The following is a 57,671-nucleotide window of genomic DNA, read 5'->3' as shown; positions in this document are numbered from 1 at the left end:
CGTAAGAAGATCCATAAGCAGCATCTCTTTGCTGATTTCTTAATAAAATACTATGAGCATGTCCATCAATGTTTTCTTCCCAGTGAGTAAAGAAACTAAAACTTTCTCCCGTAGAATTTATAGCATTTTTATCAACCCAATCCAGCTCTGCCTTTACTCTTCCCACAGGAACTGTTTTGGGAATTAAAATATCATTAATATATAAATCTCCACTTTCGTAAAAAACCCGGTCCCCTGGGACACCAATTACTCTTTTGATATAATATACTGAGGGGTTTTCTGGATAACGAAAAACCATCACCTCGCCCCTTTTAGGGTTAGCAAATCTGGTAATCCACTTTTTAGTAAATGGCCAACGAATGCCATAAATAATTTTATTTACAAAAATATGATCATGCACCAATAAAGTGGGCAACATACTTCCTGAAGGAATAACAAAAGCCTCTAGTAAAGACCAACGCAAAGTTAGGGCAACCAAAACAGCAATCAATATTGAGCCAAAACCCTCTGTCCAAAAAGTATTTTTAATTTTATTTCTCTGTTTACCCATTGTCTTCTCCATTAATTTTCTGTAGTTTTTAAGATAGCCAAAAAGGCTTCTTGAGGAACACTGACTTTTCCTACTTGCTTCATTCTTTTTTTACCTGCTTTTTGTTTTTCAAGCAACTTTCTTTTTCTACTAATATCCCCACCATAGCATTTAGCGGTTACATCTTTTCTTAAGGCACCTAAACTTTCTCTGGCTAAAATTTTTGCCCCCACAGCGGCTTGAATGGCAATTTGATACTGTTGCCTAGGTATTAGCTCTTTTAATTTTTTTGCCAAAAACCGACCCTTAGTGTCGGCCTGACTTTTGTGTACAATAGCAGATAAGGCGTCTACAGACTCACCATTTAGTAAAATATCTAACTTCACTAAATCCGCCTGTGCATATTCTAAAAATTCATACTCTAAAGAGGCGTAACCTTTAGATAAAGATTTTAACTGATCATAAAAATCTAAAATCATTTCATTTAAGGGAAGCTTGTAATCAATAACCACTCTGTTTCCCGCAATGTATTCCATATTAATTTGCGTTCCCCTTTTTCTTTCACATAATTTTAAAATAGTACCCACAAAATCTGCTGGCGTATGAATACTTACTTTTACAAAAGGCTCTTCCATATATTCAATTTTAGAAACCTCTGGCATATCTGCTGGGTTTTCTAGTTCAAAAGATTCTCCTTTAGTAGGATGCAATTTGTAAACTACCGAAGGTGCTGTGGAAATTAAATGCAAATCAAATTCTCTTTCTAATCTTTCGCGAACAATTTCCATATGTAATAAACCTAAAAAACCACAACGAAAACCAAAGCCTAATGCTCCCGAACTTTCTACTTCATAGGTAAAACTAGAATCATTTAAAGATAGTTTTTCTAAGGCCAGCTTTAGGTCTTCGTAATCGGGCGCCTCCACAGGAAAAAGGCCAGAAAAAACCATGGGCTTTACTTGCTTAAAGCCATCTAAAGCGGTTGTTGCTTGCTCTAAGCCTGCCGAAGATTTATGAGTAACCGTGTCGCCCACCTGCACACCTTTTATGGTTTTAATTCCACAAATTAAAAAACCCACCTCTCCCTGCTGTAACTGTAATGTGTTTTCTGGAAAAGGAGAAAAAAATCCTAATTTTAAAACTTCATAGTCTTGATTAGTATTCATAAATAAAATACGATCTCCCTTTTTTAAGTGGCCATCGACTATGCGGCAAAGAATAACTACCCCTTGATAAATATCAAACCAAGAATCAAAAACTAAAGCTCGTAAAGCTTTTGAAGGATTCATTTTTGGCGCTGGAATTTTAGTAACAACTCTTTCTAAAACTTCATCTATTCCCACTAAATTTTTTGCGCTAACTAATAAAGCATCACTAGTGTCTAAGCCAATAGCCTCTTCCACTTGCAACTTTACCCCCTCCACATCAGCTGCAGGAAGGTCTACTTTGTTAAGTACTACAATAATTTCTAAATTGTGTTCAATGGCCATATACACATTAGCTAATGTTTGTGCTTCCACTCCTTGGGCTGCATCCACTACTAAAATCACTCCCTCACAAGCTTTTAAAGAACGAGAAACTTCGTAAGCAAAGTCCACATGTCCTGGAGTATCAATTAAATTTAGCTGGTAAGTTTTTCCGTCTTTAGCTTTATGGTTTAAGCGAACCGTTTGGGCTTTGATAGTAATGCCCCGCTCTCTTTCGATATCCATTTGATCCAAAAATTGCTCTTTGCGATTTCTGTCTGATACGGCACCAGTTACCTGCATTAAAGCATCAGCTAGCGTAGACTTTCCATGGTCGATATGAGCAATAATAGAAAAATTGCGAATTAAAGCTTTATTCATGTTTGTATTAAACCAGTAGTATACATCTTAACTTTTTACTTAGCTTTGAAAAAAAGTTAGTTTCCAAAATCAGCTTTTTGAGGAAGTAAATTTAACTCTAACTGTCCAGAAAGGTGTTCTTTATACTGAATTAAAACTTGGTCGACACCTTGTCGAATATATTCGGCCACAGGAACTTTTGTTTTACAGTTTAACTCTTTTAATTGCTTTAACTGCTGCTCGGTTAAATACACTGTTGTTGCAATTTTTTTAGACATCTACTCTCCTTTTAAAATATTATTTTACTGTTGCTGCAAATGCTTTACTCTATCTTTTAATTCTTCTACTTTATTTAAAAGTTCCCAAGAAAATTCTGGCTCTGACCTTCCAAAATGACCATAAGCTGCTGTTTTTAAGTAACGGGGTTTTAGCAAATCAAAAAAAGTAATAATGCTCGAAGGTTTTAAATCCCAAACCTCCTGCACCGCTTTAGCTAAAAGATTTTCACTCACAGTAGCTGTTCCATAAGTTTGTAACATTAAACTAACTGGCGCTGCCACACCAATAGCGTAGGACAATTGTATTAAACATTTTTTAGCCAAACCTGCTGCTACAATATTTTTAGCAATATGGCGAGCAGCATAAGAGGCCGACCTGTCCACCTTACTTAAATCTTTACCAGAAAAAGCCCCTCCTCCATGAGAGCCGTGCCCTCCATAAGTATCTACAATAATTTTTCTGCCCGTTAAACCGCAGTCTCCTTTGGGGCCTCCCACCACAAATCTACCTGTGGGGTTAATAAAAAAATGTGTGTTATTATCTATTAACTCTTTTGGCACCACAGAGGGAATAAGCTGATCTCTTACCAAATCAACAATCTGTTTTTGATCAACCTCTTCGTTGTGTTGAGTGGATAAAACAATACTTTCAATGCGTTTTATTTGTCCATCTGCATACTCCACAGAAACTTGGCTTTTACTATCAGGGCGTAAAAAATTAACAACTTTAGATTTTCGCATCTTAGCTAATTTTTTAACTAATTGATGAGACAAAGAAATACTTAAGGGCATGTACTCCTTGGTTTCCACATTGGCATACCCAAACATTAAACCTTGATCTCCTGCACCTTGCTCACCATCACTTTGTGTTTTTGCATCTACTCCCAAAGCAATATCGGGGCTTTGTGAATTTAAAGACACAATAACTTTACAAGAGTTAATATCAAAACCTTCTTCTTCGCTGGTGTAGCCAATATCTTTAACAATATTTTTACTCACTTCTTCTATATTTACTTTTGCTTTAGAGGTAACCTCCCCTCCAATTACTAGTAAATCTTTGGTGATCATGGTTTCACAAGCCACTCGACTTAAAGGGTCTTGTTTTAAGTAGGCATCTAAAACACCATCACTAATTTGATCGGCTACCTTATCGGGGTGACCTTCCGAAACCGATTCGCTGGTAAATACATAATTTGACATACCTTGCCATATATCAGTTTTTCTTGGTTTTGTGGAGAGGTTTTTTTATTAAAATCTACTTTTGTGGATTGCGTAAAATGCCCGTTTCACACAAGCTGTTTTTTCTATAATGGGCTTATTAAAGCCGCTTTGGGCCCTGTAAAACATTGAAGCACAAGTTATATAACCGGCTTATAAAAATTGGGTTTTTTCTGTGATTAAATTTTGCTTTAAAAAGGCTTTGGTGGATATTTTTGGGCGCGAGGGCAATTGTACTTCTACTATTTTTAAATAGGTTAAAGAATTTTCTTCCTTTCCACAGACGATGGCAAAACCCTCTTTATCTAAACTTACCACAGACCCTGGAAAAAGATTTTCTTCTAAAACAGAAGGCAGTTTTCCCTTTTCGGTCTTGTGAATTTTACAAGTTAAAACAGCTTCTTTGTTTTTAAAACTACAGCTAACACCTCGATTTAAAGCCAAGCCCCTTACAAAGTTGTGCAAGTCTTTTGCAGGCAAGCTCCAATCTATTTTCTGTTCCGCTTTTTCAATTTTATCAGCATAAGTTACTAAGTCTGCATTTTGCTTAGTTAGTTGTATTTTTTTTGGAGAGTGTAAATAGGTTTTTAAATCTTCTAATAATAATTGAGGGGCTAAGCACTTTAATTTTTCATGCAAATCAATGGAGTTTATATTTTTTTCTATTTCTATTTTTTTTTCTCCAATAATATCTCCAGCATCTAAAGCCTTGGCCATTACTTGCAAACTAACTCCTGTGACTGTATCACCCGCCATAATAGCTCTTTGTATAGGGGCAGCACCCCTCCATCTAGGAAGCAAGCTTGCGTGTAAATTTACTACTTTTTGAGGGTATAGATTTAAAAAATCTTGTGATAAAATTTGCCCGTAAGCCACAACCACCGCGGCCTCTGCGTTTAAGTGTTTTATTTCATCTAAAGCCATGTTCATTTTTTGTGGAGTTATAACTGGTAAATTATTTTGTATAGCATACTGCTTAACAGCACTTTGCTGCAATTGCATAGACCTGCCAGCTTTTCTGTCAGGCTGGCTCACTACCATTACCACTTCGTATATATGAGATTTTTGTAATGCTTGTAATTGATAAACTGCAAAATCTGTTGTGCCTAAAAAAATTATTTTTATTTTCATAATTATAACTCGCCAGTTCCGCCCAAGTTATAACCTTGTTTTTTAATTTCTGCTTTTAATCTTTTGGATTTTACAAAGCTTAGTCTATCTAAAAATAATTTACCATCTAAGTGATCAATTTCATGTTGAATACAAATGGCCAATAACCCATCGGTTTCTAATGTGCAAGTTTCTCTTTTTTCATTTTGATATTTTACTTTAACCCACTTTTTTCTTTCTACCGTTTCATAATAACCAGGAACACTTAAACAGCCTTCGTCAAAAGTGGTCACTGCTTTGCTTTCTATAATTTCTGGGTTAAATAAAATTAACGGCATATTAATTTTTTTTTCTAAGTTGGTTAACTGATAAGAACCCGTTTCTTCAGTGTCGCCTTCGTTGGGAGTGTCGCCTTCGTTGGGAGTGTCGCCTTCGCTGGAAGTGTCGCCTTCGTTGGGGGTGTCGCTTTTTACATCATCATAACGCGAAGAACGAACATCAATAACCAGCAAGCGTTTTAATTCGCCCACTTGAGGAGCTGCCAAACCAATACCTCTAAATTTATACATGGTTTCTAACATGCTTGCAGACAAAACTATGTCGTTGTCTAAAATAGTCTCTACTTTTTTAGATAGTTGTTTTAGCCTAGCGTCTGGGAACTTTAATATTTCTAAAATAGCCATAAGTGGTGATAACACACTGCTTGTTTATAGTCAAAAATACAAAAATTGACTATAAATTCATAGTGCTATATTGTTTTTAAAAACCTAACAGGAGCCTTACATGTCTGACTTTCAATTAACTACTTTTAAAGAGTTTAAAATAGAAACCTTCGTAGAAAAACTAGAAGCACTTTTAGAAAAGAATCGAAAAGTAACAGCAGAGGCTTTAAAGCAATCCACTTTTAACTATGATAATTTTGTTAGGATATTATCTAATGCCGACGAAGAATTAGAGTTATTTTATTCGCCATTAAACTTATATAACGGTGTTTTAAACTCTACAGAAGTTCGTAATGTTGTAAAAAAAGCACGCCCTTTAGTAGTCACCTACTCTTTAGAGCGATCGCAAAATAAGGGTATTTTTGATGCCTACAATAGTATTAAAAACTCTGCAGAGTTTTTAAATTTAACTTTTGTGCAACAACGCGTAGTCACCGAAGCGCTAAAACACTTTAAACTTTCCGGGGTTCACTTAAAAGACGAAGACAAAAAAACATTTAATACAATTGCTCAAAAATTGTCTAAGTTAGAAACGCAATTTTCTAATAATACTTTAGATTCTCGACAATCTTGGTCTAAAACTGTTACTAATTTAAAAGAACTAGAAGGCACTCCCAAAAATACGCTCGATTTAATGAAGCAAAAGGCTGAAGAAAAAAAGATAGACGGTTGGCTTATCACTTTAGATGCTCCTATTATGATGCCACTTATGCAATATTGCAAAAACTCTTCTTTAAAAGAAGAAGTTTTTAAAAAAGCCTCCTGCCTTGCTTCCGAACTAGAAGGTTTTGAAAAATGGAACAACCTTCCCATAATGAAAGAAATTTTAGAGCTAAGACAAGCTAAAGCCAAAATTTTAGGTTTTGAAAGTTTTGTAGAACTTTCTTTAGCCAGTAAAATGGCCTCTGGTTTTGCCGAAGTTAATACTTTTTTATCTAAACTATCTGCACAAACAAAGTCGCTGGCTAAAAAAGAATACGACGATTTAAAACAGTTTGCAAAAACAAAAGACAACTTAGTTATGCAAGATTGGGATAGAGCGTATTACGCAGAACTATTTAAAAAAGAAAAGTTTAAAGTAGATAATGAAGAAATTAAACAATACTTTAATGATGCTCATGTTATAAAAACTTTATTTCACATTACAGAAAATTTATACAATATAAAAATTAAAGAAAAAGCCGAAAACAAAAATGTTTGGCATCCCGATGTAACCGAGTATGAAATTTTTTCTTCTGCTGGTGAATATATTGCAAAATTTTATTTAGACCTTTATGCCCGCTCTGGAAAAAGCTCTGGTGCGTGGATGTCTTCTTTTAGTAGTTACTCTAAAAACCAAAAGGCTATTGCCTACATGGTTTGTAACGCTTCTCCTCGAGTAAATAATCAACCCGCTTTATTAAGTCACAACGATGTTATTACTTTATTTCATGAATTTGGTCATGGCATTCATCATTTATTAAGTGCTATTTCTGAATTTGATTTATCTGGAGGCGGCGGAGTAGAATGGGATGCCATTGAGGCCCCTAGCCAATTTATGGAAAATTTTTGTTGGGACCCAGAAGTATTAAAAATGCTTTCTAAGCATTACAAAACTAAAGAAAGTTTATCCGACCATTTAATTGATGCATTAATTGCCTCTAAAAATTATAACATTGGATTATTTTTTGCAAAACAAATAGAGCTGGGTTTATTTGACCTTCGTTTACATAAATATAACGAAGGTGTTTATGATACTTTAAATAAAGTTAGAGAAGAAGTTTCTGTTAGCAAGGCCCCTGACTTCAATCGATTCCCTAATAGCTTTGGTCATATTTTTGCGGGAGGTTATGCTTCTGGTTACTACAGTTATATATGGGCAGATGTATTATCTGCAGATATTTTTATGGCCTTTAAAGAAGAAAGTATAAAAAATAAAACCAATTTGCTGTCTGTTAATACTGGTAAGCGATTTTTGAAGACTTACTTAAGCCAAGGCGGAGCAAAACCCGCCATGGAATTGTTTAAAGATTTTAGAGGGCGAGAGCCAGATATTGATGCGCTTTTAAGTATGAATGGAATTAAGCAATAAACTTAATCAATACTAGAATACACTCTACGACTGTCTTCAAAATCATCTAATTGTTCCAGCAAAAGATAGACTTCTTTTTGTTGTTCTTCTGTTAAATCGGGAGCTTGCTTAGGCCTATAAGCAGGCTCTGCTTTTAAAATTTCCCATTCTCTTTGTACTAAAGCTTTTTGCATGGTCTCTAAGTTCTTTAAGTCGGTATAAAATAAATAAGAGGTAACGACATTAAGGTCTTGCTCACTAAACTCACCAGTTTCTACATCAGAAGCATCTACCTCTATGGCTTCTTCTTCCATATCGTTTACCGTTTTTTTAGTGCTGGCCTCTACCATTCCCACTTTATTAAAATTCCAAGAAACACTGCCATTTTCTGCCCATGCGCCAGAATTTTTTCTTAATAAAGTTTTTAAGTCAGAAACTGTGCGATTTTTATTATCGGTTTGGCATTCAATAATAATACCCACTTGATGAGGGCCAAAAGCTTCATAAATTTTTTCTTCAATAGTGGCATCGCCAGTGTCACCACTAGCTCTTTTTAAAGCGCGCTCAATGGTATCGTTAGGGCAAGACAAAGACTTAGCTTCAGAAATAGCAGCTTTTAATCTAGCATTCCCCTCGGGGTCTACTCCTCCCAATTTTGCAGCTACTAAAATTTCACGAGCAAGTTTGGTAAAAATTCTACCTTTTTTTTCTGCCTTTACTGCTTTGCCTGCATTTTTCCAAGCCTTTCCCATGTTTTACCTTAAATCTTTTATGAGTATTTAAAAAGTGTGATCAAAGCCAACATCACCGCTTACGCCAACTTGGTAAGCCGAAACTTTTCTCTCAAAAAAATTCGCTAATTCTTGTGTGTTTTGTAATTCCATAAAACCAAAAGGGTTTTTAGAATTGTACACCTTTGCCATACCTAATCTTACAAAATGTTGATCGGCCACAAACTCTAAATAAGAGCGCATGTCTTTTCCGCTTAAGCCTACAATCCCTTTACTTAAAAATTCTGTTGCAAAATTCATTTCACACTCAATAGCTTCGGCCAACATGGTACGAATAATATCTTCAAAGTCTGGTTGCCATAATTCTGGCTCCTCTTTTCTAACTGTATCTATCACCTTAAAAGCAAAATTCATGTGACAGCTTTCATCTCTAAATACCCAATTGGTTCCCGTAGCTAAGCCGTTAAGCAAGCCTTTGGATCGTAAAAAATAAACATAAGCAAAAGATCCAAAAAAGAACAATCCCTCAATGCAAGTTGCAAAACAAATCATGTTTAATAAAAATTTTCTACGATCTTCTAAAGTGTTTAACTCATCCACTTTTTGCACAAAGCTAATCCATTTAAAAGCAAAATCTCCCTTAGCCTTTATAGTTTGAATGTTGTGAATAGCCGCAAAAGCTTCGTTTCTTTCTTTTTCATTGGGAAGATAGGTGTCTAGTAAAGTTAAATAAAATTGAACATGCAGAGCTTCTTCATAAAGCTGACGAGATAAATACAACCTAGCCTCTGGCGAGTTAAGGTGCTTGTAATAATTTAATACTAAGTTATTGCTAACAATAGAATCTCCTGTTGCAAAAAAAGCCACCAATCGTTGAATTAAAAATCGTTCTGCTTCTGTAATTTTGTTAGAATTTAAATCTACTAAGTCGGTGCTAAAGTCCACTTCCTCTACTGTCCAAGTATTTTTAATTGCATCTTTATACATTTCAAAAAAATCTGGATACTTCATTGGCCTTAAGGTTAGCTCGTAACCGGGATCTAATAACATTTTTTCTCCTTCTTTATTTTTGTTTTTCTAAATAATTACTACCAACAATCTTTTTAAATTTACTACTGACAAGCTTCGCAAATTTCTGGATTTTCTAAAGAACAAAGTAGCGCCTCTTCGTCTGTATATGTTTTTTTATTTGTAGAATCACTGCTGCTTGCAGTAGTTTTTTTAATTTTTGTTGCTGGTCGAGACCTTAAATAATAAGTAGTTTTTAAACCCTGCTTCCACGCATACATATACATGCTGGATAAAATTCCAACGCTTGGGCTTTCAATAAATAAATTTAACGACTGACTTTGATCAATAAAAGCACCACGGCCAGCTGCTAAATCAATTAATATTTTTTGAGGTAGTTCCCATACCGTTCTAAATCGCCGTTTTAAATCACTGGGTATTTCTGTAATCTCTTGTACAGAGCCTTCATTAAGTTTAATTTGGTTTTTTATTTTTTCTGTCCACAAAGCTTTCTTTTTTAACTCTTGAACTAAATATTTATTTACCTGTAAAAATTCTCCTGATAAAGTTTCTCTTTTAAAAAAATTAGCTAGTTGTGGCTCTGTAGCTTCATAAACTCCTGCCAAAGTAGCAATAGTTGCTGTTGGTGCAATGGCAATCATTAAAGAGTTGCGCAAACCATGAGTTTTAATTTTCTGTTTTAAATTATTCCACATTTTACTGTCTTCTGGAGTCACTCCCCAAGAGTCAAATTGTAAAATGCCCTCAAAAGCTTTAGTTTCTTTAAAGCCTGGATGAGCTCCTAGTTTTTCTGCTAACAAACAAGATGTTTCTAGAGCGGTAAAATAAATCATTTCTGAAATTTTATTAGACAATTTTAAAGCTTGTTCGCTGTCAAAATCATAACCTAATTTAAAAAATGCATCTTGCAAGCCCATTATGCCTAAGCCCACAGGCCTCCACTTTTTGTTAGAATTTTCTGCCACCTTAATGGGGTAAAAATTAATGTCAATAACTCGGTCTAAATATTTCATAGCCACAGATACTGTGGCTTTTAATTTATCAAAATCAAATTTTCCATTAACTACATGCTGCGCAAGGTTTACAGAACCTAAATTACACACCGCTACTTCTGAATTCGAAGTCACTTCAATAATTTCGGTGCACAAATTAGATAAGTGAACCGTTGGAGCTTTTGCCATTGCTTGTCGACTACTTTCTGAAGAAGATAAAATTTGATTACACTTTTTATTAGAAGCATCTTTAAAAGTCATCCAACCATTACCTGTTTGGGCTAAGGTTTTAATCATTCGTGAATATAAAGTTCGTGCTGGTATTTGCTTAACAAATTTTTTATTTTTTTCTCCTTCTAAATAAATTTCTTCAAAAATTTTACCATAACTATCTACTAGCTCGGGTATATCATTGGGGTTAAATAAAGACCAAGCTTCGTCTTGCTCTACTCTTTTCATAAATAAATCGGGTATCCAGTTAGATAAATTTAAATTGTGTGTTCTTTGGTATTCATCTCCTGTATTATCACGAAGTTGCAAAAATTCTTCAATATCCGCGTGCCAAGTTTCTAAATAAACACAAGCCGCTCCCTTGCGGCGCCCTCCTTGATTAACTGCAACCACAGAGGAGTCTAAAGTTTTAAGCCACGGAACAACACCATTAGAAAAACCATTAGTGCCCTTAATTAAAGAACCTCTAGACCTCACTTTAGAAAACGACAAGCCAATGCCTCCCGCAAATTTAGATAATAAAGCCACATCCTTATATTTGTTATAAATCTCTTTTAAACTATCCTCGGGAGAGTCTAATAAATAACACGAAGATAGTTGCGTTCTTTTAGAGCCCGAATTAAATAAAGTGGGTGAACTTGGAAGGTAGTCTAACTTAGAAATTAATTCATAAAACTCTGAAGCTTCTTCAAAAGTTTTTGCAAGACCACAGGCCACTCTTAAAAAGAAAAATTGTGGTGTCTCTGTAACTTTTCGCGTAGTAGGGTCTTTATACAAATAACGGTCGTATAAAGTTTTTAAACCAAAGTATTCAAAGTAATGCGTTCTTCTTTTGTTAACAATAACATTTAAGGCTTCTTTGTGGGTTTTAACAAATTTAAAACTCTCTTCAGAAATTAACCCCGCCTCATAACTGGTTTTTATGGACTGATAAAAGTTGTGAATAGACTGACTAGTTACTTCTTCATCAACATATCTAGCTAATAAGCGAGAAGCCAGTTGCGAATACTCAGGGTCTTCAGAGATTAAAAAAGAAGCGGTTTGAATACAAGTTCTGTCTAAATCCGCTGTGCTTGCACCATCATACAAACCGCTAATAGCTTTTGTAGCCACCTTCATAGGTTCCACTTCTTTTAAACCTATAGCACAAGCCATTACCACATTAACAATTTTATTAATGTCCACAGGCTCCAAACTACCATCTCTTTTTTGCACTCTCATAATTTTAGGGCCATCTTGTGAATTAGGCTGATTAGGAAAGTTCTCTTCCATCGTTGCTTTTTTATTGTCTACAGAGCTTTGAATCACAGGGTCAGGGTCTACGCTGGACTTCCGTGCTGTGCTAGAAATATCAGCGCTTGGAGGAACTAAATTGCTAAAGTCAGAGTTAGGATGGTGTGATTTATTTAGTGTGCTCATAGAAAATCTCCTGGTTGTTATGAAAAAAAATGCAAACAAAAAGCCTACCTATAGAATAGAAAGAAATACCAATTTTTCAAGTCTTGTTAGTTTTTTGACACGGCTTTGTAAGTAAGTTTTTTTCTTGACTTAAACAGGTTAGAAATGAGCCTTGAATCCACAAAAAAGTATTGGTTTTTTGACAGGGATATAGTGTGGTTTGTTTTCTAAGCAGGTCTGAGTTTTATAAAAACAGAGAGCCTAAAAGCTTTGCTTCGCTCATCCCTGCGGATAGTGTGGTTTGTTTTCTAAGCAGGTCTGAGCTTTATAAAAACAGAGAGTCTAAAAGCTTCGCTTCGCTCATCCCTGCGGGCTGAACGCTTTTAGGCTCTCTGTTTTTATAAAGCTCAGACCTGCTTAGAAAAGTTTTTTTTGGAAGGGAAAATAAAAAAGATTTCCTTTTGGAAATCTTTTTTTTCTATGAGTAAGAATTTTTTTAACTATTTATTGGTTTAATAAAATTAGTAGAAATAAACAAAGCTTAAGCTAGGGTTAAGCTCGGCAATCTTCAGATTCGATAGTTCTGCCCGAGTGGCCTTATTTTTAGTAACTTGTTTTCCCGTGTAGTAGGATAAATCCCATGTGGCTGCTAAGTTTTTTGTTATAAAACAACGAATACCTGCAGATAAAATGTAGCTAGGTATTTCTGTTTTTGCCACAATCTTAGAATCACCTATCCCATGTGGAGATAAGCGAAACCACTGATAACCTACTCCCAAATAAGGAGTCATCCATGTTTTATGGTGATGTTTAACTAAAGGTGCTTGTTTGTTAAATACATATTTTACAGAAACTCGCGCCCCGTATCGCTTAACATCTTTACCCGCGATTTGATCTTCTGCTAACTTTGCATATTTAAGTCCCAAAGAAAAATCCCAATGTTTTTTAAAAATATAACCCTTTGTGGCTTGTAAGGTAAAATTAGCTTGTTTTGTTTCCTTGTCACCTTTAGAAACCGTTTTTTTATTCCAATCCAAACTAGTTCCTAATTCAAAATACTTAACCACTTTGGATTTAGCCGCAGCAGAAACAGACATAGATAGTGTAAATAGTAATGCTATTAATAATTTCATATTTTTCCCTTATATTTATTTATTTCTTAACCTTTAAAAAAAGTAATTCCAATTCATAGTAATGCGAGAGCCTTTACTTTTCGTATTTTCAGAAGATTCCCGTGCTAAAGAATAAGTATATTCTAAAGCCATCATCATGTTGCGACTTATGGGAAAACGATTTCCCGCAGAAAAACCCACGGCTTGTACGGTTTTTCCCGCTGTTTTACTCCAGTCATACCCCATTCCCACATAAGGAACCTGTTTTTTTAACCATTTGCTACGCTTAGCTAAGCGTTTTATGTAGTAAGCTTTATGTAGTAAGTATTTTGTTGCAATGTTTAGCCCCAAACTTTTTTCTTCGTCTTTTTCATATTTCACAAGAAAGGCTAGGTCGTATTTTTGTTTAAAAATTATACCCTTTCCTAAATGGATAGCATAATTTGTGGTCTTTTCTTCTCCCACTGTTTTTTTAGAAAAGTCTAAAGCCGTACCCACTATTAAATAATGTTTTGCTTTTTTAAAGTAGCTGTGATGATGACTGCGGTGATGGCGGCGGTGTTTTTTAGAATGTTTGGTTTTTCCTCTGTAATGTGCGGCCTGTACCGACAATGGCAAGACAAATAATAGTGCAATTAATAGTTTCATAAAAATCTCCCTTTGACTTTGTTTCTCTTAAAAATAAGTGTGTAGAAGCTACTAAGAGAGGTCAATACTTTTATACCTAGCTCGTCGCGTTACCTAAACCTCCAAAATTTTTCTAATTCCGCCCTTTTCTTCTTTTAGTAAAAAAGCCTGTTGTGCTATTTTTGAATCGTCTTGATCATGACTTATCATAAGCACGGGAATGTTCCATTTTTGGCTGCAAATTTTAACTAACTTTCTCGATTCTTCTCTTAGCTTTACATCTAAAGAAGAAAAGGCTTCGTCTAAAAACAAAATTTTAGGTCTGGTTATTAAAGCTCTTGCAAGCGCCACCCTTTGCGCTTCTCCTCCTGACAACAAACCCACTTTTTTAAACAAAAAAGAATCTAAATGAAAAGTTTGATTTAAAAAATCAAAGTTCTCTCCCTGCGCCGACAAACCTCTGGCTTGTGCTGCAAACTGAATATTTTCAAAACTATTCATATGAGGGAATAAACACAACTCTTGAAAAACTACACCTATGTGACGACTAGCTATGCTTTCTTTCGCCAAATCTTTTTTACCAAACCACCACTGAAAATTAGAAACAGGCTCTATGCCTAATAGTATATTTAATAAAGTGGTTTTTCCTGACCCCGAAACCCCTTGAAGCCAGCTAATGCCTGTGTCGGGAATTTCCCAAAAAGGAATGTCTAGCACAAACTGATCACGAGAAAAATATAAATTTTTTACCGTAGACAAAAGGATTAAAAATAATAACGAAAGTTAATGTTAGTAATAATTTTCCAATCCGGCAAGGCGGGCTTCTTAACAAAGGTGCGGCGATAAACCACTTCTGGGTTCATGGCTAAGCGGCTAGTTAAAAAGTATTTAAAACCAGCGCCTGTCTCAGCCCCAAAAAGATTAAGTCTTTCTGCTGTTCGAACATAATTAGCACCTAGCAAAGCATAGGGAACCCACCTTTTCCCCCGACGGTTTTCTATAAAATTAAAATGCAAGTTTAAACCAAGCAACATCGTATTAATTTTGAACTTTTTATTAGCCTGAACCAAGTCCGTTTCTAAATAGGGCTGAACTTCAAAGTTTCCTGAATTATACGCATAACTTAAGTTAATTTTTGCGCTGCTCTTTTCGCTGTCTTCCAGGTTATAATAATTAAAAAGATTTTGTGTGTTTAAAATTATGGTGTGTTTACGCTGAAAATGCGAAACTCTTCTTCGCTTCGCAAAAGCAATGTTAAAAAATAAAAAACTAAACACCAATAACGCACTTAAAATTTTCATAAAATACCTTTTAAACCTTTACTATTTACTACCTAGAGCAACCAGCAAAGTCAACTTTTTTGATGCTACAAAAAATTATAATCAAAAATTTTAGTTTTAAAAAAAGCGTGTATTCTTTTTGCCTCTGCCCTTAACCCCTGGCTTTTATAAAATTTCATTCTATGAAACAAAGCAAACAAAGATAGCGGGTCAACATTCAACACATCTCTTACTCTGTTTTTTACGCATTCTTTATTCTGCTTTTCTACGCAGTAACGAAGTTCTAAGTGTAAAAGTAATATGGATTTTTTTGCATCTAAACTTTCCGTTAAGTGAGCTAGCTTAATCACATACTTATCGGTTAGCTTTTCTTGTCTATATGCATAAGCCAAAACAGAACCTATCAGTATATCATTTGATCCCTGCAAAGCGTTTAGTAATGCATTCCAGTTTTTTTGTTTTTTTCGCCCCTTAGACAAACAAAAAACTTGTAATGCTTTAGAAAGTAATTGCCCAGAAGAGCGGAAAACTACTTCTTCACAATAAGGAGTTAAACTTTTCCACGACCATAAATTAGAGTAAATAAATAAATTAGTTCTTCTGTTTTTTTCTAAATCTGGGTCTTGATCTAAAATAGACACAAGTTCTTTTTTTCGAGGCGCTTGCCCAAGTAAGGATTGTATATAAATACTAATCAGACTTAGCCTTTGTCGATAATGAAAACTATTTTTTAACCTTGCCAATGTTTTATTGGCCTTTACTAACCATCTAGAGTCTGATTGTTTTTTATATAATTTTATATAAAGAAGAACACTAAGTATCCGCGCCTCTTTTATTTTTAACTGATTTAAGATACCTAATGATTGTTGATATCTACCTTGCAAGTAATAAGCGCTAGCCATATTGAGCCAATCCCGCAAAATTTTGTTTGGCTTAGCACTTAGTATTTTCAAAGCTTTCTGAGGGTTCTTTGAATACAAATAACTTAAAATTAACAAGTTATTTTTGTTAAGAGATTTCTGTAGAACTGTGCCTACAAGAGCTTGTACTCCAAAACTATCTTGATCGACCAACAACAATAATGATGCATAATTTTCGTACACATAAAGAGGCAAGCTAAGTTTATTAACCTTACTAAACGCTATTATTTGCTTATATTTTTTTAAAGCCTCTGGAAATTGATTTTCTTTAAACCGTTTTGTTGCTAACGCTAAGTTTGTTTTTTGATTATCTCTTATTTTAAAGTATTGCCTTTGCCACAAGAAGCCTAAAATAATAACGAAAAATACACAAAAACTAATCCACCATGTTTTATTCCGCTTCCAAACAAAACCTTTTTCTTTTTTGTCTTTAGAAGAAACATAAACAGAGTCTTTGTCCCCGCTTGCATAAGTGCTGCTAAAAGATGGTTTTATTTTTTTTTTAACTGTGCTAGAACTCAAACTGGTTTCGGCGATTAAGCCTGTTTTCTCGGGGTAAAAAACACGAGTCCCTTCTTCTTCCTCTAGGTCTTTAATATTTACTTTTTTAGTTTCATCCATAAGAGCTTTTACTGTTTTTGTATTTTCACTGGCGCTAAAAGCCGTTTTAGTATAACTGCTGTCATTGGTGCCTGCAGTGGTTATAAAAGACGCTGTTAAACTATGAGTAAAATCCTCAATATTGCTGCTATCAATACTAAGCTCTTCCATTTTATTACAAATTTCTACAAAGTCTGGGTGAGCATTAATGCGTAACCACCGACTACCTGGCCATAAAATTTCATGGATTGGCAAAAACCGCTTTTCTAATAAATTTCTAATGACTTCTTCTGGAGTGTAGGGGCCTAAAATACGCCCCGCAATATTAACTAAAATAGTTTTCATATATTCCTAGCTATTACTTTTATGCTAATGCGCTTACCTTAAAAAGCGTAACAAGCTTAGGTCGTTACTGTTAATAAAAATACCCATTCCTACAAAATAATTAGACTCTGGCCCTGCTTTTTTAAAGGCACTTTCTTGCCCTCCATAAACATACAAACTTTTTAAAGGAATATATTTAAAAGTGGTTTTTAAATTGAGCTCCTTAAAGTTAAAGGCTTGTACAGACAATTCAAGAGACTCTATGGGGTGATAGTCCACTGCAAAACCACCAGAACTTTCTATTAAGCCTCCTCGTAAAGTAAAGTCAGAATAGGTTTTTGCTAATAAAGCATTAAATTTTAAACTCTCTACTGTTTTGTACTCGGTTTGCACAGAAGAGCTTCCCCCCTCTTCTATTCTAGTAATTGTTCGAGTCGTTGTTCCCGCTGGCGTGTTTACAACAGCTAGCTCATAATGCCGATTAGACCCTGGTTGCAACTTTATACCAACAAAAGATTTAAATTCTTGTGCCGCAGTCAAATATTCAGAATGAAAATCCACTTCGGTTTTTAACTCGCCCACCCCTCCCAATAAACTACTAACTTTTTCTAATGCCGAATTAACCTTATTAATAGTTCCTTCATCATTTATTAATTTACCGATAGTCCCTTCGCCTCGGTCTACTTTTTCTACAATGCTATTAATCGACTCTAAAGAATTAGAAAATTTTAATAACCCATCTTTTAACCGACCCCAACTACCTCCATCTTTTTCTGAAGAAAACACTTTTCGTAGTTGCATAGATATATAATGCAAATTATTAACAGTACTATCAATTTTACCCTGGTTGTCCGAGGTTACTTTTAATAAAACCTTTGTTAATAAATTAACATTTTGTATGATTTGTGAGATGAGAGGGTTTGATTCATCATCCCCTATAATCGCTCTTTCAAAGCTACTAGATAATTTTTGTATGGAGTGAGAAACTTCCCCCACTTTGTTTAAGAAATCAGAAATAGATCCCTTAACTTTTACTCTTTTTATTTCGGAACCTGGAGCAAGAAAATTTTTTCTATCTTTTCCTAAAACTAAGCCCACATACTTTGCCCCTAAAATACCCTTTGCTCTAATTTCCACATAACTGTCTACTGGAATTTTTGTTTCTCCTTGAATTAATAAGTTTAGCCTAGCTTTACCACTGCTTAAACCTATAGATTCCACATGACCCACGGGAACTCCAGAAATTTTTACATAACTATTGCCAATAATGCCTGTAGCATCGCTAATTAAAAACCAATGCGCATGCCCCGAAGAGGTAGAGTACCCACCGCCTGCAATTTTAATAGAAAATAATGCAAGAATAGATAAAAAAATAACAAGGCTTATACCAACCTTAAACTCTTTGGATTTAATTTTTTCCATACTCACCCAACCCCTGCTCTCTAAAAGAAGCCACTAAATTATCCGAAGACTTTAAAAACTCTGGCACAGAACCTTGAAACAGTACTGTGCCTGCATTTAACATTACAATATGATCAGCAGAATGCAATGCCGATAACAAATCATGAGTTACGACCAAAGTAGTGGACGACCTTCTTTTGTGAGTAACTGCAATTAATTCATCCACTTTGTGTCTTAACACTGGGTCTAAACCTGTTGTGGGTTCATCATAAATTAAAATTTTTGGCTCTAAAACCAAAGCTCTTGCCAAAGCCACTCTTCTTTTCATTCCTCCACTTAAAGCCTCTGGAAGCTTAGAAAAATGTTCTTCATTTAATCCTGATAGTTTTAATTTTTTTGCACCAATTAATTGCCTCTCTTCCACAGACATAGCTTGTCGATGTTCTTTAAGTGGAAAACAAACATTTTCTAAAACCGTCATGTCATCAAACAAAGCAGAGTCTTGAAACACAACACCTAAATTTTGCCTAAATGCATTTAATTTATCCGGTTCCATTTGGTGTAATTCTTTTCCAAAAACCCTAACTATACCCGATGTAGCCCTGTCTAAACCTAATATTTGTCTTAAAAAAACACTTTTTCCTGTACCACTGTATCCGATAATTGCAGTAAAAGTATTTTTGGGAATACTTAAACTTAAATTATTTAAAACAAAATCTCCGTCCTTGCTAAATTGTTTCGATAACTTAATAACTTCTATAATCGGTGTGACTGACATAATTACCTTACCAACTTGATTAAATTAGACAAAAAGAAATCCATAATAATAATAGTTACCATGCTATAAACAATCCCTAAGTTTGTACTATCCCCAACTCCTTTAGCGCCACCTTTAACAAAGTAGCCTTTATAACAACAAATTAAAGAAAAAGTTCCTCCAAAAATTAATGATTTAAATAGTCCTTCATAAACATCTGACATTTTAAATAAGTTTTGAATTTGTTGCCAAAACACCGCTGGGTCTAAAGAAAGTAACCCGATACAAATTAAATACGCCCCTATAATTGCAATTAAATCAAACACCGCACATAAAATAGGCAAACCTAAAAAGCCTGCCAGCACACGAGGAGAAACTAAAAACTGTATAGGGTTAACGCCCATAACTTCCAAAGCATCAATCTGCGTACTTACTCGCATGGATCCTAATCTTGCTGCCATAGCTCCTCCCGCTCGGGCAGACACAATTAATCCGGCAAGAACAGGCCCCAACTCTCTAGCTACTCCAACAGCCACAAGAGGTCCCACTAAATCAGCTGCATTAAAACGAATAAAACCTAAATACATTTGATGAGCCAAGGCCATTCCTGTAAAAATTCCTGTTAAAAGGATAATCCACAAAGACTGGTTCACTACAAAATCAAAATGTTCAAGGTAGCTATCCATGCGAAAAGGTTTTCTAAAAATATTGAATATTGCTTTTTTGCAAAATCTAGAAAAAGTACCAATTTGAAAAATTAAACGAAGTAGATTGGGCATAACTTACAGTCCTTGTTCCTGCTTCTTCTCTGATAAATTCGATGCGTTTTCTAAGCCTTCTTCATTTAAAGGTTTTTGATCTAAATCATCAATTAAATTTTTTAAATCTTTAATAATAGAAGAATGGGCAGGAAGTTCTTGCAAAGAAATTAATTCTGTTTGTTGATCAAGTAACGACGACTCTTTTGCAGGGGCCTCTAGGTTGGGCGACTTGTGTTGTTGATCGCTTTTACTATCTTCCTCTTTTTTAAAAAAATCTTTCTGTATTGATGGCTGCTTTTTTTTAGCAAAAAAAGTTAAAATAAAATAAGGGGCCAATACAAACACACCTATAAAGATAGCCAATAACTGAAAAAATAATGGCCAAAAATATAATTTCCAACTTGCGCTTAACAACAAAGGGCTTCCCTCTATTTTAGCAAATACTTGAAAATAAAAATCAGAATTTTTATAATTAAACTGTTGCCCCTCTAACAAACCCATTTGATTTTGTTCTATTGCCCAAGGTGCTGATATTTTTTTTGCTATATAAGAGTAATTACCATGGCTAATAATATCTGATGAGGGATTTAATAAACTAAACGAAGTTTTAGTTTCTTGCAAAGGCAGCCAAGAAATAAAACTTAACTTAGGCAATACCGCCAAAGCCCGTAGCGAAGATTTTTTTTCTGTGTAGGGCAAAACTAAAACAAAATAGATTTGCTTTAAAACTTTTACCGGAAAAATAGCAGGCGACGAGCCCCTTTCTTTTATAGAATTTTTAGATAAATAAAAATGTGTTTGCTGTAAAATGCTTTTCACTACTTTCGGTTGATCAAATTCAGAAGTATTTGTTGTAAACCACGAAAACCTTTTGTCGCCCTTTGTATTTAATAGCGCTAAAAATGGAATACCGCTGTTAGACAAACTTGTGGACTCATCTCCTTGAGCTCCCTTATGCAATTGCCCCTCTGTCTTAGCCAATTGCAATACCTGTTGTTGTAATATCCAGTATTGTGAACTAATAGCCGACTGTAAAACCTGCATAGAAATCCGCGCCCTGTCTTGTACAATTTCTTTTTTAAATTGAAAAATAACGAAAGCGCTAATTAAAAAGCCCAGCAGACCTGCAAAAAAAAGTATCGTTTGTAATTTTTTATTCAACCAATAGTCCCTTGGTAGTATATTTCTATTTATGACGCCACAAAGGCTCCTCTTTAATAATAGAAGCTTTAAAAAAGGAAAACAAATGTTGAAAATATGTGTTGCGGTGAGTTACACATCGGTTTACACTAAAAAAAAGAAAGGATTTTCATGCAATTGTTCGAGTCTTACTTATCCAACAAACAACATACTATTTTTTACCAAACATGGAGTGGCAAAGCCCCTTTAAAAGGACATGTTTTAATTACCCATGGTTGGAACGAGCATTCTTCTTGTTATGAAAATTTTGCCAAGTTTTTAACAGATAACTCTTGGAAGGTTTGGGCTTATGATTTACGCGGACATGGAAAAAGTTCTGGAAATCGCGGCAGCATCGACTCTTTATCTAGTTACAGCTCTGATCTTAACAAAATGATAGACCTAATAAATGCAGAAAAAAAATCAACAGAGAAGGTAATTTCTTTTGCTCATTCTTTGGGTGCCTGCATTAATGTGCTGTCCTGGACAAAAAGCATAGAACAAAAAGTAGACGCCTTAAGCTTAAGTTCGCCAGCCATGGGAGTAAAAGACTCCGGCTCAAAGTGGAAACTGATTTTGGCCCATATTGGCTTAAGGTATTTTCCACAATTAGCTATCAAACACAATATTCCCACAAGCCAACTGACTTCTGACAAAAAAATACAAAAAAACGCCTACAACGACCCTTACAGGCATCATAAAATTTCTCCTTATTTATTTCATATAATGGACACCGCATACGCCAAAGCACAAAAACCGCTTTTAACCTTACATAAACCCACTCTTATTCAAGCTTCTGGAATAGATAAAATAGTAGATTTTAAAAAAACTACACAAATGTTTGAAAAAATACCTGCAAAATCTAAGCATCTAAAAGTCTATTTAAACAGCGAACATGAAGTTTTAAATGACATAGAAAAAGAACAAGTATATACAGATTTTATAGAGTTTGCAGAAAATTTACCACAGTAACCAACAAACCAGGAACCCTATGAAATTATTTTTTACTTTATTCTTATTTTTAAATTCTTGTCAGTCTGGCTCGCTTTTACAACCACTCTACACTAAGCACTCTAGTACTTTAAAAAAAGAAGTGAAAATAAAAAATATATATAATTCTTTTGATAGCGTTTACACTGTAAAAGCCTTGTGGCTAAATCAAGAAAAAATACAAACGGCTTTAAAAAAGCAATTGCAGTCGGTAAGTTCTTCTGCAACAACAAACAACACGCAGTTACTGCTTGCAAAAGATTATGTTATTTTTTTTGTTAGCCTATACACCTCTAACTTTAATTATAAAAATTTGCGCAACCAAAAAGTTTGGAATATTACTTTACAAACTAATAATAAAAAATATTCTTCAAAAATTTTAGCTTCGCCTTTTGCACAAGAACAAACTCATTTTTTATTTCCCTTTCATAACAGTTTTTCTAAAGGCTTTTTTGTAAAATTTAATATTCACCCTAATCAAATAAATTCATCTTCAAAATTAATATTTTATAGCTTTCTAGGAAATAGCACTATTGCTCATTTAGTTAAGTAGTAATATGTGGAACACCAAAGATAGCGAAAAACTATACTCCCTACAGCAATGGGGAAAAGATTTTTTCTCCATTAATAAAAACGGCTCTTTAGAGGTAAAGCTAAAACACTCCAACATAGACCTTTATCAACTCACTCAAGATTTAAAATTGAGAGATGTACAAGCCCCTTTGCTAATTCGCTTTCCAGAAATTTTAGAAGCTCGCTTAGCACTGCTAAATCACTGCTTTCACAAAGCGATAAAAGAATATAATTACACAGGAAACTATCACTACATTTACCCCATTAAAGTTAATCAAGAAAAGCATCTTGTGCGTGATATTGCAAAATTTAGTAATCCCTTTTCCAGCGGAGTGGAATGCGGAAGTAAGCCAGAGCTTTTAATTGCCTTAGCGCTTAACTTTCACAACAACCCTATTATCTGCAATGGTTTTAAAGATGCCGATTATATTAAAACCGCCCTTCTATCATTAAAGCTAGGAAAAAAAATTTATGTTGTGGTGGACCGAAGAGAAGAGTTAGACATTATTATACGCCTAAGCAAAGAGCTAAACATAACCCCCTTAATTGGACTGCGCATAAAGCTAACCTCCTCTAGCGCAAGCCGATGGAACGAGGCCTCTAATACATCTAAGTTTGGGCTAAATGCCACAGAAATAATAGACAGCATAGAAAAACTTAAAAAACATAATTTATTAAAATCTTTAAAACTAATGCACTTTCATATGGGCTCACAAGTTTCTAGTATTTTATCTATTAAAAGTGTCTTAAAAGAGGGCGCTCGATTTTTTACAGAAATGTATAAGTTAGGCGCTACACCAGAAATTATTGATGTAGGAGGAGGCTTAGGAGTTCACTATGGCTCTGACGATCCACAATTAGGAGCTACTAACTATACAGAACAAGAGTATGCCAATGATGTGGTTTTTACTATTCAATCTGTATGCGACGAAAACAAAGTTCCTCATCCTCATATTATTACAGAGTCAGGAAGAGCCTTAACCGCTCACAGCTCTGTTTTGATTTTTAATATTTTAGGGCGCAACTCTGTTGGAGAGAAAAAAAAATTACCTACAAAACAACCCAAAGACATTGCCTTAATTAAAGAGCTTTTTGACATTTACAATCATGTTAATTTATCTAACATCAATGAGTACTTTCATGATCTAACAGAGAAACAAAAAGATATTACTCAACTTTTTAGCTATGGACACATTACTTTACCGCAAAAGGCCAAGGCAGAAGAGCTCTTTTTAAAAAGCTGTAAAAAGATTCATAAATTAGCCGAAGGAAAGGCCACTTTAAAACCCATATACAAACAATTAAGCGATAAGTTAACTAGCACTTATTTTGGAAATTTTTCTTTATTTCAATCCATACCTGATGCATGGGCTATTAAACAAGTCTTTCCCATTATGCCCATTCATCAATTGGACAAAGAACCTACCCAAAGAGCTGTTATTGCCGATTTAACTTGCGACTCTGATGGAAAAATTACTAATTTTATTTCTAAAAATTCCGAACAGCCCACACAAAACTACATACCTGTTCATACCTATAAAAAAAATAGCGATTACTTTTTGGGAGTCTTTTTAATAGGGGCTTATCAAGAAATTCTTGGAGATTTACATAACTTATTTGGCGATACTCATGCCGTACATATTGAAAGCACTAAAAAATCTTATGAAATAAAACATTTAGTTTATGGAAATTCTATTTCAGAAGTGTTAAAGTATGTGGAGTATAACGAACATAGCCTAATAGAATCCATGAGAAAAATTTGCGAACAAAGCTTGAACAATAAAACCATGACCCACTTAGAAGCTAGGCAGTTTATGAAAAATTACCAAAGTATGATTACCTCTTACACTTACCTGAACTAAAACCCAAAGAAAACAAATGAAAAAAAATGAAGTAATTTTATTAACCGGAAGCGACATCACCACCGATCTTTTATGGAAGGTGGCTACCAATGAAAATTGCAAAATACAACTTTCTGATTCCGCCATACTTGCTATAAAAGAATCGCGCAACTTTATAACAGAGAAACAAAAACAACAAACTATCTATGGGGTAAATACTGGCTTTGGAGCTTTTAGTAAAATAAAAATACCACAAAAAGATATTCAGCAATTACAAAAAAATCTTATTCGCTCACACTCCGCGGGAGTGGGGTCTTATTTTTCCATTGCAGAAGTGCGGGCTATAATATTTTTACGCGCAAACGCCCTTGCTAGAGGAAAAAGCGGAATTAGAGTCGAGGTGGTTCAGTCCTTAATTGATTTTTTAAACCATAAAATTTATCCAGCCATACCCGAACAAGGCAGCGTTGGAGCTAGCGGAGACCTAGCCCCCCTATCTCACTTAGCTTTATCTTTAATTGGAGAGGGCAAGGTATTGCAAAGTACAACAAAAAAAACTGTAGAAGAATATTACTTTCGCGAAGTCACTCAAACACAAAAAACCGAAGCCGCCTTAAAAGAAAAAAATATTACCCCCCTAACTTTACAATTTAAAGAAGGTTTAGCTTTAATTAATGGCTGCCAAGCAATGACTGCCGTAGGCTTGTTAAATATTTACAAAGCACAACAGCTAATAAAAGTTATGGATTTGGCAGGAGCCATGTCTTTAGAAGCCTTGCGTGGAAGCCGAAGTGCCTTTGACCCTATTATTTTTCAAGAACGCCCTCATTACGGCGAAGCAGAAACTGCAAAACATATTTTAAATTTATTAGGCGAAACCTCTTCCTTAGCAGAAAGTCACAAAGATTGCTTGAAAGTGCAAGATGCCTACTCTTTGCGATGCTTGCCTGCTGTACACGGAGCCTTTAAACAAAGTTTAAACTATGCGCAAAAAACTTTAGAAATTGAGGCCAACTCTAGCACAGACAACCCTTTGGTATTTTCTAAAGAAAATAAAATTTTATCTTGTGGAAATTTTCACGGAGAGCCTGTTGCTATGGCTTTAGATTTTTTAACCATAGCTACAACCTCTTTATCAAATATCTCTGAAAGAAGAATTGCTCAAATGATTAACCCTAGCATGAGTGATTTGCCCGCTTTTTTAACTAGCCAAGGCGGATTAAACAGCGGAATGATGATTGTACAAGTGGCTGCAGCTTCTTTAGTTAGCGAAAATAAAACCCAATCCTTTCCCGCTTCTGTAGACAGCATTCCTACCTCTGTAGACAAAGAAGACCATGTTAGCATGGGAAGTATTGCTAGCCGAAAACTAAGAACCGTTATAAAAAATACACAACAAGTAGCCGCCATGGAATTACTATGTGCTTGCCAAGCTTTGGATTTATTAAAACCATTATCCCCTGCTGCGGGAGTATTAAAAATTTATACTTTTATTAGAACCATTGTTCCCTACGCAGAACAAGACAGAAATTTTTCTGAAGATATACAAAAAATTTATGCTCACATTCAAAACGAAGAGCTTTTAAAAAAACTTTAAGATCTTTTTAAACGGAACGCAAAGATTGAATTTGTAACTTATAATCGTTTTGAAAAATATAGCTTCCTGCAACTAATATATCAGCATCTTGGCAAAGTTTAGCAGTTTTTAAATTAATGCCGCCGTCTACAGAAATTTCTATATCTAAATGATTTTCACAGATGTACTTTTTAAGTTCTTGCAACTTACTCACTTGCTCTAGTAAAAAACTTTGTCCACCAAAACCTGGCTCTACAGTCATAATTAGTACTAAATCTACTAAATGCAAATAAGGAATTATTGCATCTAACTTTGTACCTGGCTTTAAGGATATTCCCGCCTTAACTCCCGAATCTTTAATTGTTTTTAAACAGGCTTCAATATTTTTGCTAGCCTCTACATGAATAGTTAAGTAGTCGGCCCCCGCCTTTATAAAGCTTTTTAATAAATTTTCTGGATTAGTAATCATAAGATGCACATCAAACTTTAATTTTGTTAAATGTTTAATATCTTTTAATACTGGCGCACCAAAAGTTAAATTAGGAACAAAAACACCATCCATAACATCCACATGCAAAAGATCAGCCCCTGATTGTTCTAACAGAAGTATTTCTTCTCCCAATTTGGAAAAATTAGCAGATAATATACTAGGAGCTATTTTTTGTTTTTTCATAAATAAGATAGTTTAATAGAGGTTTTTGATTTTAAATTATTTAAATCTATTGTTAAGTTAACAGGGCTCATAAAAGCTAAGGGTTGATGAACTGGCCCGTGCCCTACTTTTAACCCCTTCAATACTGGAATAGACAAGGTTTGTGAAAATTCTTTAAACACTGTATTGATTTTTTTATTCTCTAGATTTGAAGAAATAAAATTACCTAAAATTATAGCTTTTATATTTTTAAAATAATTAGCCGCTTTAAGTTGATATAACATTCGATCGATCTTGTAGGCGGGCTCATTTAAATCTTCTAAAAATAAAATACTTTGAAAAGATGGCGCGCTTATTTTGTGTGTTTTTAAAGTGTCTGACCCCAGCAAAGAAGCTAAAGTGCATAAGTTTCCTCCTATAACTACTGAACGAAAACTGCAAATATTTTTTTTAAAGGGCTTGTTTAGTTTTTTAGACAAAGAGGGAGTAATGCTTTTGGGGTTCAATAAAGTTAAGTGCTTATATTCTACTTTTTTATTTTTAATTAAACGGATAAATTGTAAATAGCCTGGTTTTTGTGTTTTATGTTTTGAAAAAAAAGTGCTTAGCTCTTCGATGCCAGAAAAATGTAAACTAGGCCACTTCCACTTTTGATTAAAAAAATAATGTAACGCTGTTATATCGCTATAGCCTATTAATAATTTTTTTTGTTTTGGCTGTTTTATTTTCGACAAAAAAGGTAACAATTTAAAAGAGCCATAACCCCCTCTTAAACACCATACAATGTTAGAATCCTTTGACAGTAACGCCTCTTTTAATTCTTGCTCTTTTTGTGCCAAAGGTTGTGAATTTAAAACGCCTTTTTGTTTTTTTAATAGATTTTTGTTAAATCGTGGCTCTAGGCCTAAACGCTTTACATACTCTATACTTTTTTTAATTTCTGAAACAGAGCACAAAGAAGCTGGAGCAATAATATCTACAATAGCATTTTTGTGAAAATAAGAACTTAAACTACTAGACATATATTATAAATATTTTTAAAAATTGATTCCAACATTTAATCCCGTACTAATAAAATCTCCCGACTTGTTGCCTAAAAGATTTTCTTGCCCAAAACTAGAGGAAAAATTATATACCACTTGCCCACTTACAAAAAATTTCTTTCCTGGAATAGGTAATTCAAAACCCAAGCCAAAATTATAAACCGTATGACTCACCTCTGCGGTGTCAGAAGAAGTCGCAATTTCACGAGTTTCTGTAACAAGGCTGGTGCCTACTAATACATAAGGGTTAAACTGAGATAAAGAATACACAATTCTCTCTGGGTTAACATAATATTTAATTCCAATTCCTAAATCTCTAAATTGAGCGCTTCCATTAAACGACTCTTCGGTGGTTACATATTTATGATCTTGGTAACCAAAGTTAACTTGTAAAGCAAATCGTAAATCAAAAAAATAACTAACAATAAAATGAACCCCAAAAGCCCCTCCATACACCTCTGCTAAGTCACCTATGGGCTGCGCTCGTTGTACTAAAATACCTAAAGACAAAAATCGCCCATCATTAAAAAAATTAACATCTTGTTCTTCTTCTTTTATAATTGCAAATTCGCTATAATCGGCAAAGGGGTCATAAGTTTCTTCGGCAAAGCTAAGCTTGTAACTAAAAAAAATTAAAACACCAATAAAAAAGGGAAGCATTTTTTTTATATATAACATAATTTTAATTTACGGTTTTTCCTCAGCTACATCAACTCTTTCCTAGCCTTTTGAGTGGAGTTTTGATACATATAGGCTATGTCTAGTTCCTCTCGCATATTTGTGGTTTCTTTATATGGCAAAGGCCACTATATTGCCAGCTTATTAAGCCAAGAAGGATACTCGGTTAGCTTGCTTAATTTACAAGACCCACAGCCAAGCTACTGTCCAACTATGGAAAGCTTAGCTGGCCCTTTTGATTTTTTTGAAGGCACCACAAACCCTTTGCAAGAGGCTTTTTTAAATTCTTTTTTTCGCTTTAAAAACTCAACTTCTGGTTTTACTCTATGGTTACCATCAGGCCCCATAGATTTTCAAAGCTTTATTAAGCACTATGCTTTAGATAGCTGTGGCTTGCATGCCGAAAATATAGAATATTTAAGCAATACCTACTTGTTAAGCCCTAGCGAAAAAACCTATTTGCGTAAAAGCCTTAGCCAACTTCCTCACTCTGAAAATTGGTTAAGTGGGTTAGCTCACCAACTACCTAGCTCTACCTTTTCGCTTCAGCCTTATGATTTTAAAAACACCATTACAAAAGCTCTTCCTTTATTTAACAAAAAAAAAATAATTTCTGCCACACAAAATACTCTACAAGCCTCTTTAGATTGGTGTGCAACTAATAAAGTTGAGGTTATTAACATAGATAGCCAGCTATCTTTTTCAAAAATAAAAAACAATATAGAAACTATCGACTACACCAACGCCGAAACCAAACAAAAAAGCAAAATTCCTGTTTCTCAAATAGTGTGGACATTAAATTCGCAAAAAACAAAAAACTTTTTTCCTAAAATTTTTCCTTTGCTGTATAAAGAAGTGTTAAAACCTGTGTGGCAATGGCAAAAAATTACCCTTCATCTTAATGAAACATCTATACCCGACATTCCTACCTCTTCTTTTTTATTGTTAAATAACCCAATGCTTTATTTTGCTGGCGATAACCTAGGTATCGTAAAAAAAACCTCTTTGCCTAATGTCTGGAGCCTTTGGTTATGTTTACCACAACAGCGCCCCTCTGAAAAAATAATTAAAGCGGCTATACCTTATTTTTTTAAAAAAAGAATCCCTCAACTAAAGATACAAAAAATAGATATACCTAAACATAACCCCAGCCCTTTGTTTCCTGTTTTTGAACATTCTAGAACACCTCATACAAAAAATATAAATAATCTGCATTTTTGTAACTTTGAAGCTAGTTCTAATTTAGACTGGCCTAATTTTTTAAATTTTCAAAAAAATATAGCTAACAGAATAAAAAAATCATTAAAAAAAGGAAGTCATGATTAGTAGATACACAACTCCAGAGATGGAAAAAATTTGGACAGAGCATAATAAATTTACCAAAATGAAAGAGGTAGAAGTTTGCGTTGCTAATGTTCAGGCAAAGATGGGGCTAATTCCTAAATCAGCGGCAGCCCAAATTAAGAAAAAAGCCACTTTTAATATTGCTAAAATTAAACAAATAGAAAAGAAAACCAAACATGATGTTATTGCTTTTGTAAATAATTTAGCACAAAGCGTAGGTAGTGCAGGACAATTTATTCATTATGGCCTAACCTCCTCTGATGTGTTAGATACTGCACTTAATTTACAAATTAAAGAGGCTGGAAAATTATTAGAATCTCAAATAAAAATATTTAAAAAAGCTTTGCTGCAAAAAATTAAAACCCATAAGTCTAGCCTCTGCGTAGGTAGAACTCATGGAATGCAAGCCGAGCTAACTAGTTTTTCTTATAAATTACTAAGTCATTATTACGAACTACAAAGAGCTCAAGACTGCTTAAGCCGCTCTTTAAAACAAACCGCGGTGGGACAAATTAGTGGCCCTGTGGGAAATTACTCTTTTTTACCAAAAACTTTAGAAACCAAAGTCTGTACACAGCTAAAATTAAAAGCCGAAGACCTTTCCACGCAAGTTATTCCTAGAGATAGATATGCGCGACTTTTACAATCTATTTCTATGCTAGGAGGCTGTTTGGACAGGTTAGCTATTGAGCTTCGCCACCTACAAAGAAGTGAAGTTGCCGAAGTTTCTGAAGGTTTTTTAAAGGGGCAAAAAGGCTCTAGCGCCATGCCACATAAAAAGAACCCCATTTCTGCCGAAAACATATCGGGCTTAACTCGATTATTAAAATCTTATGGGCAAGTGGCTATGGATAACATTAGCCTCTGGCATGAGCGAGACATTAGTCATTCTTCGGTGGAGAGAGTTATCATTCCCGATGCCTTTATTCTTAGTCATTATTTGCTTAGTCGAGCTACCAACTTAGTTAGCAACTTGCAAGTGGATAAACAAAAAATGCTAAATAATATAGAAATATCTAAAGGGAAAATTTTTTCGGCCACCTTACTTTCTGCTTTAGTTAATAAAAAATGGAAAAGAAATACAGCCTATGAGTTGCTTCAAAAACTAAGCTTAAACTTAAAAAAAGAAGAACATTTAAAAGACAAAGTATTAAAAGAAAAAAGTATTATGCAAAGTCTTTCTAAAACTGAGATTAATAGTATTTTTAATGGCAGCCAATCGAAAGCTAGGTTAATAAAATTAGTTAACGAACATTTAAAAAAGTTGTAACCTGCCGTTATTTTTTCATAACAAAAATGCGCATAGGCACACCATGCCAATTCCACTCTGTTTTTATTTTTTTAATCAGAAATCTTCGATACGAAGGGCTAACTCCATCAGGAAAATTAGCAAAGGCAATAAAGCTAGGTGGCTTTTGATTTGTTTGTGTTAAATAATAAAATTTTACATCACGCTGTCTGTAAACGGGAGCAGGAGCCTGTCTAATGGCTTCGTAAAAAAATTTATTTAACTTCGCTGTGGGAATTTTTTTATTAAGTAATTTCCATGTATCCGAAATAGTATTAAATAAATCTTTTTTTCCTGACCCCGTTACTGCACTAGTAAATACAATGGGAATATCCGGATAAAATCGAAAAATCTCTGCCACCTGTTCTCGAAATTTTTTTCTAAAAGCGGGAACATCCACTTTTGCTTGATCCGATTTATTAGCTACTAAAATTGGTGTTTTATGCTCGCTCAAAATTTTTTCTAAAATTCTAGCGTCTTGTACTGTGGGCCCCTCCACTGCCGACACCAAAAGCAAAACTATATCCGCCGCGGCTATACTGTGCTCTGATTTATAAACAGACAAAACTTCTAGGTGCTCTTTTTTGGTATTACGCCTTAGCCCCGCAGTGTCTACAATGACATATTTATTACCGTCATATTCAAAAGAATCCTCAACACTATCAATAGTTGTTCCTGCCTGTTCTGAAACCAATACACGCTTGTGCCCAATTAAATTATTGTATAATGAACTTTTTCCAACATTGGGCTTTCCCACTAAACATAATTTAGTAAACTGAGATAGATCTTTACCTTCTTCCTCTGTTTTAATATGACTAATAATCCACTCTATAACTTCATCGACTTGAATATATTTTTCAAAAGATACTGGCATCAAATCTACGCCCAGCTTATAAAAATCACTTAAGGCTACATCTTTTTTATGGAATTGATCCACCTTGTTTACCAAAACTAAAAAAGGAACACCACTTTCTTTGGCCAACTGCACCACCTGTTTATCTTCGGGAATTAATCCTGCCCTTCCATCTAAAATAACAATTAAAAAATCAAAAATAGGTAAATAATTAACTACTTGTTCTTTTATCAATTTAGAAAATAGATCTTGCGAGTCGGTTAAGCCGCCAGTGTCTACTACTTCAAAAGTATGTCCCCACCACTTTGCTTCTTCAATTAATAAATCGCGAGTAACCCCCGACAAATTTTTTACTACCGCCTTTCTAGTGCGAGTTAAAATATTAAATAATGTAGACTTCCCCACATTAGGTCTTCCTAAAATTCCTAACTTTTTCACAATAACTTACCCTGTTTTATTTTTTTTTTGTATATTTGTATTCTTTTAAAAAAACCTCTTGATCGGCCCAATCTTCTCGCACTTTAACAAAAAGCTTTAAAAATATTTTTTCACCCATAAGCTTTTCTATTAAACCTCTAGAGTTTTGACCAATCCTTTTAATCATTTCTCCATTTTTGCCAACAACAATGCCTTTATGACTTTCTCTAGATACAATTAAGTCTGCATGAATATGGTAAATGGCTTTTACTTTTTTCCATTCTCTAATTTGTACAACCAAAGAATAGGGAAGCTCTTGAGAAAGCCGGCTAAAGCAAGCTTCTCGAATATATTCCTCCCCCAAATCTCTCATAGATTGAGAGGTGTAAATATCTTTATCATAAAACGCAGGTGATTCTGGAAGAGTATCCACAACAGAATCAATAAGTTCTTTTCGAAAAAAATTATTATCCTTAGACAAAGAAACAAACCATGTTTTGATATTTGTATTTTCTGTTTTTTTTAATTCTGCTTTTTCTATAAATGCTTGTGTTAAAGTTTGAACGGCTAACACTTGATTTTTGTCTTTAACAAGATCCATTTTATTTATAATTAACATGCATGGCTGTTTTGAATAAATTAAAAACTTTTCGATATAGTTTAAATCTTTTTCAATACAATTTGCTCGTACTAAAAAAATTAAACAATCTGCATCTTGCAAAGCCTCTTGCCACTCTTTTTGTAAAAAATGGTTTAATCCTTTTTCTGCATAAATAAACCCAGGGGCATCTACAAAAACTAATTGCGAGTTTTCATCATTGTATATACCCTTTACCCGCTGGCGAGTGCTTTGAACCTTAGCACTAACAATAGACACTTTTTCTTCTATTAAAAAATTGCACAAAGTACTTTTCCCTGCGTTACTTGGCCCTAATAAACTAATAAACCCTGCTTTATGTTTTTTTTCTTCCAAAAGAACTCCAACTTTATAAATTTTTTAAAAAAATTACGAACCCTTTTTCTCTTCTAATTTATCGCTTTCTAAAAATGCTTTTTGTGCTGCTTCTTGTTCTGCTATTTTTTTATTATTTCCAAAGCCTTCTGCTAAAACTATTCCCTCTAACAACACTCTTGCAATAAAATATTTTTTTCCTTCATCTTCTTTTTTTTCCACAACCTCGTAAGACGGTGTTTTTTTAAATAGTGCTTGTAGTTTTTCTTGCAAGTTGGTTTTGTAATCTAACTCTAATAACTTATCCAAATCTAACAAATCTTCTTTAAAAATAGATTCAATCCAATCTTTTAATTTTTCCAAACCGGCTTCTAAAAAATATACTGCACATACAGACTCAAAAACAGAGGCCAATAATCTAGAATTAGTGTTTAAATTTATTTTTTTTCCAGCTTCTGATACTAAAATTTTAGTATCTAAAGATAAAAGCATTGCTTTTTTATATAAAAAAACCTCGCTCACTAAAGCAGAGCGCGCTTTAGATAATTGCCCCTCTGATAAATCACGATATTTAGAGTATAGCAAATAAGTAATGCTTGTGTTTAAAACAGAATCACCCAAAAATTCTAATTTTTCATTAGACTCCTTGCAAGTGTTTAAGTTAGTCTGATAAAAACTTTTATGCGTAAAAGCTAAGCGCAAAAGCTCTTGATTTTTAATGGGAGGTAACTGCTGCTTTAATTTCATTATTTTAATTCCATTACCAATTTTGTACTAGCGTATCCAAACCAAGGGTTTGTACACCCAATATTTGTGCTTATCTTTTACTTGCACCCAATTATTGTTTTGTTTTAAATAGCGAAAAGTTACATATTTTTCGGCTTTAGGGTAGTTTTTACTTCTAGAAAATTTTTTGCCCGGCCCTACTCTTAAACTGGCCCAAAGAGTTTTAACTACCACACACTTATACTTTGCGGTAATTAAAGCCTTTAATACCCAGTGAAAGTCTCCCTCAAAATCTTTAACCTGATACCACGATTTAGTTTCTGATACTTTTTCGATGGGCATATACTTAGATACCGTCCATGTTTTTTTATAATGAGTGCTTGGACCGCTTCTAAAATTTACTTTTTTGCTTTTAGTACACAAAGCCCAAGAAAAAATACTTGTAAAAAATATTAGAAAAAATAAAATTTTTTTTACTAGTTGCATAATTATTAAACCCCCTATTAAAAAACCTTAAATGCTAATTAAAAACACACCTGAAATCATAACAATAATAGAAAGAATTTTTTTCTTACTAATATGTTCTTGAAGAAACATTTTTGCAAAAAATAAAGTTAACAATAAAGATATTGCTTGCTTAAAGGCCTCGAACACCCCTACAAACAAGGTTTCAATAGACCAAAATTGAAAAAACAAGGCTCCCATAGAAGACAAAACCGCTAAAGACAAAAAAGATATTTTAAAGCCTGTCCATTTAACCAGTAACTCTTTGGGCGACTTAAATAAAAAGTAGCCTAATAAAAAGATTGCAATCATTAAATTTTGTTCAAAAAATAAGGTAAGCTTAGGCACTTCTACCAACACTTGCTTGCTAAAAATAGATGTTAAAGCCCAACAGCCTGCAGACAAAATCATATACCAAGATCCCTTTTCTAAACGAAGCCCTCCTTTTTCAGAGCTTTGTACAAAAAAACTAGCGATTACGATAATAATCCCCCCCGTAATTTGCCTTAAACTAAGCCACTCATCTAAAATAAAAATAGAAAATATAATAGAAAATATGGGGATACAAGAAAGTAACGGAATTACCGAAGAAAACTGTGACCATTTAATCGCCTTTAAAAAAGCAATGTGAGCAAAAAATACCGAAGCAATACTAGCTATAAATGTCCAAAAATACTGCTTAGCAATTATCAACTCTTCTCCTGTAAAAATAATAATAATATAAAAAAGCACCGCCTGTATAATGCTTAAAAAAAACAAAAATCCTAGGGCAGAAAAGTGATTTACTAATTTCTTTCTAGATAAATCAAAAACAGACCATGCAAAACTAGAAATAGCCGCTAGTACAAATGACATTCTTTCCTTTTTTTTCGTTCTTTACTGCCCTATTTATATAGGCTCAATGGCACTCTGTACACACTTAACATATTCTTTCTGCATTAATGCGTACACATTATCTTTAAATAATGTCACGCTCTCTTCTAAATATCCATCCACAGACTGACTGGGCAATATGCTAATCTGAATCTGACTTTTCCACCGCCCCCAGCTAAAAAACAAGGCCGATTTAGGCAGCACCTGATGAACCCCAACAATTACTACAGGAACCACCGGAATTTGTGCAAAAATAGAAAGCAAAAAAGGCCCTGTTTTAAAGGGCGAAAGTCTCTCTTTTTGATACCTTCTTCCTCCCTCTGGAGCTAAAGCGAAAGAATCTCCTTTGGCAGCTCTTTTAACAGCTTTTGTTTTATACATACTTACCGTTTTTCTTCCTTTGTTTCTTTCAATTTTTAAAATGCCGTACAGCCGAATAATCCACCCAAAAACAGGAATTTTAAACAAAGAGGCTTTTGCTCCAAAATAAATATGTGGAGCTACTAAAAGCAACAGAGGAATATCCAACAAGCTGCTATGGTTAAACAAATATAATACTGAACACGATGGCTTAGGTAAGTTTTCTCTTCCTACTATATTTATTTTTACATTTAGTATTTTTAATAAAGGTTTTGCCCAAAAATGTTCAAGCAAAACATGATTTATTTTTTTTGGAAGAAAAAGTATAGAGCAAATTAAAACTAAAAGACAAAGCAAAGAAAATTGCAATACCGCTAGAGGAAAAATACAAATAGCCCTAAAGTAAGACAAAACGATAAGAAAATACTTCATAATTCACTTTATACACTCAATCCTTGCCTTTATACAATATTTTAGTAAATTCATCTTTATGAGCAATAATACAAAATTTAAAAGTTTATCTGGACGAAGTTTTCCCCGTTTTTCTTCTTTAAAAAGTTTTTTTAGGCTCCCCTGGGTCAGCCAAGAAGAAGATTTTGATATTGGCATTTTGGGAATTCCTTTTGATGGAGGTACTAGCTACCGCCCTGGCGCCAGAATGGCACCTACAAAAATCCGCGAAATGTCTTCTTTAGCCCGTAACTTTAACTGGGAGCTAAATAAAGACTATTCTAAAAAATGGAAAGTGGCCGATATTGGTGACTGCCCTACCACGCCCGTAAGCTTAGAAAAAACTTATGACCAAATAGAGCATTTTTTTAACGAACTTGCTCTAAAAGAAAAGCGCTTTATTTCTGTGGGAGGAGACCACTCCATTACCTTGCCCATACTGCGATCTTTAGCCAAGCAACATGGACCTTTAAATTTAATTCATTTTGATGCTCACTTAGACACTTATCCTGCGGCATGGGGCTGCGAATACCATCATGGAAGTTTTTTAAGACATGCTCTTGATGAGGGCTTGGTTAATGGTTCGGAAAGCCTACAAATTGGCTGCAGAAATCCGCTCACCTCTAAAGACGATTTAGAATATATTCAAAAATATAAAATTAAGAGCTTTACGATGGATAGCATACGCAAAGAAAACTTTCAGGATTTTTTAAAAAATTTACCAGAAGTTAAAGGAAATAGCTATATTACCTTTGATATAGATAGCGTAGACCCCGCCTACGCGCCTGGCACAGGCACTCCTGTTCCCGCAGGGCTAACCTCTTACGAGGCCATTAAAATTTTACAAAACTTAAAGTTAGAACATTTAGTAGGGGCCGATCTTGTGGAGGTAGCCCCTGCCTATGATAACAGCGATATTACTTCTATTTTAGCTGTTAGCATTTTATTTGAATTTTTAAATTTAATGTAATTTCTTATCTCTTTTGTTTTAAAACAATTACTGTAATTTTTATCCCTTTTGTTTTAAAACAAAACACAAAATATCAAACAAAGTAAATATAAAAAAATTATTTGCCGATAAGAAAGCAGCCTAAACAAAAAAAACACAATCAAAGGAGTTTTAATGACACTGTCTAGTAACGAAAATATTCAAATTAGCCCCGCTTACCTAGATTCTGAAAGCCTAACCTTTCTTGCTAAAAAAATACACAAAAAAATACAACTTTTTTACCCTAATTCTCAACTTTTAATTCAATTTCACAAACAAGGAAACCATAATGTAGAGTGCTTGCTGCAATTAACCGAAACCGATTTTTTTTCTTCTCACAAAGCGCCCAGCTTTCAACAAGCTTTACATTACTGTGGAAGAAGGCTTGTAACACAAATTAAAAAACAAAATAAAAAACACATTGATTATAAAAAAGCTGCATAATTACTACACAAGTTTCACTAAACTGCTGTGCCAATTATGAACAATATCTCATTGACTTAAACTAGCAAAAGGCTATTTATTATTATTAATGCCTGACAAAAATAATAAGTTTAAAGAAAATGTTTCTGGCGCGTTTTATGTCGACAAAGACTGTATTGCCTGCGACGCCTGTTGCCTTGCTGCTGTGGAGCATTTTGAAATTCATGAAGACGATGGCCATGCCTTTGTTAAAAAACAACCACAAACAAAGAAAGAAACAGAAGATTGCCAAGAAGCTTTAGAGGCTTGCCCCGTGGAGGCTATCGGAAGTGACGGCGAAAAGTAATTTTTTTTCTGTAACTCCTTGAAAAGGTTTTACAACACTTTTCTTTTCTAAAGGATACAGCAAGGCCATTTGAATAGTTTTATTAGGCCATTTTAAACTAATAGCTTGAGCATACAATTCTAATTGATTAAAAAATAGCTCGGTATTAGACGAACTACCAAATTTATAATCTATAACCCAAATGTTATCTTTCTCCTTTCCCCATAAATCTATTTTTCCCTCTATATTATATTGAGAAAAAAAACAAAACTGAAATTCCCATTCAATAAAACTATTTTTAACAATCTCTAAAAAGGGAAGCTTAGAGTCTTTTACTAAAAAATTTATTACCTCATCTAGTTGTTGTTCTGTAATATTATGCTTTGATAAATTATATAAAGATTTTAACTCTTTTACTACTTCTGCTGTATCTTCATTGCTTTTTAGCAAAAATACGAAATGCTCTAAAAGACTATGCCAATAAGTGCCCTTTACACCTTGCTCTACCATGTTCTTAAACTTCTGTTGTGTAGAAAAAAGATTGCTTTCTGTGTTATTGTTTTTGCCTTCTACTTTTTTTATAAACTTTTTTTCTGCTAAAAACTGCATAAGGTTACTAACCGTAAACGAGGCTAGCTTTAGCTCTTTTTTGTTTTCACTTTTGGCTTTGTTTTCACTTTTGGCTTTGTTTTCACTTTTGGCTTTGGTTTCGCTTTTGGCTTTGGTTTCGCTTTTGGCTTTGTTGCAAGCTGCCCTTGTTGATGGTGGTTTTTCTTCTGTAACAAGGCTTTTTATTTTTGTCGATGCTTTATTGTCTGCTTGTTTTTTTTCGGTACTTTTTAAAGTACCGAGCTCTATGTGGTTTTTTATAATATTATATTTTTCGGATCGAAATATTTTTTTATCCGGCGTTTTATCAAAGCCACTTACTGTGCTCCAAGAGTGTTTTTTTAAAAAATTTTCACACACCCCAGCCCAAGAGGATTGGTCCATGGTTTTAACGGCCTTTTTCTTTTCGTCTGCTTTCTCTTGGCCTGCTTCCTTTTCGCCTGCTTTTTTTTCGTCTGCTTTCTCTTCCTTTTTTTTGCAATCATCTACCCATGATAAATAGATAGATTTTGCAGCTCGAGTTAAAGCTACATAAAATAACCTTTCTTCTTCTTCCACTTCTAATTGGCTTTGTTCGGACATAATTTGCTGCCCATACATATTGTGTGCTTTTTTATCAGAAAAATTTTTTTTAAATGGACTGGTCCATGTGGTTTTTTTTTCGTCTACTACAAATAACTTATTTGCACCACTGTCTGTAGTCTTTTTAATTTTAGATTTTAAATTTATTAAAATAACATGATCGAATTTTAAACCTTTAGATTTATGAATAGTCATCATTTGTATTTGATTAGATAAAAAAATAGGCGCCGCTTCTGCTTCGGAGTCTAAATTGTCTAAATCAAAGTTGGTCACCCCACTGTTTAAAATATTAAAATTGCTAACTCTATTTTTTTGAACTAGCTGTACCAAGAACTTCCAAATATTAGCCTCTCGCCTTCCACTGGAATCATAAAATAAAGAGCTCTTAACAATATCGCTATTAGCAATAAAAAAATACAATGCATGTACTGCTCCCAGTTTGTGAAATTCTTTTACAGTCGAAAGTAAAAACAGCAAAGAGGTATGCTTAAAATGCTTTTTAAAAAAATAGCTATAATAGCTTTCTTTTGTGCTCTTTGCATTTAACTGCTGGATAGTGTCTGCAATCACCTGATCTTCCATAGCAAACCATGGACTTCGCAATAAGTGTAAAAAATTAACATTATCCTCTGGAAGAATAAAAAATCGTAGCAAAGCTTGTAAGTCTCTAACTTCATTTAAACTAAAAAAAGAAGCCTCTCCATGATAATAAAAAGGAAGGGATTGTTTTTTAAAAAATACAGAAAAAGCCTTTAAGGCAGTGCTCGTTCTTGCCAAAATAACTATTTCGTTAGCCTTCACTCCTTGCCGCAACAAGCTTTGAATATAATCATAGGCTGCTTTTAACTCTGCTTCTTTGTTGCTAACCGAGTTAAAAAAAATATTAGATGGGCTGCTTTCTACTTCTTTGTGTGGCAAACATTCATTAAACTCTCCATTAAATTGATTAAAAAAATCATTAAAAAAATAAACTAAGCTGGGTTCGGAGCGATAGTTAACCTTTAAATAACTAATTTGATTATTAGCTTTTGCTTTTTCTTCTTTGTCTTCAAAAACTTCTTTTCTAGACCCTCGAAAAAAATAAATACTTTGCTGTGGGTCTCCAACAATAGTTTGTTTGGCCCTACCTATTAAAGCAGAAAGCACCTTTTCTTGAGAAAAAGAGGTGTCTTGGTATTCGTCAATCAACCCGTAGTCCCACGCCTTAGAAAACTCTACCCCCAAGTGAGGAAATTCATTTATAGTTTTTAAAGTCAATAGCAAAAGGTCAGATATCGTAAGCTTTCCTTCTGCTTTTTTATACGCCTCTAACTTGATCCAAACTTCTTGTAGCAAACTTTCTAAACACAAGTGCATTTTTTCATTCCAATCCCACAATTGCTTTTGACTAGAAAGACCTTCGCTAGAAAAATTTTTTACTATCTTTTTTATATTTTCTGTAATTGCCCTATGAGCCTCTTTGCTGATATTTGATTTTTGATTATACCTTATAGCGGGAAATTCTTTTTGAGCTTGGTCACAGCAATCTGCCAGTGAAGTTAGTTTTTCTTTACTCAAAAAATCCACAGCCTGATTTACAAAATTTAATTGCCCTTGATAAAAGCTACTAAATGTTTCTTGCAAGTCTTCCTTTAAAGCGCTTAACAACTCTTGCCTTTGGCTTTCTAGTAATTGCTTAGCCTTTTTTATATAGCTTTGCCTTTGCACTTCTTTAGTGGCTGTGCCCACAGAAGGGTTTTCCATTTTAGCTATATAAAACTGTTGCATAATAGTAAATAAATCTTCAAAAGAGAAAATATTAAATAGTGGCAAGTATTTTTTGTTGTTTTGTGTGATAGTAAATAAATATTGTTTAATAATTTTTTTTAACTCTACATCTTCTACAATGTTAATAATTAAGGGATAACCTATACTAATTGCGTTTTTAGTTAAAAATTTAAAACATAGTGCATCTATAGTGGTAATTAATATTTTATCAGAACTTAAATAAGTTAAAAATTCATAGTTTCTATCTTTAGAGGCAATTTCTAACAACCTTTCTCGCAATTCTTCTGTCGCCTTTCTAGAAAATGTAGTTAAAACTATTGTCGGTTCTTTTTGAGTTTTCTTTTTACAACTTTGATAAATTTGAAACACCTGCTTAACAAGGCTTGTGGTTTTTCCCGTACCCGCCCCTGCTCGTATTACCTTTGTTGCTAAAATTTGTCTGCCGCTCGGCATAAGCCACTCCATTTGCATTTATTGCAGGTTTTACTAGTTGTTGTTTTGTCTTTTGGGTTAGGAGAAAACTTTCCGCTCAATATACTATTTATTAAAGACTCTACTTCTTTATCCAATTCTTTAAATAATTGTAAGGAGGATTCTTTATCTAGCATGCTCCTTGCCGAAATACTTTTTAAAAAATTAGAGTCTTTGTATTCTTTAACCCAAAAACCTTTTGCTTGTAAATCGTTAATTCCTAAATATACAGCCCCCAAGCAATCTTGTTTTTTTCCAGAAGCTTGCCATAGTCGATAGTATAAAAATAAAGATAAATCTCTTTTGTCTTTCCATGTGTTTACTCCTGTACGGCCGGCAACACTAGTTTTATAATCTCTAATAAAAATATTTTTTTCGTCACTATCTAGTCGATCTATCTTTCCACTAACCAGCAAACCTTCTTTTTTACTTGATAAGGATTTTGTGTCGTTATTTAAAAAATGTTTTTTATTTTGGCTCCAAAAAGCTTTTACAGGTTGCTCGACCAAGCTGGTAGTGAGGCTTGGTGACTTTATTTTTTGCTGCTTTTCTAATTCTATAAAATTTTTTGTAATAGCCCTTAGCTGTTCTTGCAAAATTCCCCAAGAGTTATCGTCTATTTTTAATTCTTTTTTTCTATGCTCGTTTAATTTCGAAAATAATAATTCTTCGTCACCACTTTCTGTAGTATTATTTATAACTATTAGCTCTAATAATTTATGAAACAACGACCCCTTTTTTAAAGGGTCTACATCTAAATCCCAATCTGGATTTTCTTGTAGTTTTAAAATTTTTTCTGAGAAAAAAATAAATGGGCATTCTGTATAACGACCAATATTTGTAATCGAAATAGAGGGTATGTCGATGGGTACTTCTTGCATGGGTAATATGTTTTTATCATATAGTATTCTAGAGCCCGTTAAACTTATACAATCACTTTGGCTTTCTTCTAATTTTTGCTTATAACTAATTTGATGTAAATCTCCATTGTTAAAGGTTGTTGGCAAAATATCGGCAAGCTTTAGCTGCTCTGTATTTCTACGAAAATATTCTTCTAAAAAAAAGGCCGAAGCCACCTGCTCCTTTGATTCTAAATTTACCGCCGACCAAGAACACACAATAACTTTATCTTTTAGCTGTAATATGTACTTTAATATAACCTCTAAAGGAACTCCCCAACTAGGGTCTAAAGAAATACCTAAGTCTTCTGAAACAGACAAGGCCTGAGAAAGAGATACCGTAGCATTTTTTGTATTTTTTAAAGCATTAAAAGATAGGTCGGATAAAATAATATATTCTTCTTCTAAGTGGTCACTGTTAGAAATATTATAACAAGAAAGCGCATTATCTTCTTCTTTTGACAAGGTTTGTGTTTTTTTAGACAAAAGGTCTTGAGCATACAACAACCAACTGTCTGCAGAAAGTTTGATAGAAAGCTCTCCTTGCTGCCTTAAAGTTTTGTACACCTGTTTCCACAAGCTTTCCCTTTCTTCTTCTTGTTTGTTATCCTGGCCCTCGCTAAAGAGGTCTAAACCTTCAGGCTTTTCTTTATCCGACCTCCAAAAAGAAAAGGCCCAATCTAAAAATTCTAATAAATTTATTTCTTTACTTTTACTAATGGGTTTTGTTAATAATTTTTTAGACCACGGCGTTTTTTGATAATTTTCTACAGAGTAAGTGTTAGAAAAATGATATTTAAAATCTTTATAAGAAATATCCTTTGTGCCTTCAAAGGCAAAAACCATTTCTAAATCGGCATAGGCTATGCTGCCCAAGGCTACTCTTAAGCGAGCCAGCCACAACATTAGGGTTTTGTTAGCGTGCAAACCCGAAACCATGGCTTTATTAAAGGCTATCCCCTCTGTTTTTAATTGTAAGGATAAGACTGGCCATAAGTACTCGATGTCTGGCGCTACTATTGCAATATTACTTAAACTTACCCCTTGGCTTAAGTGCTTTTTAACTTGTTTAATAATCCCTCTAATTTCTGCTAACTGATTGCTGTACTTTACAAAAGAAACCTTTGCGCCTTCTTTTAATACAGAAGAAGAAGGCCTTAACATTTTTTTATCGCTTTCTTTTAAGTGACTTTGATAAAAACTAATGTCATTTAATAATTTATAAACCCATAAAAAAGTATCTGCTTCGGGAAAGTTATGAAAGGCTGGGCTTAAAACTTTTACCTCCGTAACTTTAGATACTGCTTTAATGCAAGATGCCTCTAAAGCTTGCATTTGAAAACCAAGGTCAAAAATTATTTTCTTTCCTTTTAAAAAAGAAAATAAATGAAAGGCGTCTGCGGATAAAATGCCGGGAAGAAAGGAAGTAGAAATTATTTTTTTTTCTAGTAAATATTTCCAAGCCTTAAATGATAAATAAAACCATTTTTCTAAATGAGGGTCTGGATTATTTTTTAACCACTCCGAAAAATAATCCGTTCCTTGTGGAGAGGTAAAAATAGGTAAAAACGAACAAATGTGTGCAAATAATTGTTTTACATAACTTTCATTGCTAATTCCGTTTAAATCGTTTGTTGATAAAAATTGTCTTAGCATTGCTGTTATTAAAAAATCTTCTTTAATAACAAACTCTGGGTACAGCCTTTTAAACAAAAACTGCCAAAACTCTTGAGCCCGCATGACCGACCCAGAATGAACACAAGCACTGTCTTTTAACAATAACGCTTTTATTCTTTTTTTTAAGTTTAAATCAGACACTACCCAAATATCAATATCAGAATTAAACTGTTTTAAATGTTTTAGCCTGTCAAAAAAAGAATAAATAGAATCTTGTGGTATTTTATTCATATTTTCTCTTATTCATATTTTTCTTTTAAAAATTTTAAAAATGCTTCGGTTTTAACTTTTAAATCTTGTCTGCTAGAGTTGTTAAAAATAGTATAATCGGCCAGTTTTTCTTTTTGTAAAATAGGCACTTGCAAGCTAACTATTAAGTCGAACTGTTGTTTAGTCATGTTTTTTTCTTTTAATCTAAAAAAACAATTTTCTAAACTAGAGCTAACTACTAAAATACAATCATGCTCTGTGCTTTTTGATTTTTCAAAAAAAACAGGAGCTTCATAAAACAAGTATAAAGTTTTCTTTTTTTTATAAAATTCCTTGTAGTCCTGAACACTTTTTTTTAGCTCTGGATACAAAAGTTGCTCTAATTGTTTTAATTGATTTTTATTTTGAAAAGCAAGCTTTGCCACAGACTGCTTGTTAACCTCTTCTTCCTTTAAAGAAAAAATTTTAGCCATTTCTTTTTTAAAAAGACCTTTTTCATAAATCTGGTTAATAATACTGTCGGCACTCAACACAGGGTAAGCTTTTTGCTGCAAAATGCTAGCAACACTGCTTTTCCCACTACCCAAGCCACCTGTGATTATAATATTATACATCTAGCCACCTATGACCTTAGCCTAAACTTAAGTCTTATTTGCTGCCATTTATCTAAATATTTAATACGACTAAAGTATAAGTTCAATAAAAAGTTCGCCTATATAGCCTATTTAGAGGCAAATCCTTTAGATTTATAAAAAAAATACCGAATACTAAGATGAATAGGTAAGACTAAGATACTACTATGAAATATCAAAAAATTGGCCCTTATATTTTATTACAAAAAATTGCCTCTGGCGGAATGGCTGATATTTTTTTAGCCAAAAAAACAGGCCCTAATAACCTAAATAGCTTTTATGCTATTAAAAAAATTCTAGAAAAATATGCAAAAATGCCTGAGTTTCATAAAATGTTTCACGAAGAGGCAAAAATAACCAATGCTTTAAGCCTAGATATTCATAAAAATGTAATGACTTCGGCAGTTTACGAAAAATTAGGCAATCATTATATTTTTGTTATGGAGTACATTAAAGGCCTAAATTTAAAGCATTTTTTAAAGCTTGCAGAGCAAAAAGACAGCCCTCTTAATATTGGTGCTATTTTATATGTTATTGCCGAAATAGCCTCGGGGCTAGATCACCTTCACAGCTTAGTAAATCTCAAAACGGGACAACCGCTAAAACTAATCCATCGCGACATTAGCCCGCAGAATGTAATGATTAGCCATAACGGACAAATTAAAATTATTGATTTTGGTATCGCAAAAGCTTCTATTTTAGAAGAAACTCAAGCCGATGCGGGTATAAAAGGAAAAATGGCTTATATGAGCCCAGAGCAGGCGGCTGGAAGTTCTCTAGATAGCCGTAGTGATATTTTTTCTTTAGGAATTATGCTTTGGGAGCTACTTGCAAAAAAACGCTTATTTTTAGCAGACTCTACCATGGCAACACTAAGAAATGTAAGAAACTGTCAAATTCCAGACATTAGAACTTTTAATCCAAATATACCTCCAGAAATAGAACAAGTTTTAAAAAGAAGTTTAGCAAAAAAACCAGAAGACAGATACAAGAACGCTATAAGCTTGGCTCAAGATTTATATAAAATAATACAAAGCAAAGAAAATTTTTCTTCTTATGACTTTGAACATTTAACAAAAAAAGTTTATGCCGACGACATTGTAAAAAATAGACGACTTTTGGCAAAGTATATGAATATCTCTGCCGACGGAGACTCTGCTGTAGATATTACTTATTTGGGCTTAGATCATGATAAAATTGACAAAGAAAAAACACAAGATTTAAGTACATCAATAAATACCACAGAGCAAAGATCAAAAATAAATAAAGTTACAAATTTTTCAAACACAGCGGCTGCTGCAAACAAACAGGCTGACATAACCTTGAACTTAAGCCCTGTAACTTATGCTAAAATTCAATCTAGACAAAAACACTTAATGACTGTTAAACACAACACTTCTGTTGCCGCTGCCGTACCAAACAAGCCCAAGTTAAATAATGTTCCCCCTACTTATAGACAACCTAAAAGTTTTCAAAAACCCGCAAAAAACTCTCCTTTTTTTGGTATAGTTTTTAGTGCCTCTTTAGCCATTGCTGGATTTTTTCTTTTTTCTAGCGTAGAACAACAAAATGTGCTTTTAAACAAAGTGGCTCAAATAAAAAATTCTTTTATAACAAAACCCAAAGCTGTGCAAAACAATATCCTTACGCCTCCTATAGCACAAAATATTGCTGCTCCTGTTATTGCCGAAGCTAGCTTGTCTAAGCCTGCCGAAAGCGACAATTCTCCTACACTTTTAACTTACATTCATACAAAACCTGCCGGCGTAGAAATTTTTGTTAATGACAAGCCCATTAGTATATCCCCTAGTAATATTGTGTTACCAAAAAATAAAACAGTAAAAATAACATTAAAAAAATACAAGTACCATACAAAAGAATTTAAAATAAATACTAATTTACTTTTAACAAAAAGAAGAGCTCCTGCCTCTGTAAATTCAAAAATAATTATCAACAAACAAGAAGTTAAAGTTATTTTACAAAAAAAATATAGCTTTAACGATAATGATATTATTCAATAACTATACTTATTAAAAGGACCTTACAATTTACACTACTTTCATTAAAAATATTCTTATTTTTTATAAAAAAGATTGTAAAAAATCCAAACACAAAGCAAAGATTTTGTCGACATGGCTAAAAGAAAAAGGGAAGAAAACCCAACTTATTGAAAGCACTAAAAAACCAAAAACAACTGCTAACCAAGACCTTGTTGTTACTGTTGGAGGTGACGGCACCTACCTAAAAGTGGCGCAACTATTTAAAACCAATCCTATACCTAGTGTTGGAATTAACACGGGCTCTTTGGGGTTTTTAACACAAGTTTCTGAAAAAAAAATGAAAACCTTTTTTAATAAGGTCTTTGCAAAAAAAGCAGTTTTGCATAAGCACAATTTAATTAAAGTGAAAGTTAAAAACAGAGTGTTTTACGCTCTTAATGATGTTTCTATCGAACGCCACAACTTAAGCAATTTACTATCTTTAACTGTTAATTTGTTTAAGAAAAAAATTTACACCATAAGGGCCGATGGAATTATTTTGTCCACTGCCTTGGGTTCGACTGCATATAATTTAGCTGCAGGAGGCCCTATTTTGCACCCCTCTTTAAAAAATATCTCTGTTACCCCTATTGCTCCCCATAGCCTAACGGTACGGCCCCTTGTTTTAAATGATGATTATCAAATTGATATTCAAATAAAAAAAACAAAACATAAAAATAAAAAAAAATCTACACTTAGCATTGATGGAAAAAGGTATTGCATACTTAATGAAGACGATAATATCTCTATTAGCAAATCTTCTTACCAGCACCACAGCTTAAAAGATCGCAATTTTAATTACTTTTCTATATTAAAAGAAAAGTTTAATTTTGGAGAAAGAATATAAACTATTTAAAAGATAAAAAAAATTGATCTAGCTTATAAAGTTGAATGTTTTTATCTACTACAGATAAAACATGGGGTGTTTTTTTCCACTCTCCTAAGTTAATTGCATATTTTTCTTTTCCTGAAGCTTGATACTGGTATAAATCGGCCACATGTACATGCCCGTTGATAAAAATATCTACTTCTTCGTTTTTGCATTTAACTTCTGCGTAATTACGCAACATTTTGCAAATGTTTTTTTCATACAGCTCTTTTTCTATAGGTTTTTTATTTAAAAAAGATATTTTGTTTTTTAAAGAGCTAAGAAAACTTAATAAAGAACCTAGATAAAATACAAAAAACCCAGGGCACATTCTAACCCACTGCTTAAAACTTTTAGAATTAATTATTTTTTTCCATTTAAGATACCAATAATCTTCTTGATTAATTAAATCGCCATGTTCTATTTTTAAATTTAAACCATTAAGGTAAAATGTTTGTGGGCAATTATAAGTGATTATATTTTTTTTATTTTTAAAATAATTATTTATATATAAATCATGATTGCCTTCAAAATAATGCACTTTTGTTCCCTGCTCTGCAATATTTTGTAGCAAAATTACCACTTCAGAAAAATGATTAAAAAAAATAGATTTATCAGAAACCCAAAGATCAAAAATATCACCCACTAAAAATAAATGGTCTACATTTTTTGATTGCAAAATAAATTTTAAAAATTTTAAAAAGTGAATATACTCTAAGCTCTGATGTTCTTTTAAATGAACATCAGATACAAATAATAGTTTCATATAAACTCAAATTTTATTTGTCTAAATCAACCCACTTCTTTTTAAAAGAAGCCCAGTCTAAGCCCGTTTTGAAAGGAGATTTTACCACTTTTTTAGCTATGTCTTTAACTATATCAATAGGGTGGTTTTCTTTGTCGTCGTCTAAGTTCATGCTTAATTGTTCTTTAGAATTTAAATGTGAAGCTCCCGAAGCTTCTATATCAAAAGATTTTGCTTTTTCTAATAATAATTCGCGCGCATTTACTTTTTCTTCAGAAGTCGCATTATTTTCCACAGCTTTTTCTATTGTGGGGTCTACCTGCACCTTTCCGCCTTCCTTTGCCGAGCTATTAGGTGGAAAACTAGAATTAGCCCCTGGCATTTCTTCTGCAGGACTTTTTGAAAAATTCGCTTTTGGCATTTCTTCTGTTGGGTTTAAAGGCGTGCTTGCCAATTTAGCTTTAGCAAAATTTTGTGCCATGTTTTCAATGTTCGTATTGTTGTGATTATTTGGCGAAGAAGCCGCAGTAGCCGCAGCATAAGAATGCGTATTGTAAGATATTGAATGATCTTTTTCTTGAAACCCTGTAGCCACAACAGTTACAAAAATTTCGTCATCTTTAACATTTTCGTCAATAACAGAACCAAATATAATTTCTGCACTTTCATCGGCTGCATTAGAAATTAAAGAAGCCGCTTCGTTAACTTCCCACAAAGTTAGGTTAGAGTTTCCTGTAATATTAATAATTACTCCCGTTGCCCCATCAATAGATACATTTTCTAGCAATGGCGATTTAATAGCGGCTTGCGCTGCTTCGACAGCTCTTGATTCTCCCGAACCTACACCGCTTCCCATTAAAGCCACACCTCGTGACTGCATTACTGTTTTAATATCTGCAAAATCTAAATTAATTAAACCTTCTACATTAATTAAATCAGAAATACTTTTAACCGCTTGTAAAAGTACAGAATCTGCTTTTCTGAAAGTTTCTAATAAAGGAGTTTTTTCATTAGCAATCGTTAATAGTTTTTGGTTAGGAATAACAATTAAAGTATCTACATTAGACTTTAATAACTCTATTCCTCTTTCTGCATTTTTTGTTCTTTTTTTACCTTCAAAAATAAATGGCTTAGTTACCACACCTACTGTTAAAATTCCTAACTCTTTGGCAATGCGAGCAATAATCGGAACGGCACCAGTGCCTGTCCCCCCTCCCATTCCAGCGGTAATAAATAACATATCATGCCCTGCTAGCATGTCTTTAATTTCTTCTTCTGATTCTAAGGCAGATTGTTCGCCCACTTCGGGGTTAGCTCCTGCCCCCAAACCTTTAGTTATGGATTTTCCTAAATAAATTTTAGAACTTGAAGGATTACTATCTAAGGCTTGTCTATCTGTGTTAGCAACTATAAATTCCACACCTTGTAGATTATCCCCTAACATAGTCTTAATAACATTACCTCCGCCACCACCAACGCCTATAACACAAATTTTAGCGCCAGGAGTCTCTAAGGTACTTTGTGCAATTTCAAACATAAGCTATTTTCCTTATTAAAAATTTTATAGAGCTTAATGATGCCCATATTTTATTAAATAATGACGCACTTATTAACAACAAGCAAGCCTTCTAAACAAAGGACTAGTCTGGCTTAATGATAAGAAACAAAAATTTTATTAACAAACCTAGCGTCTATAGTTCGTGCTTTGTAAGAGTGTTGCTCTAAATACTTTAATACTTGATTAATTTTTTTTATAGTACTTTTTAAATTATTATTTTTTTCTAAAGCTAAACTTTTCCAATTTAATTGAATTTTTAAGTAAGGTTGTTCTAAAAATAAATGTGCTTCTTTGTTTGAACTATAGCGAACAGTAGCAATTTTATTAGCAAATGACGGAAAACGAAATAATTGAAAAATAAAATCTAAAAATTGTTGTTTTTGCCGCTTATTACTTGGCAAGCTTCCTGTTAAAATGGGTTCCGAATACACTTTTTTGGTATTTGTGCTTAGTAGCTTTCCGTTGCTTAGTATTTTATATAGTTTTCCACCTTTGCTTAAATGTAAAAAAAATTTTGGGTTTAAAGTAAAGTTTACTTTTAAAGTATTTGGAAATTTTTTATAAAATGTTAAGTTTAAAAAAATTTTTTCTTTTTTTAGTAAGCTAAATACATTTTTAAAGTTTAAAAACAGTAAAGATTGTCCTATGTAAGGTTTTAATAATTTTTTTATTTTATTTTTATACTCTTGCTTTGTGTAAATAAACTCTACCTTCTCTTTAAACGGCTTAGCTGGAGGTAAAATACTTATTTCTACAGTTTTTAAACGAAAAAAATAAAACATACTACTTAGCGTAATACTAATAGCTAAAACCCAAAAAAATAGCTTCCCTTTTTTTTTAATCCAACTCATACTTTGTACTATACTATAATTTTTTAACAGAAAACCAGCTTTTTATACCTTTATGATAAATAAACTTTTTGTATTTCTTACTTGCTTAACTTTAGTTTTTTTATTCCTCTCTAAAGATGTAAATAAAATACTAGCTTATCAATTTTTAATTAATAATATAGATAGTCTAAGTAAAGTTGGTAAAAAGAAAGAATATATAAATAAATATAGACTCTTATTAAAAAGGGAAAAGCAATTATTAGAAGAAAAACAATTTTATAAGCAAATTTATATTTTATTAAAAAAAGATTTACAAAATTTAACCAAAAAGAAGATCCTTCCCAAAGAATGGTATAATATAAAAAGTATAGAGTGGAGTAACAAAACGGTTAAAAAGTACCTTAGCTCTGTTATACATTCAAAAAAAGAAGGAAAATATCATTTACAAATAAATACCTATTTATTAAATGATGATTACTCGGCGCTAGTAACACAATACAATCTTACAAACATTAAAAATAAAAATTTGGTTTGGGAATTTTCTAGAACTTTTAGAATCAAGTAGAAAGTCAGACCCCTCCAAAAAAAAAAGCCAGCTAAATAAATAACTGGCTTAAGAAAAAAAATGTTGGCACCGTGCTACTCTCTCACAGAGTTGCCGCTGCAATACCATCGCCGCTAGTGGACTTAACTTCTGAGTTCGAAATGGATCAGGTGTACCCCCACTGCTATAAGCACCAACAAAAATAAAAACTATATAAATTATTAAATATTTTGTAAACTCAAGTCATTTTTAGCAGGGTAATAAAACGAAAATAAAGTCTCACGACCAATTAGTACAGATCGGCTAAACAGATTACTCTGCGTACACCTTCTGCCTATCAACCTCCTAGTCTCGAAGGAGTCTTTAGGGGGCATAAAGCCCCAGGGAAAATTTATCTCATGGCTGGCTTCCCACTTAGATGCTTTCAGCGGTTATCCAATCCGAACATAGCTACCCTGCAATGCCATTGGCATGACAACAGGAACACCAGAGGTTCGTCCAACCCGGTCCTCTCGTACTAAGGTCAGCACCATTCAATTTTCCTGCGCCCACGGAGGATCTGGACCAAACTGTCTCACGACGTTCTGAACCCAGCTCGCGTACCTCTTTAATTGGCGAACAGCCAAACCCTTGGGACCTGCTTCAGCCCCAGGATGAGATGAGCCGACATCGAGGTGCCAAACACCGCCGTCGATATGAACTCTTGGGCGGTATCAGCCTGTTATCCCCGGAGTACCTTTTATCCGTTGAGCGATGGCCCTTCCACTCGGGACCACCGGATCACTTTGACCTGCTTTCGCACCTGCTCGACTTGTAGGTCTTGCAGTCAAGCTCCCTTATACCAATATGCTCAATGCCCGGTTTCCAATCGGGCTGAGGGAACCTTTGTACGCCTCCGTTACTCTTTAGGAGGCGACCACCCCAGTCAAACTCCCCACCAGACAGTGTCCCTCACCCAGATAATGGGTGCAGGTTAGAATTCAAGAACAATAAGGGTGGTATTTCAAGGGTGACTCCACAAAAACTAGCGTTTCTGCTTCAAAGTCTCCCACCTATCCTACACATATTGATCCTAAATTCACTGTCAAGCTAGAGTAAAGGTTCACGGGGTCTTTCCGTCCTTCCGCGGGTACTCGGCATTTTCACCGAGAATTCAAGTTCGCTGGGCATCTGGTTGAGACACCGGAGAAGTCGTTACGCCATTCGTGCAGGTCGGAACTTACCCGACAAGGAATTTCGCTACCTTAGGACCGTTATAGTTACGGCCGCCGTTTACCGGGGCTTCAATTCAAAGCTTCGCCGAAGCTAACTCCTCCTCTTAACCTTCCGGCACCGGGCAGGCGTCAGGCTGTATACGTCGTCTTGTGACTTTGCACAGCCCTGTGTTTTTGATAAACAGTCGCTACTCCCTGGTCACTGCGACCTTCCAAGGCTTCGCCTGTAAAAGACTACACCCTAGAAGGCACACCTCCTTCCGAAGTTACGGTGCCAAGTTGCCGAGTTCCTTAACCAGTATTAACCCAATCGCCTGAGAATACTCATCTCACTCACCTGAGTCGGTTTACGGTACAGGTAATTTTAACAAACATCGAAGCTTTTCTAGGAACCATAGTTTCAACCACTTATGAAGACAAAAGTCTTCTCGCATTCACGCCTAGGAGTAATGTAGTACGGATTTGCCTATACTACCTCTTGCACGCTTACACCTGAATCCAATAACAGGCTGGTCTATCTTAGTCCGTCCCTCCTATGCCTAACGCTAAAATTAGTAAAGGAATATTAACCTTTTATCCATCGACTACGCCCGTAGGCCTCGCCTTAGGTCCTGACTAACCCTGGGAGGATTATCCTAGCCCAGGAATCCTTGAGTTTTCGGCGGCTAGGTTTTTCACCTAGCTTTATACGCTACTTATGTCAGCATGATCACTTCTAGTTCGTCCAGCTGTCCTCACGGTCAACCTTCAGCCTATACTAGAACGCTCCTCTACCGCACAACAAAAATGTTGCACCCGTAGCTTCGGTGGTAAACTTAAGCCCCGTTGAATCTTCCGCGCAGAATCACTAGACTAGTGAGCTATTACGCTTTCTTTAAAGGATTGCTGCTTCTAAGCCAACCTCCTAGTTGTCTGAGTAACTCCACCACGTTTTCCACTTAGTTTACACTTGGGGACCTTAGCTGACGATCTGGGCTCTTTCCCTTTTGTCATAGGACCTTATCACCCCATGACTGTCTCCTGATCTAGTTATCACCGGCATTCGGAGTTTATCTGGGTTTGGTAATCTGGTAAGACCCCTAGCCCAATTAGTGCTCTACCTCCGGGATAAAAAATCAAGGCTATACCTAAATATATTTCGAGGAGAACCAGCTATCACCTAGTTTGATTGGCCTTTCACCCCTAACCACAAATCATCCAAAAATATTTCACCATTTACTGGTTCGGGCCTCCACTGAATGTTACTTCAGCTTCACCCTGTTCATGGTTAGATCACCAGGTTTCGGGTCTATTCCCGCAGACTAACGCCCTATTCAGACTCGCTTTCGCTACGACTACACCTAACGGCTTAATCTTGCCTACGAAAATAACTCGCTGACTCATTATGCAAAAGGTACGCGGTTACACTTATAAAATAGTGCTACCACAGCTTATAGGCTTAGGGTTTCAGGTTCTATTTCACTCCCCTTTCGGGGTTCTTTTCACCTTTCCCTCACGGTACTTGTTCACTATCGGTCACTAGAACATATTTAGTCTTAGACGGTGGTCCGCCCAGATTCCCAACGAATTTCTCGTGTTCGATGGTACTTGGGATACTCTTCAGAGATTTTATTTTTTCGCTTACGAGGCTATCACTCTCTTTGGCAGGTCTTTCCAGACCCTTCTGCTAAAATAAAATTTTGTAACTCTGTGAAGTGTTTCTGGACACTTCTAAAAGTCCCACAACCCTTAATATACAACGACCAGAATCTTGACATATACTAAGTTTGGACTGTTCCCCGTTCGCTCGCCGCTACTAGGGGAATCTCTTTTGATTTCTGTTCCTGGGGGTACTGAGATGTTTCACTTCTCCCCGTTCGCCTCTTAAAGTTATGTATTCACTTTAAGATATCATGTTAATGATGGGTTTTCCCATTCGGAAATCTCCGGATTAAAATGTGTGTGTGCCACTATCCGAAGCTTATCGCAGCTTACCACGTCCTTCATCGCTTTCTAGTGCCAAGGCATCCGCCCTAAGCCCTTAGTAACTTTATAAATTAATTTTTTTTATAGATAGGCTTAATTAAAAACCCATCTTTTTATACCCTGCTAAAAATCACTTGAATTTACAAAAATATTTAATTTTCAAAGAACATAGGCTGTATTAAATTAGTAGATTAATCAGATATTCTTGTCTTTTCATTACCACCACTTAAAAAAATGGTGGGCCTGAGAAGACTTGAACTTCTGACCCCACGCTTATCAAGCGTGTGCTCTAACCAACTGAGCTACAGGCCCCTTTGTTCGCTCAAAGCTGAATAGTGGAAAAGAAGGCTGACCTAAAATTGCTAAAAAACAATCCTTAAAAAGGAGGTGATCCAGCCGCAGGTTCCCCTACGGCTACCTTGTTACGACTTCACCCCAATCATCAATCACACCTTGGGCGCTTGCCTCCCGAAGGTTAGCTCGGCGACTTCTGGTGTAACCAACTTTCATGGTGTGACGGGCGGTGTGTACAAGGCCCGAGAACGTATTCACCGCGGCATGCTGATCCGCGATTACTAGCGATTCCAACTTCATGGAGTCGAGTTGCAGACTCCAATCCGAACTGAGAACGAATTTATTAGATTTGCTAAACCTCGCGGTCTCGCTTCTTTTTGTATCGTCCATTGTAGCACGTGTGTAGCCCTGGCCATAAGGGCCATGAGGACTTGACGTCATCCCCACCTTCCTCCGACTTAACGCCGGCAGTCTCTTTAGAGTGCCCAACTAAATGCTGGCAACTAAAGACAAGGGTTGCGCTCGTTGCGGGACTTAACCCAACATCTCACGACACGAGCTGACGACAGCCATGCAGCACCTGTATAGAGGTCCGAAGAAAACTCCATTTCTGGAAGTCGTCCTCTATATGTCAAGGCCAGGTAAGGTTTTTCGCGTTGCATCGAATTAAACCACATGCTCCACCGCTTGTGCGGGCCCCCGTCAATTTCTTTGAGTTTTAATCTTGCGACCGTACTCCCCAGGCGGAACACTTAACGCGTTAGCTCCGGCACTGATGGGGTCAAACACCACCAACACCAAGTGTTCATCGTTTACGGCGTGGACTACCAGGGTATCTAATCCTGTTTGCTACCCACGCTTTCGGGTCTCAGCGTCAGTAATGAGCCAGATGGCCGCCTTCGCCACCGATGTTCCTCCTGATATCTACGCATTTCACCGCTACACCAGGAATTCCACCATCCTCTCTCATACTCAAGTCTAACAGTTTCAAAAGCACTTCCTGGGTTGAGCCCAGGGCTTTCACTTCTGACTTATTAAACCGCCTACACCCGCTTTACGCCCAATGATTCCGAACAACGCTTGGACCCCTCGTATTACCGCGGCTGCTGGCACGAAGTTAGCCAGTCCTTTCTTCTTAGGTACCTTCATTTTTTTATTCCCTAAGAACAGAGTTTTACGACCCAAAAGCCTTCATCACTCACGCGGCGTCACTGCATCAGGGTTTCCCCCATTGTGCAATATTCCCTACTGCTGCCTCCCGTAGGAGTCTGGACCGTGTCTCAGTTCCAGTGTGACTGGTCATCCTCTCAGACCAGCTATGGATCGTCGCCATGGTAGGCCTTTACCCCACCATCAAGCTAATCCAACGCAAACTCATCCTCTGGCGATAAATCTTTAATCTTAAAGTCCGAAGACAAAAAGATATTATGCGGTATTAGCCAGCCTTTCGGCTGGTTGTCCCCCACCAGAGGGCAGATTATCCACGTGTTACTCACCCGTGCGCCACTCATACTCGCCCCGAAAGGCTTTCCTCGTTCGACTTGCATGTATTAGGTACGCCGCCAGCGTTTGTCCTGAGCCAGAATCAAACTCTTCAATTAAAATCAAAAAATTTAATCTAAACTAAATTAATTAAACGGGTAAGTAGAACTTAATCTACTTACTAAAATATAACAAATTCCCCTGTAAAAAACAGGAGAATCCTTCTTTTCTATTTCACTATTCAGTTTTCAAAGAACAAAGACAACCAGACTGTTATATAAAAAAGCGTCTTTCGAGTCAATAGCCTTTTTGAATTATTTTTATTTTATTAGGAGGGTGTTTTTTTAAAATTTTAGGGCAAAAAAATTTTGCTTTTTTTGTTCCAAAAATGTGCCTGCTACAAGAGGGTTTATCGCTTTAGCTTAGGGTCTAGAGCGTCTCTTAACCCGTCCCCCAAAAAGTTAAAGGCCAACATGGTAAAAAATAGCATTATTCCCGGAAATAGTATCAAATGGGGATAAGTGCGCATAGAGCGCCACCCTTCGCTAGCCAAAACCCCCCAACTGCTAAACGGCGGCTGCAGGCCTAGGCCGATAAAGCTTAAAAAGCTTTCAAATAAAATATTAGAAGGCACCTGAAAGGTTATTAAAACCATAATTGGCCCTAAAATATTAGGAATAATGTGTTTTAGCACAATGCGAAAAGAGGAGAAACCCAAAGCTTGGGCAGATTCCACAAAAGCCAAGCTTTTTGCTTGCAAAACTTGCCCCCTTACTACTCGGGCTAAAGACATCCAACCCAAAATACTTAAGGATAATAAAATGCCCGACAAAGCTCGAAGTTCTGGGTTTTCAAAAGTATTTAAAGAATCGAAAATTACTTTTACTAAAATTAAAAGCACCAAGGTGGGAATAGAATATAAAACATCTACAAAACGCATCATAATAGAATCTACCCAACCTCCAAACCAACCCGAAATAGCCCCGTAAACAACCCCCCCTATTAAAGAAATTATGGCTGTTACAATGGCAATGGTTAAAGAAATTCTAGCTCCGTAAATAAGGCGAGAAAATAAGTCGCGGCCCAAGCTATCTGTTCCTAAAAAAAATGTACTACTGGGGGGAGATAAAATAAAATCAATATGCTGTTTATCAAAAGAATAAGGGGCTACATAATTAGCCAATAAACCTATGATGAATAAAAAAATTATTAAAAAAAAAGAAGCGATGGCTGTTTTGTTTTTTTTAATTTCTTTGCTAAAGTTTTGCCACGGGGTTCGGTTTGATGCGCCCATGGTTTCCGTTTTTAAGCTCACTTTAATTTGTCCTTATTTTAATTTTAATAAAAATTGTGC

At 34.7% G+C, this 57,671-nt stretch carries 47 protein-coding genes, 1 tRNA gene and 3 rRNA genes (1 of these 51 running past the window's edge); 13 read left to right on the top strand and 38 right to left on the bottom strand.

The genetic code is table 11. The annotated features are described in order from the left end of the window. The 6 genes from lepB to def all read right to left on the bottom strand — a co-directional run. A protein-coding gene (gene lepB, locus HAW63_02610) for a signal peptidase I (protein ID MBE8162860.1) crosses the window boundary here: on the bottom strand, nt 1-562 show its 5' portion. It extends 227 nt beyond the left edge of the window; the window shows 562 of its 789 coding nt (coding positions 1-562); it begins with the start codon at nt 560-562; its stop codon lies beyond the left edge, outside the window. Further along, a complete protein-coding gene (gene lepA / locus HAW63_02605; protein ID MBE8162859.1) occupies nt 562-2,376 on the bottom strand; it encodes an elongation factor 4 in 1,815 nt (604 codons plus the stop codon). The genes lepB and lepA overlap by 1 nt, the downstream gene beginning before the upstream one ends. 56 nt (nt 2,377-2,432) lie before the next feature. After that, nucleotides 2,433-2,633 carry a ribbon-helix-helix domain-containing protein gene (locus HAW63_02600; GenBank protein MBE8162858.1) on the bottom strand — a complete coding sequence of 67 codons (201 nt, stop codon included), beginning with the start codon at nt 2,631-2,633 and terminating at the stop codon, nt 2,433-2,435. 24 nt (nt 2,634-2,657) lie between these two features. Beyond that, the gene (locus HAW63_02595) at nt 2,658-3,833 is read right to left on the bottom strand and encodes a methionine adenosyltransferase (GenBank protein ID MBE8162857.1); all 1,176 of its coding nucleotides are present in this window, start codon (nt 3,831-3,833) and stop codon (nt 2,658-2,660) included. A 171-nt stretch (nt 3,834-4,004) separates the two neighbouring features. Then, nucleotides 4,005-4,982, bottom strand: a complete 978-nt coding sequence (locus tag HAW63_02590) for a methionyl-tRNA formyltransferase (protein ID MBE8162856.1) — start codon at nt 4,980-4,982, stop codon at nt 4,005-4,007. 2 nt (nt 4,983-4,984) lie between these two features. After that, nucleotides 4,985-5,644 (bottom strand): peptide deformylase, encoded by a 660-nt coding sequence (gene def / locus HAW63_02585; protein MBE8162855.1) that lies wholly within the window; start codon nt 5,642-5,644, stop codon nt 4,985-4,987. A gap of 100 nt (nt 5,645-5,744) precedes the next feature. On the opposite strand from def, the gene HAW63_02580 reads away from it, so the two are divergent. Continuing rightward, nucleotides 5,745-7,754 carry a M3 family metallopeptidase gene (locus HAW63_02580; protein ID MBE8162854.1) on the top strand — a complete coding sequence of 670 codons (2,010 nt, stop codon included), beginning with the start codon at nt 5,745-5,747 and terminating at the stop codon, nt 7,752-7,754. 2 nt (nt 7,755-7,756) lie between these two features. On the opposite strand, the gene HAW63_02575 is transcribed toward HAW63_02580, so the two are convergent. From HAW63_02575 to HAW63_02520, 12 genes are all read right to left on the bottom strand, one after another. Next, nucleotides 7,757-8,485, bottom strand: a complete 729-nt coding sequence (locus tag HAW63_02575; protein MBE8162853.1) for a YebC/PmpR family DNA-binding transcriptional regulator — start codon at nt 8,483-8,485, stop codon at nt 7,757-7,759. A gap of 27 nt (nt 8,486-8,512) precedes the next feature. After that, complete coding sequence (locus tag HAW63_02570; GenBank protein MBE8162852.1) at nt 8,513-9,514, bottom strand: ribonucleotide-diphosphate reductase subunit beta; 1,002 nt, start codon at nt 9,512-9,514, stop codon at nt 8,513-8,515. 62 nt (nt 9,515-9,576) lie between these two features. Next, nucleotides 9,577-11,988, bottom strand: a complete 2,412-nt coding sequence (locus HAW63_02565) for a ribonucleoside-diphosphate reductase subunit alpha (GenBank protein MBE8162851.1) — start codon at nt 11,986-11,988, stop codon at nt 9,577-9,579. 647 nt (nt 11,989-12,635) lie between these two features. Next, nucleotides 12,636-13,247 carry a porin family protein gene (locus HAW63_02560; GenBank protein ID MBE8162850.1) on the bottom strand — a complete coding sequence of 204 codons (612 nt, stop codon included), beginning with the start codon at nt 13,245-13,247 and terminating at the stop codon, nt 12,636-12,638. A 33-nt stretch (nt 13,248-13,280) separates the two neighbouring features. After that, nucleotides 13,281-13,874 (bottom strand): hypothetical protein, encoded by a 594-nt coding sequence (locus HAW63_02555; GenBank protein MBE8162849.1) that lies wholly within the window; start codon nt 13,872-13,874, stop codon nt 13,281-13,283. Nucleotides 13,875-13,967: 93 nt separating this feature from the next. Next, nucleotides 13,968-14,612 carry an ATP-binding cassette domain-containing protein gene (locus HAW63_02550; GenBank protein ID MBE8162848.1) on the bottom strand — a complete coding sequence of 215 codons (645 nt, stop codon included), beginning with the start codon at nt 14,610-14,612 and terminating at the stop codon, nt 13,968-13,970. A 5-nt stretch (nt 14,613-14,617) separates the two neighbouring features. Next, complete coding sequence (locus HAW63_02545; GenBank protein ID MBE8162847.1) at nt 14,618-15,154, bottom strand: hypothetical protein; 537 nt, start codon at nt 15,152-15,154, stop codon at nt 14,618-14,620. Nucleotides 15,155-15,219: 65 nt separating this feature from the next. Continuing rightward, nucleotides 15,220-16,998 (bottom strand): hypothetical protein, encoded by a 1,779-nt coding sequence (locus tag HAW63_02540; GenBank protein ID MBE8162846.1) that lies wholly within the window; start codon nt 16,996-16,998, stop codon nt 15,220-15,222. Between the two features lie 33 nt (nt 16,999-17,031). Continuing rightward, complete coding sequence (locus tag HAW63_02535; protein MBE8162845.1) at nt 17,032-18,399, bottom strand: MCE family protein; 1,368 nt, start codon at nt 18,397-18,399, stop codon at nt 17,032-17,034. After that, the gene (locus HAW63_02530; GenBank protein MBE8162844.1) at nt 18,386-19,156 is read right to left on the bottom strand and encodes an ATP-binding cassette domain-containing protein; all 771 of its coding nucleotides are present in this window, start codon (nt 19,154-19,156) and stop codon (nt 18,386-18,388) included. Before HAW63_02530 ends, HAW63_02535 begins: the two co-directional genes overlap by 14 nt. A gap of 2 nt (nt 19,157-19,158) precedes the next feature. Continuing rightward, a complete protein-coding gene (locus HAW63_02525) occupies nt 19,159-19,914 on the bottom strand; it encodes an ABC transporter permease (GenBank protein ID MBE8162843.1) in 756 nt (251 codons plus the stop codon). 3 nt (nt 19,915-19,917) lie between these two features. Further along, a complete protein-coding gene (locus HAW63_02520; GenBank protein ID MBE8162842.1) occupies nt 19,918-21,057 on the bottom strand; it encodes a hypothetical protein in 1,140 nt (379 codons plus the stop codon). Between the two features lie 150 nt (nt 21,058-21,207). Between HAW63_02520 and HAW63_02515 the strand changes: the two genes are divergently transcribed. Genes HAW63_02515 through hutH form a run of 4 tightly spaced genes read left to right on the top strand, consistent with a single transcriptional unit; the run spans nt 21,208 to nt 26,076 of the window. Continuing rightward, a complete protein-coding gene (locus tag HAW63_02515; protein ID MBE8162841.1) occupies nt 21,208-22,047 on the top strand; it encodes an alpha/beta hydrolase in 840 nt (279 codons plus the stop codon). A gap of 19 nt (nt 22,048-22,066) precedes the next feature. Further along, on the top strand, nt 22,067-22,618 hold the full coding sequence (locus HAW63_02510; protein MBE8162840.1) for a hypothetical protein: 552 nt from the start codon (nt 22,067-22,069) through the stop codon (nt 22,616-22,618). 4 nt (nt 22,619-22,622) lie between these two features. Continuing rightward, nucleotides 22,623-24,500: a biosynthetic arginine decarboxylase gene (speA, locus tag HAW63_02505; protein ID MBE8162839.1), complete on the top strand. Its 1,878-nt coding sequence runs from the start codon at nt 22,623-22,625 to the stop codon at nt 24,498-24,500. A 16-nt stretch (nt 24,501-24,516) separates the two neighbouring features. Beyond that, a complete protein-coding gene (gene hutH / locus HAW63_02500) occupies nt 24,517-26,076 on the top strand; it encodes a histidine ammonia-lyase (GenBank protein MBE8162838.1) in 1,560 nt (519 codons plus the stop codon). 7 nt (nt 26,077-26,083) lie between these two features. Here the strand turns inward: hutH and rpe are convergent, their stop codons facing one another. The 3 genes from rpe to HAW63_02485 are packed head-to-tail and all read right to left on the bottom strand — an operon-like array spanning nt 26,084 to nt 28,428. Continuing rightward, nucleotides 26,084-26,728 carry a ribulose-phosphate 3-epimerase gene (rpe, locus tag HAW63_02495; GenBank protein ID MBE8162837.1) on the bottom strand — a complete coding sequence of 215 codons (645 nt, stop codon included), beginning with the start codon at nt 26,726-26,728 and terminating at the stop codon, nt 26,084-26,086. Next, a complete protein-coding gene (locus HAW63_02490) occupies nt 26,725-27,729 on the bottom strand; it encodes an LD-carboxypeptidase (GenBank protein ID MBE8162836.1) in 1,005 nt (334 codons plus the stop codon). Before HAW63_02490 ends, rpe begins: the two co-directional genes overlap by 4 nt. Nucleotides 27,730-27,744: 15 nt before the next feature. After that, entirely contained in the window at nt 27,745-28,428 is a 684-nt protein-coding gene (locus tag HAW63_02485; protein ID MBE8162835.1) for a hypothetical protein, read from the bottom strand. A gap of 78 nt (nt 28,429-28,506) precedes the next feature. On the opposite strand from HAW63_02485, the gene HAW63_02480 reads away from it, so the two are divergent. Both HAW63_02480 and HAW63_02475 read left to right on the top strand, forming a co-directional pair. After that, entirely contained in the window at nt 28,507-29,754 is a 1,248-nt protein-coding gene (locus tag HAW63_02480) for a hypothetical protein (protein ID MBE8162834.1), read from the top strand. Next, nucleotides 29,747-31,042, top strand: coding sequence for an adenylosuccinate lyase (locus HAW63_02475; protein ID MBE8162833.1), 1,296 nt, complete (start codon nt 29,747-29,749; stop codon nt 31,040-31,042). The genes HAW63_02480 and HAW63_02475 overlap by 8 nt, the downstream gene beginning before the upstream one ends. 7 nt (nt 31,043-31,049) lie before the next feature. Here the strand turns inward: HAW63_02475 and der are convergent, their stop codons facing one another. The 6 genes from der to HAW63_02445 are packed head-to-tail and all read right to left on the bottom strand — an operon-like array spanning nt 31,050 to nt 36,177. Next, nucleotides 31,050-32,354 carry a ribosome biogenesis GTPase Der gene (gene der / locus HAW63_02470; protein MBE8162832.1) on the bottom strand — a complete coding sequence of 435 codons (1,305 nt, stop codon included), beginning with the start codon at nt 32,352-32,354 and terminating at the stop codon, nt 31,050-31,052. 13 nt (nt 32,355-32,367) lie between these two features. Continuing rightward, nucleotides 32,368-33,303 carry a GTPase Era gene (locus tag HAW63_02465; protein MBE8162831.1) on the bottom strand — a complete coding sequence of 312 codons (936 nt, stop codon included), beginning with the start codon at nt 33,301-33,303 and terminating at the stop codon, nt 32,368-32,370. 33 nt (nt 33,304-33,336) lie between these two features. Beyond that, nucleotides 33,337-34,029, bottom strand: a complete 693-nt coding sequence (rnc, locus tag HAW63_02460; protein ID MBE8162830.1) for a ribonuclease III — start codon at nt 34,027-34,029, stop codon at nt 33,337-33,339. A 27-nt stretch (nt 34,030-34,056) separates the two neighbouring features. Further along, the gene (locus HAW63_02455; GenBank protein MBE8162829.1) at nt 34,057-34,494 is read right to left on the bottom strand and encodes a hypothetical protein; all 438 of its coding nucleotides are present in this window, start codon (nt 34,492-34,494) and stop codon (nt 34,057-34,059) included. Nucleotides 34,495-34,521: 27 nt separating this feature from the next. Beyond that, complete coding sequence (locus HAW63_02450; GenBank protein ID MBE8162828.1) at nt 34,522-35,367, bottom strand: DMT family transporter; 846 nt, start codon at nt 35,365-35,367, stop codon at nt 34,522-34,524. 33 nt (nt 35,368-35,400) lie between these two features. Then, complete coding sequence (locus HAW63_02445) at nt 35,401-36,177, bottom strand: 1-acyl-sn-glycerol-3-phosphate acyltransferase (GenBank protein MBE8162827.1); 777 nt, start codon at nt 36,175-36,177, stop codon at nt 35,401-35,403. A 58-nt stretch (nt 36,178-36,235) separates the two neighbouring features. Here HAW63_02445 and speB point away from each other — a divergent pair, with 58 nt between their 5' ends. The 3 genes from speB (at nt 36,236) to HAW63_02430 (ending at nt 37,952) form a co-directional block, all read left to right on the top strand. After that, nucleotides 36,236-37,165: an agmatinase gene (gene speB / locus HAW63_02440; protein MBE8162826.1), complete on the top strand. Its 930-nt coding sequence runs from the start codon at nt 36,236-36,238 to the stop codon at nt 37,163-37,165. Between the two features lie 153 nt (nt 37,166-37,318). Next, the gene (locus HAW63_02435) at nt 37,319-37,627 is read left to right on the top strand and encodes a hypothetical protein (protein ID MBE8162825.1); all 309 of its coding nucleotides are present in this window, start codon (nt 37,319-37,321) and stop codon (nt 37,625-37,627) included. An 88-nt stretch (nt 37,628-37,715) separates the two neighbouring features. Continuing rightward, entirely contained in the window at nt 37,716-37,952 is a 237-nt protein-coding gene (locus tag HAW63_02430; protein ID MBE8162824.1) for a ferredoxin, read from the top strand. Here HAW63_02430 and HAW63_02425 read toward each other — a convergent pair. The 3 genes from HAW63_02425 to coaE are packed head-to-tail and all read right to left on the bottom strand — an operon-like array spanning nt 37,905 to nt 44,760. After that, a complete protein-coding gene (locus tag HAW63_02425) occupies nt 37,905-41,342 on the bottom strand; it encodes a UvrD-helicase domain-containing protein (protein MBE8162823.1) in 3,438 nt (1,145 codons plus the stop codon). The two genes, HAW63_02430 and HAW63_02425, sit on opposite strands and share 48 nt — an antisense overlap. Next, nucleotides 41,318-44,167 (bottom strand): PD-(D/E)XK nuclease family protein, encoded by a 2,850-nt coding sequence (locus HAW63_02420; GenBank protein MBE8162822.1) that lies wholly within the window; start codon nt 44,165-44,167, stop codon nt 41,318-41,320. The genes HAW63_02425 and HAW63_02420 overlap by 25 nt, the downstream gene beginning before the upstream one ends. An 8-nt stretch (nt 44,168-44,175) precedes the next feature. After that, nucleotides 44,176-44,760 carry a dephospho-CoA kinase gene (coaE, locus tag HAW63_02415; GenBank protein MBE8162821.1) on the bottom strand — a complete coding sequence of 195 codons (585 nt, stop codon included), beginning with the start codon at nt 44,758-44,760 and terminating at the stop codon, nt 44,176-44,178. 185 nt (nt 44,761-44,945) lie between these two features. Between coaE and HAW63_02410 the strand changes: the two genes are divergently transcribed. Together HAW63_02410 and HAW63_02405 are read left to right on the top strand one after the other, a co-directional pair. Beyond that, a complete protein-coding gene (locus HAW63_02410; GenBank protein MBE8162820.1) occupies nt 44,946-46,799 on the top strand; it encodes a serine/threonine protein kinase in 1,854 nt (617 codons plus the stop codon). Nucleotides 46,800-46,902: 103 nt separating this feature from the next. Next, the gene (locus HAW63_02405) at nt 46,903-47,664 is read left to right on the top strand and encodes an NAD(+)/NADH kinase (protein ID MBE8162819.1); all 762 of its coding nucleotides are present in this window, start codon (nt 46,903-46,905) and stop codon (nt 47,662-47,664) included. 1 nt (nt 47,665) lies between these two features. On the opposite strand, the gene HAW63_02400 is transcribed toward HAW63_02405, so the two are convergent. The 3 genes from HAW63_02400 to HAW63_02390 all read right to left on the bottom strand — a co-directional run bounded on the left by HAW63_02400 (nt 47,666) and on the right by HAW63_02390 (nt 50,839). Beyond that, a complete protein-coding gene (locus tag HAW63_02400; GenBank protein MBE8162818.1) occupies nt 47,666-48,451 on the bottom strand; it encodes a UDP-2,3-diacylglucosamine diphosphatase in 786 nt (261 codons plus the stop codon). A 13-nt stretch (nt 48,452-48,464) separates the two neighbouring features. After that, nucleotides 48,465-49,967: a cell division protein FtsZ gene (gene ftsZ / locus HAW63_02395; GenBank protein MBE8162817.1), complete on the bottom strand. Its 1,503-nt coding sequence runs from the start codon at nt 49,965-49,967 to the stop codon at nt 48,465-48,467. A gap of 113 nt (nt 49,968-50,080) precedes the next feature. Further along, nucleotides 50,081-50,839 carry a hypothetical protein gene (locus tag HAW63_02390; protein MBE8162816.1) on the bottom strand — a complete coding sequence of 253 codons (759 nt, stop codon included), beginning with the start codon at nt 50,837-50,839 and terminating at the stop codon, nt 50,081-50,083. Between the two features lie 52 nt (nt 50,840-50,891). Here HAW63_02390 and HAW63_02385 point away from each other — a divergent pair, with 52 nt between their 5' ends. After that, complete coding sequence (locus tag HAW63_02385; GenBank protein ID MBE8162815.1) at nt 50,892-51,383, top strand: hypothetical protein; 492 nt, start codon at nt 50,892-50,894, stop codon at nt 51,381-51,383. Between the two features lie 61 nt (nt 51,384-51,444). Here the strand turns inward: HAW63_02385 and rrf are convergent. From rrf to HAW63_02360, 5 genes are all read right to left on the bottom strand, one after another. Next, nucleotides 51,445-51,560 (bottom strand): 5S ribosomal RNA (gene rrf / locus HAW63_02380). 70 nt (nt 51,561-51,630) lie between these two features. Continuing rightward, nucleotides 51,631-54,609, bottom strand: a 23S ribosomal RNA gene (locus HAW63_02375). 167 nt (nt 54,610-54,776) lie between these two features. After that, nucleotides 54,777-54,853, bottom strand: a tRNA-Ile gene (locus tag HAW63_02370). A 64-nt stretch (nt 54,854-54,917) separates the two neighbouring features. Next, a 16S ribosomal RNA gene (locus HAW63_02365) occupies nt 54,918-56,435 on the bottom strand. Together the 16S, 23S and 5S rRNA genes with 1 tRNA gene alongside form the textbook arrangement of a ribosomal RNA operon. Before the next feature lie 291 nt (nt 56,436-56,726). Beyond that, nucleotides 56,727-57,611 (bottom strand): ABC transporter permease, encoded by an 885-nt coding sequence (locus HAW63_02360; protein ID MBE8162814.1) that lies wholly within the window; start codon nt 57,609-57,611, stop codon nt 56,727-56,729. Between the last annotated feature and the right edge of the window lie 60 nt (nt 57,612-57,671).

Source organism: Pseudobdellovibrionaceae bacterium (assembly GCA_015163855.1).
GTDB lineage: Bacteria > Bdellovibrionota > Bdellovibrionia > Bdellovibrionales > UBA1609 > JAAOIH01.
This window is presented reverse-complemented; position numbering and strand designations above follow the sequence as displayed.

Coding starts and splice junctions, on each gene's coding strand:
- lepA (MBE8162859.1), bottom strand. CDS start 2,376: ATGAATAAAGCTTTAATTCGCAATTTTTCTATTATTGCTCATATCGAC.
- HAW63_02600 (MBE8162858.1), bottom strand. CDS start 2,633: ATGTCTAAAAAAATTGCAACAACAGTGTATTTAACCGAGCAGCAGTTA.
- HAW63_02595 (MBE8162857.1), bottom strand. CDS start 3,833: ATGTCAAATTATGTATTTACCAGCGAATCGGTTTCGGAAGGTCACCCC.
- HAW63_02590 (MBE8162856.1), bottom strand. CDS start 4,982: ATGAAAATAAAAATAATTTTTTTAGGCACAACAGATTTTGCAGTTTAT.
- def (MBE8162855.1), bottom strand. CDS start 5,644: ATGGCTATTTTAGAAATATTAAAGTTCCCAGACGCTAGGCTAAAACAA.
- HAW63_02580 (MBE8162854.1), top strand. CDS start 5,745: ATGTCTGACTTTCAATTAACTACTTTTAAAGAGTTTAAAATAGAAACC.
- HAW63_02575 (MBE8162853.1), bottom strand. CDS start 8,485: ATGGGAAAGGCTTGGAAAAATGCAGGCAAAGCAGTAAAGGCAGAAAAA.
- HAW63_02570 (MBE8162852.1), bottom strand. CDS start 9,514: ATGTTATTAGATCCCGGTTACGAGCTAACCTTAAGGCCAATGAAGTAT.
- HAW63_02565 (MBE8162851.1), bottom strand. CDS start 11,988: ATGGAAGAGAACTTTCCTAATCAGCCTAATTCACAAGATGGCCCTAAA.
- HAW63_02560 (MBE8162850.1), bottom strand. CDS start 13,247: ATGAAATTATTAATAGCATTACTATTTACACTATCTATGTCTGTTTCT.
- HAW63_02555 (MBE8162849.1), bottom strand. CDS start 13,874: ATGAAACTATTAATTGCACTATTATTTGTCTTGCCATTGTCGGTACAG.
- HAW63_02545 (MBE8162847.1), bottom strand. CDS start 15,154: ATGAAAATTTTAAGTGCGTTATTGGTGTTTAGTTTTTTATTTTTTAAC.
- HAW63_02540 (MBE8162846.1), bottom strand. CDS start 16,998: ATGAAAACTATTTTAGTTAATATTGCGGGGCGTATTTTAGGCCCCTAC.
- HAW63_02535 (MBE8162845.1), bottom strand. CDS start 18,399: ATGGAAAAAATTAAATCCAAAGAGTTTAAGGTTGGTATAAGCCTTGTT.
- HAW63_02530 (MBE8162844.1), bottom strand. CDS start 19,156: ATGTCAGTCACACCGATTATAGAAGTTATTAAGTTATCGAAACAATTT.
- HAW63_02525 (MBE8162843.1), bottom strand. CDS start 19,914: ATGCCCAATCTACTTCGTTTAATTTTTCAAATTGGTACTTTTTCTAGA.
- HAW63_02515 (MBE8162841.1), top strand. CDS start 21,208: ATGCAATTGTTCGAGTCTTACTTATCCAACAAACAACATACTATTTTT.
- HAW63_02510 (MBE8162840.1), top strand. CDS start 22,067: ATGAAATTATTTTTTACTTTATTCTTATTTTTAAATTCTTGTCAGTCT.
- speA (MBE8162839.1), top strand. CDS start 22,623: ATGTGGAACACCAAAGATAGCGAAAAACTATACTCCCTACAGCAATGG.
- hutH (MBE8162838.1), top strand. CDS start 24,517: ATGAAAAAAAATGAAGTAATTTTATTAACCGGAAGCGACATCACCACC.
- rpe (MBE8162837.1), bottom strand. CDS start 26,728: ATGAAAAAACAAAAAATAGCTCCTAGTATATTATCTGCTAATTTTTCC.
- HAW63_02490 (MBE8162836.1), bottom strand. CDS start 27,729: ATGTCTAGTAGTTTAAGTTCTTATTTTCACAAAAATGCTATTGTAGAT.
- HAW63_02485 (MBE8162835.1), bottom strand. CDS start 28,428: ATGTTATATATAAAAAAAATGCTTCCCTTTTTTATTGGTGTTTTAATT.
- HAW63_02480 (MBE8162834.1), top strand. CDS start 28,507: ATGTCTAGTTCCTCTCGCATATTTGTGGTTTCTTTATATGGCAAAGGC.
- HAW63_02475 (MBE8162833.1), top strand. CDS start 29,747: ATGATTAGTAGATACACAACTCCAGAGATGGAAAAAATTTGGACAGAG.
- rnc (MBE8162830.1), bottom strand. CDS start 34,029: ATGAAATTAAAGCAGCAGTTACCTCCCATTAAAAATCAAGAGCTTTTG.
- HAW63_02455 (MBE8162829.1), bottom strand. CDS start 34,494: ATGCAACTAGTAAAAAAAATTTTATTTTTTCTAATATTTTTTACAAGT.
- HAW63_02450 (MBE8162828.1), bottom strand. CDS start 35,367: ATGTCATTTGTACTAGCGGCTATTTCTAGTTTTGCATGGTCTGTTTTT.
- HAW63_02445 (MBE8162827.1), bottom strand. CDS start 36,177: ATGAAGTATTTTCTTATCGTTTTGTCTTACTTTAGGGCTATTTGTATT.
- speB (MBE8162826.1), top strand. CDS start 36,236: ATGAGCAATAATACAAAATTTAAAAGTTTATCTGGACGAAGTTTTCCC.
- HAW63_02435 (MBE8162825.1), top strand. CDS start 37,319: ATGACACTGTCTAGTAACGAAAATATTCAAATTAGCCCCGCTTACCTA.
- HAW63_02430 (MBE8162824.1), top strand. CDS start 37,716: ATGCCTGACAAAAATAATAAGTTTAAAGAAAATGTTTCTGGCGCGTTT.
- HAW63_02425 (MBE8162823.1), bottom strand. CDS start 41,342: ATGCCGAGCGGCAGACAAATTTTAGCAACAAAGGTAATACGAGCAGGG.
- HAW63_02420 (MBE8162822.1), bottom strand. CDS start 44,167: ATGAATAAAATACCACAAGATTCTATTTATTCTTTTTTTGACAGGCTA.
- coaE (MBE8162821.1), bottom strand. CDS start 44,760: ATGTATAATATTATAATCACAGGTGGCTTGGGTAGTGGGAAAAGCAGT.
- HAW63_02410 (MBE8162820.1), top strand. CDS start 44,946: ATGAAATATCAAAAAATTGGCCCTTATATTTTATTACAAAAAATTGCC.
- HAW63_02400 (MBE8162818.1), bottom strand. CDS start 48,451: ATGAAACTATTATTTGTATCTGATGTTCATTTAAAAGAACATCAGAGC.
- ftsZ (MBE8162817.1), bottom strand. CDS start 49,967: ATGTTTGAAATTGCACAAAGTACCTTAGAGACTCCTGGCGCTAAAATT.
- HAW63_02390 (MBE8162816.1), bottom strand. CDS start 50,839: ATGAGTTGGATTAAAAAAAAAGGGAAGCTATTTTTTTGGGTTTTAGCT.
- HAW63_02385 (MBE8162815.1), top strand. CDS start 50,892: ATGATAAATAAACTTTTTGTATTTCTTACTTGCTTAACTTTAGTTTTT.
- HAW63_02360 (MBE8162814.1), bottom strand. CDS start 57,611: ATGGGCGCATCAAACCGAACCCCGTGGCAAAACTTTAGCAAAGAAATT.